Annotated in this window: 54 protein-coding genes and 1 tRNA gene (2 of these 55 cut by a window edge); 29 read left to right on the forward strand and 26 right to left on the reverse strand. The window is 66.1% G+C overall.

The genetic code is table 11. The features are described 5' to 3' along the window. Both rdgB and hemW read left to right on the forward strand, forming a co-directional pair. Positions 1 to 353 carry the 3' portion of an RdgB/HAM1 family non-canonical purine NTP pyrophosphatase gene (gene rdgB / locus AC1DQR_RS25615; protein WP_416047897.1) on the forward strand. It extends 265 nt beyond the left edge of the window, so 353 of the gene's 618 nt are visible here — the last part of the coding sequence; its start codon lies beyond the left edge, outside the window; it ends in the stop codon at positions 351 to 353. Beyond that, positions 350 to 1,600 (forward strand): radical SAM family heme chaperone HemW, encoded by a 1,251-nt coding sequence (gene hemW, locus AC1DQR_RS25620; protein WP_416047896.1) that lies wholly within the window; start codon positions 350 to 352, stop codon positions 1,598 to 1,600. The genes rdgB and hemW overlap by 4 nt, the downstream gene beginning before the upstream one ends. A 74-nt stretch (positions 1,601 to 1,674) precedes the next feature. On the opposite strand, the gene AC1DQR_RS25625 is transcribed toward hemW, so the two are convergent. Next, complete coding sequence (locus AC1DQR_RS25625) at positions 1,675 to 2,199, reverse strand: outer membrane lipoprotein (protein ID WP_174428000.1); 525 nt, start codon at positions 2,197 to 2,199, stop codon at positions 1,675 to 1,677. A 277-nt stretch (positions 2,200 to 2,476) separates the two neighbouring features. Between AC1DQR_RS25625 and AC1DQR_RS25630 the strand changes: the two genes are divergently transcribed. Then, a tRNA-Ser gene (locus AC1DQR_RS25630) sits at positions 2,477 to 2,566 on the forward strand. A gap of 207 nt (positions 2,567 to 2,773) precedes the next feature. After that, positions 2,774 to 3,055: a hypothetical protein gene (locus AC1DQR_RS25635; RefSeq protein ID WP_416047895.1), complete on the forward strand. Its 282-nt coding sequence runs from the start codon at positions 2,774 to 2,776 to the stop codon at positions 3,053 to 3,055. 21 nt (positions 3,056 to 3,076) lie between these two features. Here the strand turns inward: AC1DQR_RS25635 and AC1DQR_RS25640 are convergent, their stop codons facing one another. The 4 genes from AC1DQR_RS25640 to gudD form a co-directional block, all read right to left on the reverse strand. After that, the gene (locus tag AC1DQR_RS25640; protein WP_416047894.1) at positions 3,077 to 3,817 is read right to left on the reverse strand and encodes an HD domain-containing phosphohydrolase; all 741 of its coding nucleotides are present in this window, start codon (positions 3,815 to 3,817) and stop codon (positions 3,077 to 3,079) included. A 129-nt stretch (positions 3,818 to 3,946) separates the two neighbouring features. Beyond that, entirely contained in the window at positions 3,947 to 4,336 is a 390-nt protein-coding gene (locus tag AC1DQR_RS25645) for a hypothetical protein (RefSeq protein WP_416047893.1), read from the reverse strand. Between the two features lie 147 nt (positions 4,337 to 4,483). Continuing rightward, the gene (locus AC1DQR_RS25650; protein ID WP_416050447.1) at positions 4,484 to 5,437 is read right to left on the reverse strand and encodes a Bug family tripartite tricarboxylate transporter substrate binding protein; all 954 of its coding nucleotides are present in this window, start codon (positions 5,435 to 5,437) and stop codon (positions 4,484 to 4,486) included. A gap of 154 nt (positions 5,438 to 5,591) precedes the next feature. Beyond that, complete coding sequence (gene gudD, locus AC1DQR_RS25655; protein WP_416047892.1) at positions 5,592 to 6,950, reverse strand: glucarate dehydratase; 1,359 nt, start codon at positions 6,948 to 6,950, stop codon at positions 5,592 to 5,594. 228 nt (positions 6,951 to 7,178) lie between these two features. On the opposite strand from gudD, the gene AC1DQR_RS25660 reads away from it, so the two are divergent. Further along, positions 7,179 to 7,925, forward strand: coding sequence for a FadR/GntR family transcriptional regulator (locus AC1DQR_RS25660; protein ID WP_416047891.1), 747 nt, complete (start codon positions 7,179 to 7,181; stop codon positions 7,923 to 7,925). A 209-nt stretch (positions 7,926 to 8,134) separates the two neighbouring features. Further along, complete coding sequence (locus tag AC1DQR_RS25665) at positions 8,135 to 9,712, forward strand: aldehyde dehydrogenase (NADP(+)) (protein WP_477134024.1); 1,578 nt, start codon at positions 8,135 to 8,137, stop codon at positions 9,710 to 9,712. A 68-nt stretch (positions 9,713 to 9,780) separates the two neighbouring features. Here the strand turns inward: AC1DQR_RS25665 and AC1DQR_RS25670 are convergent, their stop codons facing one another. The 4 genes from AC1DQR_RS25670 to AC1DQR_RS25685 are packed head-to-tail and all read right to left on the reverse strand — an operon-like array spanning position 9,781 to position 13,315. Beyond that, positions 9,781 to 10,956 (reverse strand): osmoprotectant ABC transporter ATP-binding protein OsmV, encoded by a 1,176-nt coding sequence (locus AC1DQR_RS25670; RefSeq protein WP_183036069.1) that lies wholly within the window; start codon positions 10,954 to 10,956, stop codon positions 9,781 to 9,783. Between the two features lie 2 nt (positions 10,957 to 10,958). Next, positions 10,959 to 11,606: an ABC transporter permease gene (locus AC1DQR_RS25675; RefSeq protein WP_183036068.1), complete on the reverse strand. Its 648-nt coding sequence runs from the start codon at positions 11,604 to 11,606 to the stop codon at positions 10,959 to 10,961. A 10-nt stretch (positions 11,607 to 11,616) separates the two neighbouring features. Further along, positions 11,617 to 12,561, reverse strand: a complete 945-nt coding sequence (locus AC1DQR_RS25680; RefSeq protein WP_416047889.1) for a glycine betaine ABC transporter substrate-binding protein — start codon at positions 12,559 to 12,561, stop codon at positions 11,617 to 11,619. A gap of 37 nt (positions 12,562 to 12,598) precedes the next feature. Then, on the reverse strand, positions 12,599 to 13,315 hold the full coding sequence (locus AC1DQR_RS25685; protein WP_174423121.1) for an ABC transporter permease: 717 nt from the start codon (positions 13,313 to 13,315) through the stop codon (positions 12,599 to 12,601). A gap of 695 nt (positions 13,316 to 14,010) precedes the next feature. Between AC1DQR_RS25685 and AC1DQR_RS25690 the strand changes: the two genes are divergently transcribed. The 6 genes from AC1DQR_RS25690 (at position 14,011) to AC1DQR_RS25715 (ending at position 20,857) form a co-directional block, all read left to right on the forward strand. Further along, entirely contained in the window at positions 14,011 to 14,949 is a 939-nt protein-coding gene (locus AC1DQR_RS25690) for a pirin family protein (RefSeq protein WP_416047888.1), read from the forward strand. A 424-nt stretch (positions 14,950 to 15,373) separates the two neighbouring features. Further along, on the forward strand, positions 15,374 to 16,963 hold the full coding sequence (locus tag AC1DQR_RS25695) for an ABC transporter ATP-binding protein (RefSeq protein WP_477134025.1): 1,590 nt from the start codon (positions 15,374 to 15,376) through the stop codon (positions 16,961 to 16,963). Then, on the forward strand, positions 16,956 to 18,056 hold the full coding sequence (locus AC1DQR_RS25700) for an ABC transporter permease (RefSeq protein ID WP_416047886.1): 1,101 nt from the start codon (positions 16,956 to 16,958) through the stop codon (positions 18,054 to 18,056). Before AC1DQR_RS25695 ends, AC1DQR_RS25700 begins: the two co-directional genes overlap by 8 nt. 16 nt (positions 18,057 to 18,072) lie before the next feature. Continuing rightward, complete coding sequence (locus AC1DQR_RS25705) at positions 18,073 to 18,993, forward strand: ABC transporter permease (RefSeq protein WP_150986294.1); 921 nt, start codon at positions 18,073 to 18,075, stop codon at positions 18,991 to 18,993. 181 nt (positions 18,994 to 19,174) lie between these two features. Beyond that, positions 19,175 to 20,320, forward strand: a complete 1,146-nt coding sequence (locus AC1DQR_RS25710) for a BMP family ABC transporter substrate-binding protein (RefSeq protein WP_253930153.1) — start codon at positions 19,175 to 19,177, stop codon at positions 20,318 to 20,320. A 243-nt stretch (positions 20,321 to 20,563) separates the two neighbouring features. Beyond that, positions 20,564 to 20,857: a YkvA family protein gene (locus tag AC1DQR_RS25715; RefSeq protein WP_043344566.1), complete on the forward strand. Its 294-nt coding sequence runs from the start codon at positions 20,564 to 20,566 to the stop codon at positions 20,855 to 20,857. Positions 20,858 to 20,888: 31 nt separating this feature from the next. Here AC1DQR_RS25715 and AC1DQR_RS25720 read toward each other — a convergent pair whose 3' ends face one another. From AC1DQR_RS25720 to AC1DQR_RS25735, 4 genes are all read right to left on the reverse strand, one after another. Further along, a complete protein-coding gene (locus tag AC1DQR_RS25720; RefSeq protein WP_477134026.1) occupies positions 20,889 to 21,863 on the reverse strand; it encodes a quinone oxidoreductase family protein in 975 nt (324 codons plus the stop codon). Positions 21,864 to 21,937: 74 nt separating this feature from the next. Then, positions 21,938 to 22,339 carry a methylglyoxal synthase gene (locus AC1DQR_RS25725; protein WP_416047885.1) on the reverse strand — a complete coding sequence of 134 codons (402 nt, stop codon included), beginning with the start codon at positions 22,337 to 22,339 and terminating at the stop codon, positions 21,938 to 21,940. A 71-nt stretch (positions 22,340 to 22,410) separates the two neighbouring features. Further along, positions 22,411 to 23,199 (reverse strand): SDR family oxidoreductase, encoded by a 789-nt coding sequence (locus AC1DQR_RS25730; protein WP_043344562.1) that lies wholly within the window; start codon positions 23,197 to 23,199, stop codon positions 22,411 to 22,413. A gap of 1 nt (position 23,200) precedes the next feature. Continuing rightward, positions 23,201 to 24,238 carry a DMT family transporter gene (locus tag AC1DQR_RS25735; RefSeq protein ID WP_477134027.1) on the reverse strand — a complete coding sequence of 346 codons (1,038 nt, stop codon included), beginning with the start codon at positions 24,236 to 24,238 and terminating at the stop codon, positions 23,201 to 23,203. A gap of 325 nt (positions 24,239 to 24,563) precedes the next feature. Between AC1DQR_RS25735 and AC1DQR_RS25740 the strand changes: the two genes are divergently transcribed. The 4 genes from AC1DQR_RS25740 to AC1DQR_RS25755 all read left to right on the forward strand — a co-directional run bounded on the left by AC1DQR_RS25740 (position 24,564) and on the right by AC1DQR_RS25755 (position 27,950). Continuing rightward, complete coding sequence (locus tag AC1DQR_RS25740; protein ID WP_416047883.1) at positions 24,564 to 25,718, forward strand: acyltransferase family protein; 1,155 nt, start codon at positions 24,564 to 24,566, stop codon at positions 25,716 to 25,718. A gap of 221 nt (positions 25,719 to 25,939) precedes the next feature. Further along, positions 25,940 to 26,878 carry a Bug family tripartite tricarboxylate transporter substrate binding protein gene (locus AC1DQR_RS25745; protein WP_416050446.1) on the forward strand — a complete coding sequence of 313 codons (939 nt, stop codon included), beginning with the start codon at positions 25,940 to 25,942 and terminating at the stop codon, positions 26,876 to 26,878. A gap of 114 nt (positions 26,879 to 26,992) precedes the next feature. After that, entirely contained in the window at positions 26,993 to 27,643 is a 651-nt protein-coding gene (upp, locus tag AC1DQR_RS25750) for a uracil phosphoribosyltransferase (RefSeq protein WP_416047882.1), read from the forward strand. Between the two features lie 160 nt (positions 27,644 to 27,803). Continuing rightward, positions 27,804 to 27,950 carry a DUF3149 domain-containing protein gene (locus AC1DQR_RS25755; protein WP_006158366.1) on the forward strand — a complete coding sequence of 49 codons (147 nt, stop codon included), beginning with the start codon at positions 27,804 to 27,806 and terminating at the stop codon, positions 27,948 to 27,950. A gap of 77 nt (positions 27,951 to 28,027) precedes the next feature. Here AC1DQR_RS25755 and AC1DQR_RS25760 read toward each other — a convergent pair whose 3' ends face one another. Further along, positions 28,028 to 29,581, reverse strand: a complete 1,554-nt coding sequence (locus tag AC1DQR_RS25760; protein ID WP_416047881.1) for a helicase HerA-like C-terminal domain-containing protein — start codon at positions 29,579 to 29,581, stop codon at positions 28,028 to 28,030. Positions 29,582 to 29,839: 258 nt separating this feature from the next. On the opposite strand from AC1DQR_RS25760, the gene AC1DQR_RS25765 reads away from it, so the two are divergent. From AC1DQR_RS25765 to rng, 8 genes are all read left to right on the forward strand, one after another. Next, on the forward strand, positions 29,840 to 30,565 hold the full coding sequence (locus AC1DQR_RS25765; protein WP_416047880.1) for a YebC/PmpR family DNA-binding transcriptional regulator: 726 nt from the start codon (positions 29,840 to 29,842) through the stop codon (positions 30,563 to 30,565). Between the two features lie 105 nt (positions 30,566 to 30,670). Further along, entirely contained in the window at positions 30,671 to 31,939 is a 1,269-nt protein-coding gene (gene purD, locus AC1DQR_RS25770; protein WP_477134028.1) for a phosphoribosylamine--glycine ligase, read from the forward strand. Positions 31,940 to 32,180: 241 nt separating this feature from the next. Further along, positions 32,181 to 33,092, forward strand: coding sequence for an oxygen-dependent coproporphyrinogen oxidase (gene hemF / locus AC1DQR_RS25775; RefSeq protein ID WP_174423134.1), 912 nt, complete (start codon positions 32,181 to 32,183; stop codon positions 33,090 to 33,092). A gap of 10 nt (positions 33,093 to 33,102) precedes the next feature. Further along, positions 33,103 to 33,873: a nicotinate-nucleotide adenylyltransferase gene (locus tag AC1DQR_RS25780; protein WP_477134029.1), complete on the forward strand. Its 771-nt coding sequence runs from the start codon at positions 33,103 to 33,105 to the stop codon at positions 33,871 to 33,873. Positions 33,874 to 33,889: 16 nt separating this feature from the next. Next, positions 33,890 to 34,648, forward strand: a complete 759-nt coding sequence (rsfS, locus tag AC1DQR_RS25785) for a ribosome silencing factor (RefSeq protein ID WP_183036055.1) — start codon at positions 33,890 to 33,892, stop codon at positions 34,646 to 34,648. A 23-nt stretch (positions 34,649 to 34,671) separates the two neighbouring features. Next, positions 34,672 to 35,142: a 23S rRNA (pseudouridine(1915)-N(3))-methyltransferase RlmH gene (gene rlmH, locus AC1DQR_RS25790; RefSeq protein WP_477134030.1), complete on the forward strand. Its 471-nt coding sequence runs from the start codon at positions 34,672 to 34,674 to the stop codon at positions 35,140 to 35,142. A gap of 85 nt (positions 35,143 to 35,227) precedes the next feature. Beyond that, positions 35,228 to 35,857, forward strand: coding sequence for a Maf family protein (locus AC1DQR_RS25795; protein ID WP_416047877.1), 630 nt, complete (start codon positions 35,228 to 35,230; stop codon positions 35,855 to 35,857). Positions 35,858 to 35,989: 132 nt separating this feature from the next. Further along, positions 35,990 to 37,456, forward strand: a complete 1,467-nt coding sequence (gene rng / locus AC1DQR_RS25800; RefSeq protein WP_043344550.1) for a ribonuclease G — start codon at positions 35,990 to 35,992, stop codon at positions 37,454 to 37,456. Positions 37,457 to 37,468: 12 nt separating this feature from the next. On the opposite strand, the gene AC1DQR_RS25805 is transcribed toward rng, so the two are convergent. Beyond that, a complete protein-coding gene (locus AC1DQR_RS25805; protein ID WP_477134031.1) occupies positions 37,469 to 38,101 on the reverse strand; it encodes a TetR/AcrR family transcriptional regulator in 633 nt (210 codons plus the stop codon). An 89-nt stretch (positions 38,102 to 38,190) separates the two neighbouring features. On the opposite strand from AC1DQR_RS25805, the gene AC1DQR_RS25810 reads away from it, so the two are divergent. Further along, the gene (locus AC1DQR_RS25810; RefSeq protein ID WP_416047875.1) at positions 38,191 to 39,111 is read left to right on the forward strand and encodes a sterol desaturase family protein; all 921 of its coding nucleotides are present in this window, start codon (positions 38,191 to 38,193) and stop codon (positions 39,109 to 39,111) included. 118 nt (positions 39,112 to 39,229) lie between these two features. Continuing rightward, positions 39,230 to 39,739 (forward strand): hypothetical protein, encoded by a 510-nt coding sequence (locus tag AC1DQR_RS25815; RefSeq protein WP_477134032.1) that lies wholly within the window; start codon positions 39,230 to 39,232, stop codon positions 39,737 to 39,739. Between the two features lie 30 nt (positions 39,740 to 39,769). Here AC1DQR_RS25815 and AC1DQR_RS25820 read toward each other — a convergent pair whose 3' ends face one another. The 4 genes from AC1DQR_RS25820 to AC1DQR_RS25835 all read right to left on the reverse strand — a co-directional run bounded on the left by AC1DQR_RS25820 (position 39,770) and on the right by AC1DQR_RS25835 (position 44,764). Then, on the reverse strand, positions 39,770 to 40,984 hold the full coding sequence (locus tag AC1DQR_RS25820) for a cation:proton antiporter (protein WP_416047873.1): 1,215 nt from the start codon (positions 40,982 to 40,984) through the stop codon (positions 39,770 to 39,772). A gap of 76 nt (positions 40,985 to 41,060) precedes the next feature. After that, positions 41,061 to 41,648 carry a peroxidase-related enzyme gene (locus AC1DQR_RS25825; RefSeq protein WP_309408146.1) on the reverse strand — a complete coding sequence of 196 codons (588 nt, stop codon included), beginning with the start codon at positions 41,646 to 41,648 and terminating at the stop codon, positions 41,061 to 41,063. Between the two features lie 96 nt (positions 41,649 to 41,744). Beyond that, a complete protein-coding gene (gene msbA / locus AC1DQR_RS25830) occupies positions 41,745 to 43,514 on the reverse strand; it encodes a lipid A export permease/ATP-binding protein MsbA (protein WP_416047872.1) in 1,770 nt (589 codons plus the stop codon). Further along, positions 43,511 to 44,764 carry an O-antigen ligase family protein gene (locus AC1DQR_RS25835; protein ID WP_477134033.1) on the reverse strand — a complete coding sequence of 418 codons (1,254 nt, stop codon included), beginning with the start codon at positions 44,762 to 44,764 and terminating at the stop codon, positions 43,511 to 43,513. Before AC1DQR_RS25835 ends, msbA begins: the two co-directional genes overlap by 4 nt. A gap of 11 nt (positions 44,765 to 44,775) precedes the next feature. Between AC1DQR_RS25835 and AC1DQR_RS25840 the strand changes: the two genes are divergently transcribed. After that, positions 44,776 to 45,543 (forward strand): glycosyltransferase family 2 protein, encoded by a 768-nt coding sequence (locus AC1DQR_RS25840; protein ID WP_477134034.1) that lies wholly within the window; start codon positions 44,776 to 44,778, stop codon positions 45,541 to 45,543. Here the strand turns inward: AC1DQR_RS25840 and AC1DQR_RS25845 are convergent. Both AC1DQR_RS25845 and dnaE read right to left on the reverse strand, forming a co-directional pair. Continuing rightward, positions 45,491 to 46,747 carry a glycosyltransferase gene (locus AC1DQR_RS25845; RefSeq protein ID WP_416047869.1) on the reverse strand — a complete coding sequence of 419 codons (1,257 nt, stop codon included), beginning with the start codon at positions 46,745 to 46,747 and terminating at the stop codon, positions 45,491 to 45,493. The two genes, AC1DQR_RS25840 and AC1DQR_RS25845, sit on opposite strands and share 53 nt — an antisense overlap. Positions 46,748 to 46,843: 96 nt before the next feature. Beyond that, positions 46,844 to 50,356, reverse strand: coding sequence for a DNA polymerase III subunit alpha (dnaE, locus tag AC1DQR_RS25850; RefSeq protein ID WP_416047868.1), 3,513 nt, complete (start codon positions 50,354 to 50,356; stop codon positions 46,844 to 46,846). Positions 50,357 to 50,538: 182 nt separating this feature from the next. Here dnaE and AC1DQR_RS25855 point away from each other — a divergent pair, with 182 nt between their 5' ends. Then, positions 50,539 to 51,396 carry a sulfurtransferase gene (locus AC1DQR_RS25855; RefSeq protein ID WP_416047867.1) on the forward strand — a complete coding sequence of 286 codons (858 nt, stop codon included), beginning with the start codon at positions 50,539 to 50,541 and terminating at the stop codon, positions 51,394 to 51,396. A gap of 15 nt (positions 51,397 to 51,411) precedes the next feature. On the opposite strand, the gene AC1DQR_RS25860 is transcribed toward AC1DQR_RS25855, so the two are convergent. From AC1DQR_RS25860 to rpsP, 5 genes are all read right to left on the reverse strand, one after another. Continuing rightward, positions 51,412 to 52,092: an NUDIX hydrolase gene (locus AC1DQR_RS25860; RefSeq protein ID WP_416047866.1), complete on the reverse strand. Its 681-nt coding sequence runs from the start codon at positions 52,090 to 52,092 to the stop codon at positions 51,412 to 51,414. Positions 52,093 to 52,235: 143 nt separating this feature from the next. Beyond that, on the reverse strand, positions 52,236 to 52,643 hold the full coding sequence (gene rplS / locus AC1DQR_RS25865) for a 50S ribosomal protein L19 (RefSeq protein ID WP_150986317.1): 408 nt from the start codon (positions 52,641 to 52,643) through the stop codon (positions 52,236 to 52,238). Between the two features lie 75 nt (positions 52,644 to 52,718). Continuing rightward, entirely contained in the window at positions 52,719 to 53,525 is an 807-nt protein-coding gene (gene trmD / locus AC1DQR_RS25870) for a tRNA (guanosine(37)-N1)-methyltransferase TrmD (protein WP_416047865.1), read from the reverse strand. A gap of 81 nt (positions 53,526 to 53,606) precedes the next feature. Then, a complete protein-coding gene (gene rimM / locus AC1DQR_RS25875; RefSeq protein ID WP_416050445.1) occupies positions 53,607 to 54,194 on the reverse strand; it encodes a ribosome maturation factor RimM in 588 nt (195 codons plus the stop codon). A 160-nt stretch (positions 54,195 to 54,354) separates the two neighbouring features. Next, entirely contained in the window at positions 54,355 to 54,609 is a 255-nt protein-coding gene (gene rpsP, locus AC1DQR_RS25880) for a 30S ribosomal protein S16 (RefSeq protein ID WP_043344523.1), read from the reverse strand. A gap of 145 nt (positions 54,610 to 54,754) precedes the next feature. On the opposite strand from rpsP, the gene AC1DQR_RS25885 reads away from it, so the two are divergent. Then, positions 54,755 to 55,674, forward strand: the 5' portion of a protein-coding gene (locus AC1DQR_RS25885; RefSeq protein WP_416047864.1) for a PQQ-dependent sugar dehydrogenase. It continues 214 nt past the right edge of the window; the window shows 920 of its 1,134 coding nt (coding positions 1-920); the start codon lies at positions 54,755 to 54,757; its stop codon lies off the right edge, out of view.

Raw genomic sequence — 55,674 nt, forward strand, 5'->3', positions numbered from 1 at the left:
CGCAACTCGTGGGCAAGCCCAAGTCCGATGCCGCCAACAACGCGCACCTCATCTCGCAGCTGGCCGGCAAGCTCAACCGCCACGCCTACTACTACTGCGTGCTGGTGCTGGTGCGCCATGCCGAGGATCCGCGGCCGGTAATCGCCGAGGGCGTGTGGGCCGGCGAGGTGGTCGACACGCCGCGCGGCAACGCCGGCTTTGGCTACGATCCGCACTTCCTGCTGCCGCACCTGGGCAAGACCGCGGCTGAACTGAGCGCCGAGGAAAAAAACGCCGTCAGCCACCGCGCCCTCGCGCTCAAGGCGCTGACCGAGCGCCTGCAGGCCAGCGGCCCCAGTACGGGCTGCCCATGATCCCGATCATTCCCCTGGCGTCCACGGGCGCCAGCGCCGGCGCCCCCGCCGATACCAAGTCATTGTGGCTGCAGCCGGGCCAGCTCGCGCTGCCCGGCTCCCCGCCGCTGTCGCTCTACGTGCATATCCCGTGGTGCGTGCGAAAGTGCCCGTACTGCGATTTCAACTCGCATGCCGTGCCCGGCGCGGCAGACAGCCACGACATCCCGGAAGACGCCTACCTGGACGCGCTGCGCGCCGACCTGGAGCAATCGCTGCCGCTGGTGTGGGGCCGCCAGGTGCACACGGTCTTCATCGGCGGCGGCACGCCCAGCCTGCTGTCGGCCGCCGGCATGGACCGGCTGCTGTCGGATATCCGCGCGCTGTTGCCGCTGGACGCCGACGCCGAGATCACGATGGAGGCCAACCCCGGCACGTTCGAGGCGGAGCGCTTCGCCAGCTATCGCGCCAGCGGCATCAACCGCTTGTCCATCGGCATCCAGAGTTTCAACGACCGCCATCTTGCCGCGCTTGGCCGCATCCACGGCGGCGCGGAAGCCCGCGCGGCGATCGGCATCGCGCTGGACAACTTCGACAACGTCAACCTCGACCTGATGTACGCGCTGCCTGGCCAGACGATGGCGGAATGCGCCGAAGACCTGGAGACGGCGCTCTCGTTCAACACCACGCACCTGTCGCTCTATCACCTGACGCTGGAGCCCAACACGCTGTTCGCCAAGTTCCCGCCGGCGCTGCCGGATGACGACAGCGCGTATGAAATGCAGGACCTGATCGAAGCGCGCACCGCGCAGGCGGGCTACGTCCACTATGAAACCTCGGCCTACGCCCGGCCGCACCGGCAAGCGCGCCACAACCTGAACTACTGGCGCTTTGGCGACTACCTGGGCATCGGGGCCGGCGCGCACGGCAAGCTGTCGTTCCCGCACCGGGTGCTGCGCCAGATGCGCCACAAGCATCCCGCCACGTATATGGCGCAGGCCATGGCCGGCAACGCGGTGCAGGAGCAGCACGATGTCGGCGCCGCCGACCTGCCCTTCGAGTTCATGCTGAACGCGCTGCGCCTCACTGACGGCGTGCCGGCCAGCACGTTCTTCGACCACACCGGGCTGCCGCTGCACACCATCAGCCGCGACCTGGCCGCCGCCGAAAAGAAGGGCCTGCTGGAAGCGGATCTGGCCACCATCAAGCCCACCGAGCTTGGGCGGCGCTTCCTGAACGACCTGCAGGAGATGTTCCTGAAAGATTGATCGCGACGCCACGCCCCAATCAGTGAAACGGCCACCCGAGGGTGGCCGTTTCACTGATCGCCCGGCAATGCCGGTCAGTACGGCGTCGCCATGTCGTTGGCCACCTGGGCGCGGGAACCGATGCGCAGATTGCTGACGTTGCGCTGCGTCACGGTAGCCATGCGGCCATCGTCCAGCCGCACGTTGACGCGATACACGGTATCGGTGCTGCTGCCCGCGCGCTTCTCGATCTGGTTGCCCGCCACGCCGCCCGCCACCGCGCCGCCGATGGTGGCGATGGTATTGCCGGTGCCCCCGCCGATCTGGTGGCCCAGCAAACCGCCGGCCACGCCGCCGATCACCGTGCCGAGCAAACCCGAGCTGCTTTGCTGAGTAGTCACCGGCTCGATCGATTCCACCCGGCCGTAGAACACCGAGTTTGCAGGTGCCTGGTAGGTATTGGTGCCCGGGGGCGGGGGCGGTGCCTGGTATGCCGGTTGCTGCGGCGCGCCGTAGCCACCGCCATAGCCGCCGCCATAACCACCACCGGGCGCTGCGCAACCCGCCAAGCCAACCACCGCGGCGGCCGCCGCCACGCTCAACAGAGTCTTGCCGTTCATCAGTTGTTCTCCTCAAGTGATTGCAAATGCGTGGAACGAGGGAGGCGCGGCGCATCGGCATGCGCCCCCTCAAGCATATTAGGATCAGTCAGACGAAACGAAGGTTCCGTCGTGTCCGACGAACACCGACAAAACAACTTTGCACGCCGCATGCTGCCGCGCGTCCCCGCACTTGCTATAATGCGCGGCGCTGGCCGTCGTGCCGGCGTCCAAGGCAGCATGCCGCTCGGGCCGGGGCCTCCCCCGCTTCGCGCTACAATGCCTGCCATTCCTTTCCGGAAGCGTGGCCGAGTGGTTTAAGGCAGCAGTCTTGAAAACTGCCGATGGGGTGACCCATCCGTGAGTTCGAATCTCACCGCTTCCGCCAGATTTCCTCGCCGCATGAAGATCTGCGGGTTACGTGCTTCCGCTGCCCGCCCCCCTCCACCGTACACGAGCGCAAGATGCCCCCCGCGTCCCTCGAAGGAATCATCGGAGATCGCAATTGAAATCCACGAAGGCGTTGGCGGCAATAGCCTGCCTCGCAGCGGCAGCATGCACCACGCCAGCGCCGGCGCCCTATGCTGGCCTGCAAATGTCCACGTATGACACGGACACCGAGTACACCACCACCTACACCGCGGATGGCTTCACGCTCTTGGTCAACTATCGCTACGCGCAGCTCACCGTGCGCTCCAGCACGGCCGCGGCGCAGTGCAAGGCAGCGCTTGCCAGCGTGGCCAACAGCCTGGCCGAGCGCCGGCAGCGGCAGATCGAACCCGTGACCGAGCAAAGCATCCATCTCACTACCAGCAGGACCTGGTACGGCAAGGTGACAGCCTGCTCGATCACCGCGCCGATCACCTGGAAACGCTGATACCGGGATCAGCGCGTCAATTCAGATTGCAGATTGCACATAGCGCCCGATATCCACGTGATCGATCTGCTCCTTGTTCATGAACTGCGCGGCATAGTCACGATAGACGCCAGATACCAGAAACAACTCGAACAGATCCGGATCGATGTGCTGGTCCCGCTTCATGCATGACATGATGTGGATGGACTCGGACAGCGTCTTGGCTTTCTTGCAGGGACGATCCGGCGCGGTCAGCGCCTCGAAGAGGTCCGCAATCGCCATCATCCTTGCCAGGGGACTCATCTCCTCGCCCTTCAAGCGCTTCGGGTAACCCGTCCCATCCATTTTTTCGTGGTGCCCGCCCGCGATCTCAAGCTGGCCAGTTTGGGCCAGGCCATCGCGGATGGCCTCCTGGATCAGTGTGAGTGCAATGCCCTGAGGGATCTTCTCGAGCGCACCGGTCACGTCGGACAGGCTTTGGTTCCTCGCCGAGGCCGGCTGCAAGACATCCTCGTCGACCAGGTATGCAGGCTCGGTGTCCCGGCCAGCGCCGGGATCAGGCCGGACAGGCGGGTGAGTACCGGATTGCCCAGCTCGCGCACCTGCCTGAGCCTGGGTTCCTGGTTTGTGCCCGCCCCTGGCGGCGATCGCCAGCGTCGTGCCGGTTTTCCCGCTGGAGTAGAACGCATAGGGTGTCGTGCTGACCAGCCCGCCATTGGCGAGCGCGCGCTGGTACCAATGCCGCGCGCGCGGATCGAAGCTCGCCGCATACTCGGGATGCATGGCTTGCTTGAGGACCTTCAGGGAAGTGTCGACATACAGGTAGCGGCCTTCCGCGCCGGATGGCTTGTGCTCGATGTACCGGAGCGCATGCCCCTGCCAACCCGTGCTTGCGGCAAAATCCCTGGCGAATCAGGTTTTTCCCGGGATTGCCGGCCTGCCCGGCGCCGTCAGAAGGCGATACGCCTGCTCCTGCGAGATATCCAGCCGATAGTGCCGCGCCAGCATGCGCGCGAAATGATGCGCGGCGCCGGGCTCGCAATGCCTGAGCTGCTCGCGGTAGGCCTCCAGCTCGAAACGCAGGCGCCAGCGCGGGCTCGCCAGGTAGAGCACGCCCATCAGGCCGCCTGAACGCCAGAATTGCCGCACATGCACCTTTTCATGCTCGATCAGCGCCTGGCTCACGCCCGGCCGCACCAGGATCAGCGGCCCCGGCGCGAAGCCGTCGAAGCCGCGCGGAATCAGCCATCGTGACTTTGTTTCTATCAGCAGACAAAAGGGCGATTTGCAGAAGCGGATCATGGAAGGCGTCGGCGGTGCGGCCGCGCAAAGCGCGCGTAGAGCTAGCCTATCAGGTCGCAACGGCCCGCGCCCGAATCCGCTCACGCCAATAAAAACGCCCCGCACGCGGGCGGGGCAAAGAGCAATGCTTGCGCTGATGCCGCGTACTTAATCGATGCTGATCTTGCCCGCCTCGATCACACCCTTCCAGCGCTGGAGCTCCTGCTTCTCGAACTGCTCGAACTGCTCCGGCGTATTGGCGACCACCTCGAAGCCGTTCTCGGCCAGCTTCTGGCGCATCTGCGGCTCGTTGAGCGAGCCGACCAGCGCGGCATGCAGTTTCGCCTTGACGTCCTTCGGCAGCCCGTGCGGCGCGGCCACGGCTTGCCACGAATACACGTCCACGTCCTTCACGCCGCCCTCCGCCATGGTGGGCACGTTCGGCAGTACCGCCGAGCGCTTGTCGCCGGTCACCGCCAGCGCCTTGAGCTTGCCGCTGCGGATATGCTGCAGCACCGCGTTGACGTTCTGGAACGAGACGTCCACCTGGCCGGCGAGCAGGTCGGAGATGGCCGGCGCCCCACCCTTATAAGGAACGTGGAGGCCGTCGGTGCCGGACTTTTGCCAGAACAGCGCGGCCGTCAAATGGTCCGACGAACCGGCGCCGGAGCTGGCGAACGCCACCTTGCCCGGATTCTTCTTCATGTACGCGACCAGCTCCTGCAAGTTCTTCGCAGGGAAATCCGGCTTGGTGACCAGCACGTTGGGTGCGCGCACGGCCACCGTCAGCAGGTCGAAGTCCTTGGCCGGGTCATAGCCCAGGTTCTTTTGCAGGAACGGGTTCACGGCATAGACGCCGATCGATGCCACCAACAAGGTGTAGCCATCGGCAGGCGCGCGCTTGACCATGGTCGCGCCGATGGCCCCGGTAGCGCCGGGGCGATTGTCGATCACGAACGGCTGGCCCAGCTTTTCATTGAGCGGCACCGCCAGCATGCGCGCAATGGTATCGGTGGAGCCGCCCGCAGGGAACGGCACCACCACGGATACGGCCTTCTGGGGCCATGCCGGCGAGGCGGCCGCGGCACTGGTCACGGCGCCTGCTGCGGCCAGTGCCGCCATGGCGGCGAGCGTGGCCGCGGCAAGCCGGCCGAACTTGCGCCGCGCGGGTGCGGCGAGCATGCCCGCGGCAGCCAGCCGGCCATCAAATTTGTTCATGTTTGTCTCCTTGTTCTTGGTGGTTTTCTTGTATTCGTGCGGGGGCCGCAGATGCGGCTCACCGGACCATGCAGGGCGCCTTGTTGTTGAAGGTCCAGCCCGGGATCAGGAATTGCATGGCCACGGCGTCGTCGCGCGCACCCAGCCCCATGTTCTTGTAGCGCTCGTGCGCCAGCGCGAGTTGCGCCATATCGAGCTCCACGCCCAGGCCCGGCTCCGTCGGCACGGCCACCTTGCCGTTCTCGATCTTCAGTGGCGCCTTGGTCAGGCGCTCGCCGTCCTGCCAGATCCAGTGGGTGTCGATGGCGGTGACGCGGCCCGGCGCGGCGGCGGCCACGTGGGTGAACATCGCCAGCGAAATATCGAAGTGATTGTTCGAGTGCGAGCCCCAGGTCAGGCCCCACTCGGCACACATCTGCGCCACCCGCACCGAGCCCTGCATGGTCCAGAAATGCGGATCGGCCAGCGGGATGTCCACGGATTGCAGGCGCACCGCGTGGCCCATCTGGCGCCAGTCGGTCGCGACCATGTTGGTGGCAGTGGGCAGGCCGGTGGCGGTACGGAACTCGGCCATGACCTCGCGGCCCGAGTAGCCCTCTTCCGCGCCGCAAGGATCTTCGGCATAGGCCAGCACGCCATGCTTGTCGCGGCACAGGCGCACGGCTTCGGCCAGCGACCATGCGCCGTTGGGATCCAGCGTGATGCGCGCCTTGGGGAAGCGCTCGGCGAGCGCCAGGATGGCTTCCATCTCTTCCTCGCCGCGCAGCACGCCACCCTTGAGCTTGAAATCGTTGAAGCCATAGCGCTCATAGGCTGCTTGCGCCAGGCGTACCACGCCCTCGGCATTCATCGCGGCTTCATTGCGCAGGCGGAACCAGTCGTCGTCCGCCTCGGGCTCGCTGCGATAGGCGAGCGTGGTGCGGTTACGGTCCCCGATATAGAACAGGTAGCCCAGCATCTCCACGGCATCGCGCTGCTGGCCTTCGCCCAACAGCGCGGCCACCGGCACGCCCAGATGCTTGCCCAGCAGGTCGAGCAGCGCCGCCTCGAGCGCGGTGACCGCATGGATGGCGATGCGCAGGTCGAAGGTCTGCAGGCCACGCCCGCCCGCGTCGCGGCTGGCAAAGGCGGTGCGCACGCGATTGAGCAGCGCCTGGTGGTTGCCGATCGACTGGCCGGCGAGGAGTTCGCGCGCATCCTCCAGCGTCTGGCGGATCGCTTCGCCGCCGGGCACCTCGCCGACGCCCGTATTGCCCGCGCTGTCTTTCAGGATGACGATATTGCGGGTGAAGAACGGACCGTGCGCGCCGGACAGGTTCATCAGCATGCTGTCGTGGCCGGCCACCGGCACGACGGTCAGCTCGGTGATGACGGGCGTGCCTGCCATGGGCGCGGCGCAAAGGGATGATTGGGTCATGTTGAACTCCAGCAGGAAGAGCGGCTCGCCGCGTTGGCTGCCGGCCCTTGCGGGTTGTCTCGGGTTGGATGCGCCGGCTGCTGCCGGATCCTTGTGTGCGGTGCTTGCCAGGTCCCAAAGTGGCGGCTACAGCCAATGCGGCGGGAGACACCTGTTATCGGTCGTCATATAACTTACGACGCAGTATAATGAGGCCATTGCGATCCGGTCAAGTCCCAGCCCATCACCATGTCAAACCCGATGTTTGCCTCCACTCCCCCGCTGCGGCGCCGCGGCCGTACGCTTGCCGAAGAGGCGGTGAGCAACCTGAGCGAGCGCATCCAGCAAGGCCAGCTCAAGCCGGGCGACAAGCTGCCGACCGAGTCCGAGATCATGGCCGCGCTCGGCGTCAGCCGCACCGTGGTGCGCGAAGCGCTGTCGCGGCTGCAGGCCAGCGGGCTGGTGGAAACCCGCCATGGGATCGGCACCTTCGTGCTGGCGCGCAGCGCCGAGAACGGCTCGCCCTTTCGCATCGATCCCGCCACCATGGGCACTGCCATGGACGTGCTGGCCATGCTGGAATTCCGCGTCAGCCTGGAAGCCGAGGCGGCCAGCCTGGCAGCATCGCGGCGCAGTGAGGAGCAACTGACGGCAATGCGTGGCGCGCTCGACGAGCTCAAGCGCACGGCGGCGGGCGGCGAGGATTCCGTCAGTGCCGATTTCGAGTTCCACCTGCTGATCGCGCGGGCCACCGGCAACCGCTACTTCACGGACATCATGGGCCACCTCGGCACCATGGTGATCCCGCGCAGCCGGCTGCATGTCAGCGCGCAGGAGCGGGAGCAGTACCTTGAGCGCGTCAATATCGAGCACGAGAACATCTTTGACGCCATCGAGCGGCGCGACCCCGAAGGCGCCAAGGCCGCCATGCGCATGCACCTGACCAACAGCCGCGAACGCCTGCGCAAGGCGTCGGCGGCGGTGGAAGCCGGCTAGGGCCGCTGCCGGCGCATCCCGGCGGGATCCGGGATTTCCTGCTTGCCCGACGAGCGCCTCATGTTGTAGGATGTCTTACAATAAAGCGCGGCGAGGCCATATCCCCATTTATGCGTCCCGCGTGTCAGCCCGGGACCACATACGCGCCGCCTCAAGCGCAAGCTATGGCGCACTCCCACTTGATTGCAGTTGAAAAGCAGGAAACGCTAATGACCATTACCGGCGAAATGCTGATCGGCGCCAGCGCAGTGCGCGGCACCACCAAGATCCTCCTTGCCACCAATCCGGCCACGGGTGAAGTCCTGGCACCGGAATTCCATGGCGGCGGCGGCGCCGAGGCCGAGCGTGCCTGTGCACTGGCCGAAGCCGCGTTCGACACCTACCGCAACACCTCGCCGGAGACCCGCGCCAGGTTCCTGGAATCGATCGCCAGCGGCCTGGAAGCCCTGGGCGATACGCTGATCGAGCGCGCCCACGCCGAGAGCGCGTTGCCGATTGCGCGTCTGCAGGGCGAGCGTGCCCGCACCGCCGGCCAGCTACGCCTGTTCGCCAGCGTGCTGCGCGATGGCCGCTGGCAATCTGCCACACTCGACTCCGCCCTGCCGGAACGCACGCCGCCACGCCCCGACCTGCGCTTGCAGAAGATCGCGGTCGGCCCGGTGGCGGTGTTCGGCGCCAGCAATTTCCCGCTCGCGTTTTCGGTAGCCGGCGGCGATACCGCATCCGCGCTGGCGGCCGGCTGCCCGGTCGTCGTCAAGGCGCACTCCGCTCACCTCGGCACCTCCGAGCTGGTCGGGCGCGTGATCCAGAAGGCCGTGGCCGATGCCGGTCTGCCCGAAGGCGTGTTCTCGCTGCTGGTGGGCGCGGGCGTTGCCGTGGGCACGGCCCTGGTCGCGCATCCGTCGATCCAGGCAGTGGGCTTCACCGGCTCGCGCAGCGGCGGCCTGGCGCTGGTGCAGACGGCCAACAGCCGTCCCCAGCCGATCCCCGTCTATGCGGAAATGAGCAGCATCAACCCCGTGTTCCTGCTGCCGGCAGCCCTGGCCGCGCGCGGCGCGGAGATCGCGCGCAATCTGGTGGATTCGCTGGTGATGGGCGTAGGCCAGTTCTGCACCAACCCCGGCCTGCTGCTGGCAGTGGAAAGCCCGGCGCTGGACGTGTTCCGCCAGGGCGCGGTTGCGGCGCTGGCGGAAAAGGCGGCGGCGACCATGCTGACGCCCGGAATCAGCCAGGCTTACGACAACGGCGTGGCCCAGCTCAGCGATATCGAAGGGCTGCGCCGCATCGGCAGTGGCCAGGCCGCCAGCGGCCCCAACCAGGCCCGCCCCGCGCTGTTCGAAACCACGGCCGCGCGCTTCCTTGCGGACCGCCGCATGGAAGCCGAAGTGTTTGGCCCATCCTCGGTGCTGGTCGTATGCCGCGACCATGAGGAGATGCTGACGGTGGCGCGCCGCCTGGAAGGCCAGCTGACCGCCACCGTGCAAGCGGATGCGGGAGATCGTGCCGAGGCCGCCAGCCTGCTGACCGTGCTCGAGCGCAAGGCAGGGCGCGTGCTGTTCAACGGCTATCCGACAGGCGTGGAAGTGTCGTACGCCATGGTGCACGGCGGCCCGTTCCCGGCTACGTCCGACACGCGCGCCACCTCGGTCGGCGCCTCCGCCATCGAGCGCTTCCTGCGCCCGGTGTGCTACCAGAACGTGCCGGCGGAACTGCTGCCGCCCGCGCTGCAGGATGGCAACCCGTTGAACGTGTGGCGCCTCACCGACGGGCAACTGGCCCGCGATTAATCCCGCGCGCGCAACCATGGAAAAAGGGCCGGAAATTCCGGCCCTTTTTCTCTCGCGCTAGCTGAGCATTACGCAGCAATGCGCTCGATGGCAGCCGGCGCCTGCGGCGGCTGGATCACCGGCGCATTCCCGCGCGAGCGGCCCGAGCTGAGATAGTCGGCGATCGACTCCTGCGTGACTTCGCCCAGGTAGACGCCATCGGCATCGACCACCGGCAGCCAGCTGGTGTTGTGCTGGTACATGCGCGAGAGCACGATGCGCAGGTGCTCGTCGAACGCGGCGGTCGCCATGAATGGCCGCATCGCATCCGCGCACATGCCCTGCCCCGCGCGCGCATCGCGCCGCGTGACATAGCCCAGCGCGCGCTGCGCATCATCCACCACCGGCAGGTGCCGCACGTCGGCCTCGTCCATGATGGCGAACGCCTGCGCCAGCGGCATGCCGGGGCTGCAGGTTTGCGCCATGGTGGCGGCATCGCCGGCGCGCACCAGCAGCAGGCGCTTGAGCGTGTTGTCGTGACCGATGAACGCTTGCACGAAATCGTCGGCCGGACGCGCCAGCAGTGCGTCGGGATGGTCGAACTGCACCAGCTTGCCGCCGCGGAACACGGCCACGCGGTCGCCCAGCTTGATGGCCTCGTCGATGTCGTGCGAGACCATGATCACGGTCTTGCCGAGCTGGCGCTGCATCAGGAAGAACTCGTTCTGGATGCTCTCGCGGTTGATCGGGTCCACCGCGCCGAACGGCTCGTCCATCAGCAGCACGGGCGCATCCGCCGCCAGCGCGCGGATCACGCCGATGCGCTGCTGCTGCCCGCCCGAGAGTTCGCGCGGATATCGTGTGAGCATCTTGCCGGGGTCGAGCTGCACCATCGACATCAGCTCGCGCGCGCGCTCGCGGCTGCGCTTCTTGTCCCAGCCCAGCAGCCGCGGCACCACCATGATGTTCTCCTCGATGGTCATGTTGGGGAACAGGCCGATCTGCTGGATCACGTAGCCGATCTTGCGGCGCAGCGTGACTTCGTCCACGCGGGAGGTGTCCTCACCGTCGATCAGCACGCGGCCGGAGCTGGGCTGGATCAGGCGGTTGATCATCTTGAGCGTGGTGGTCTTGCCGCAGCCCGAGGGGCCGAGAAAGACACAGATCTCGCCCTTGGGCACAGTGAGCGAAACGGCATCGACGGCGCGCACTTCGGCGCCGTCTTTTTGCCTGAAGGTCTTGGTGAGTTGGTCGAGTTCAATCATGTTCAGCGAATTCCTTTCGGTGTCAGCGCCCGCTGCAACCACTGCAGGCAGGCATCGGCCACGATGGCGAGCACGCTGACCAGCACCGCGCCGATCGCCAGCTTGCTCATGTTGCTCTGGCTGATCGCTTGCAGGATCAGCACCCCGAGGCCACCCGCGCCGATGATGGCGGCAATGGTGGCCACGCCGATGTTCATCACCACGGCGGTACGCACGCCGCCGAGGATGACGGGCACGGCCAGCGGCAGGTCCACCAGCCGCATGCGCTGCCAGGTGGTCATGCCGATGCCGCGCCCGGCTTCCTGGATGCCGTCGTCGACATTGGTGAGCGCCACGCAGGTATTGCGCATGATCGGCAGCAGCGAATACAGGAACACCGCGGTCACCGCCGGCACGTAGCCCAGCGCGTGGCCAAAGCGTGCGAAGATCGGGATCATCAGCCCGAACAGCGCGATCGACGGCAAGGTCAGCACGATGGTGGCCAGCGTCAGCAGCGGCGTGGCGAGAAAGCGAAAGCGCGCGCACAGGATGCCCAGCGGCACGCCGACGACGATCGCCAGGCCCACCGCGGACCCCACCAGCGCCAGGTGCTGGCCAGTGAGCTTGAGCAGCGTCGGCCAGCTGTGTTGGAGGTAAGTCAGCAAGTCCATGCCGCCCTCTTCAGATCAGGCCGTGGCCACGCAGGAATTCCTGCGCCACCTTGTCGACCGGCTGCTGGTCGATATCGACCTTGTAGTTCATCTCGGTCATGGCCGCGTTGTCGAGCCGGGCCGCCAGCGCGTTGAGCAGGCCCGCGAGCTCGGGATGCGCATCCAGCGTTGCCTTGCGCACCACGGGCACCGCGTTATAGGCGGGGAAGAAGTGCTGGTCGTCTTCCAGCAGCACCAGGTCGAAGCCCTTGACGCGGCCATCGGTGGTGTAGACGAGACCCAGTTCGACCTGGTCGTTCTTCAGCGCGGTGTAGACCAGCCCGGGATCAAGCTGGATCACGTCGCGGCGCGAGAACGGCAGCTTGTAGAGCCCCTTGAGCGGTTCCAGCCCGTCGGGACGCGCGGCAAACTCCATGTCGACCGCGAACGGATGGGCGGTGCCCTCGCCGGCGGCGCGCATCTTCTCGGCAAAGGCCGACAACGTGGTCACGCCAGCGGCTTCGGCACGCTTTCTCGGCATCGCCAGCGCATAGGTGTTGTTGATGCCGGAGGCGTCGAGCCATATCAGGCCGCGCGCGGCGTCGAGCGTCTTGACGCGTTCGTAGCTCTCGCCAGCGCCGAGCTTTTCCTCGACCTTGTTGAACACGATCAGCGCCGTGCCGGTGTAGTCCCACACCACGTCGAGCTGGCCGCTTTCCATGGCCTGGCGCATCAGCGTGCTGCCCAGGCCGGCGGTGAGCTCGGTGGTGAAGCCCTTGGCCTGCAGGTACTGCGTGGTCATCGACGACAGGATCAGCTGCTCGGTGAAGTTCTTGCCGCCTACGCGAACGGTGTCGGCGTGCGCCGGCAGCGCCATGGCTGCCACTGCGGCAAGCACGGCGACACTCGCCAGCATGCGTGCCTGGCCACGGGCCGCGCGGCCCGCGCGGGCCAGGGCGCTTGTAATGAAATGCATCGGTTTCTCCTTCATGTTCGGTGCGCCCCTGCGCGCCTTAGCGCGCCAGCCCGCGGCGGCGCAGGTAGCAATAGCCGGCGGCGGCAAACAGGCCATCGAGGGCGAGTGCCAGCAGCGCGGTCGCCGCGGCGCCCAGCAACAGCAGGGGCTGGTTGTTCAGGTAGATGCCGGGGAAAATCAATTCGCCCAGGCTGTTGGCGCCGATCAGGAAGGACAGGGGCACCGTGCCGACATTGATCACCAGGCTGATGCGCACGCCCGCCAGGATCACCGGCAGCGCGTTGGGCAGCTCGACCCGGAACAGGCGCTGCATGGCGGTCATGCCAAGGCCGCGCGCGGCCTCGGTCAGTGCCGGGGAAACGCCGAGCAAGCCCTCACAGGTATTGCGCACGATCGGCAGCAGCGAAGCCAGCCACAGCGCCAGGATGGCGGGCCGCTCGCCAATGCCGAGCACGGCCAGGGCCAGGGCCAGCACCGCTAGCGATGGCACGGTGTTGCCGATATTGAAGACCTGCATCAGGCGGTCGGCCCAGCGGCGCATGCATGGACGGCTCAGGCCGATGCCAGCCGGGATGCCGGTGACCAGCGCCAGCGCCATCGACCACGCCACCAGACGCAAGTGGTCGGCAACGTCGTACCACAGACGGTCCTGATATTGCAGGATGACATCCACGCCGATCCAGGTGACCAGAGCGGCCAGCGCAGCGAGCGTGAGACATCCCCAGGCCAGCGCCTGTACGGATTGCTTGGACATATTCCCCTCTGTCCGCATGCCAGATGTGGGCACGAGAAACCACATCCGGATTGACGGACGAACAAAGTGGGCTCAGGCGGGTGCAAATGGGGGCCCGCCGGCCCTGACTAGATTGCCTTGCCCGCCATGACCGGCAGATGAGCCGGTGGACGGGCGCCGGGTTTCACGCTGGAGAGCGGGAAACCCAATTGAAAGGACACCGTGCCGGTAAGGGCGGGAGTCCCGGGAGCGGCGCAACCCGCTGCAAGGTGCAGGAACGGGAGGCCAGTGGCAGCGCAAATTTGGTGGTTCCGACGCGCCGCCGGATCAATCGGCCGGTGCCACGCTTGGGCAGGCAAGGAGTTGGGGCGGCACTCAAAAACGCCTGCCCGGACCCTGTCAGCCCGACTTGATTACGCAGCATCGGATGACAACGAGAGCGCTATTATACCCAACTACAGCGATCTTGTCATCATTACGCCATCCCCGCGCTTTCGCACCACTTTCTGGCCGTATTTATCAGGCTTCGCCTGGCATCCCGGCACCACTCGCGTTGTTCCAGAATTGAAGTCCCACGAGGGATCATCCGTACCATGGGCAGAACAATCTTTTGCCTGGATGGCCTCTACCGGTTCTGGCCCAAACCCTTAAATTACGAGGGTAGCCTTTGGGGCCGCGCGCCATTGCCGCCATCCCCAGCCAACAGGAGATCGATCATGGAACAACGCACTGCCATCCCTACCGCCCCCACCGTCCCGGCCACCGCCACGGAAACCGTGCAACGCTCGCGCGCGGTCGACCGCGTGGTGCGCGGCATCGCCACCTCGGACGGCGCCGGCGTCAAGCTCACCCGCGTGCTCACGCAGAACCTGCAGCGCCGCCTGGACCCGTTCCTGATGCTGGACGCGTTTGGCACCGATAGCCGCGATGACTATATCGGCGGTTTCCCCGACCACCCGCACCGCGGCTTCGAGACCATCACCTATATGCTGGCCGGCCGCATGCGCCATCGCGACAGCGCCGGCAACGAGGGCCTGCTGGAGAACGGCGGCGCGCAGTGGATGGTGGCTGGCGCCGGCGTGGTGCACTCGGAGATGCCCGAGCAGGAAGACGGCCGCATGGAAGGCTTCCAGCTGTGGCTGAACCTGCCCGCCGCGGACAAGATGACGGCGCCCTGGTACCGCGACCTGCCGGCCGCCGCCGTGCCCACGGTAGCGCTGCCGGGCGGCGCCACGGTGCGCGTGCTGGCGGGCGCCTCGCACGGGGTGGCTGGCGCGGTCACGCGCCCGGTCACGGAGCCGCTCTACCTGGACGTCTCGCTGCCGGCGGGGCAGACCTTCTCGCAAGCGCTGCCGCAAGGGCATAACGCCTTCCTGTACACCTATCGCGGCGAGATTGCGGTCGGCGCGGGCAGCAACGCCGCGGTGCTGGAAGCGCAGCGCATGGGCGTGCTGGACAACGCCGCCGGCGCTGACGGGGTCAATGTCACGGCCACGGCCGATGCACGCTTCCTGCTGATCGCGGGCAAGCCGCTGGGCGAGCCGATCGCGCAATATGGGCCGTTCGTGATGAACACCCAGGAGGAGATCTACCAGACCCTGGCCGATTTCCGCGAAGGCCGCTTCAACCAGATTGCGGTCAGCAACGGCGCCTGACACGCTGTGAGCCATCGGGGGCGGCATCGCGCCGCCCCTCGTTCCGGCATTGGCAGGGGCGCCCGGCCCCGGCCCCCGCCCTCTCCCTTCGCTCCCCCCACTTTTCGCAAACTGCACGCCAGTTTCGCGTCAATCGGCCATGCTAGCCGCCCTCGGCAGCCCGGCCTCCCGCGCACCCGCCCAACATGCCCGGCATGCGACTTGCAACCTGCTTGTATCCGTTGCGGGGCCGAGAAAACTGGCCTGACCAGGTCGTCCGAACCCCACACACTTATATAATCCACGGTTAATAAACGGCATCACCGCCCAGTGATGGTTGCTGCAATGCGTAACGGCGATCCTGCCCCACGCACTGCCGCAGGTGCTGCCCGATACATAACGAACATTGATCCACGTTGCTGCCATAACAACTCGAGCCGCCTCAGTGACCTTAAGCACAACCCCAAGGCTGGCGCTTGCCCATATCAGCAAGCGCTACCCCGGCGTGACCGCCAACGACGACGTGTCCCTCGTCGTCGCCCCCGGCGAAATCCACGCCGTGCTCGGCGAGAACGGCGCCGGCAAGTCCACCCTGATGAAAATCATCTTTGGCGCGGTCAAGCCGGACGCCGGCGACATGCACTTCAACGGTGCGCGCGTCGCGATCCACAATCCGCACGATGCACGAAACCTGGGCATCGCGATGGTGTTCCAGCACTTTTCGCTGTTCGATACGCTGACAGTGACCGAAAACATCGCCCTTGGCCTGCCCCGGAGCAGCAAGACGGCCGCCGGCAGCCCGCATGCGGGCACCAATATGAAGCAGCTGGCCGACCAGATCCGCGAGACCGCCCAGCGCTATGGCCTGCCGCTGGAGCCGAACCGCCATGTGCACACCTTGTCGGTCGGCGAGCGCCAGCGCGTGGAAATCGTGCGGGCGCTGCTGGCCAAGCCGCAACTGCTGATTCTTGACGAGCCAACTTCCGTGCTGACGCCGCAAGCGGTGCAGACCCTCTTCATCACGCTGCGCCAGCTCGCGGCGGAAGGCACCAGCATCCTCTATATCAGCCACAAGCTCGACGAGATCCGCGAGCTTTGCCATAGCGCCACCGTGATGCGCATGGGTCGTGTCACCGGCGTGTGCGATCCGCGCCAGGAAAGCGCGGCCTCGCTGTCGCGCCTGATGATCGGCGGCGAGCCGCCGCGCGAGGCGCGCGTGCAGACCGAGCCCGGCGCCTGCCGGCTGGCGGTGCGCGGACTCTCGCTGCCGCGCTCGCATGCGTTCGCGACGGAACTTGCCGGCATCTCGCTGGACCTGCGCGCCGGCGAGATCGTTGGCATCGCCGGCGTGTCCGGCAATGGCCAGCAGGAATTGCTGGCGGCGCTGTCGGGCGAGGATGTGCGCGCCGCACGCGATGCCATCACGCTGGACAACAAACCGGTGGGCAAGCTGGACGCGCGCCAGCGGCGCCGTGCCGGGCTGGCCTTCGTGCCCGAGGAACGCCTCGGCCGTGGCGCCGTGCCGGGCATGAGCCTGGCCGCGAATATCCTGCTTTCGCACCAGTCCGCGCCCTATGTGCAGCGCGGCATGATTTCGCCCAAGGCCGCCGCCGGCCTCGCGCAGGCCGTGATCGGGCGCTTCCGCGTGAAGGCCAGCGGGCCGGACGCGCTGGCCAAGAGCCTGTCGGGCGGCAATCTGCAGAAATTCATCGTCGGCCGCGAGATCGAAAGCGGCCCGAAGGTACTGATCGTGGCCCAGCCGACCTGGGGCGTGGATGTGGGCGCCGCGGCGCAGATCCACAACGAGCTGCTGGCGCTCAAGGCCACCGGCTGCGCCTTGCTGGTGGTGTCGGAAGAACTGGACGAACTGTTCGCCATCTGCGATCGCCTGCACGTGATCGCCAAGGGCCGGTTGTCGCCGTCGATTCCGACCCAGGACGCCACGCGAGAGCAGGTGGGCCTGTGGATGAGCGGTCTTTGGGAAGGTGGGCCAGGCGGCCGGCGCGAACAAGAGGAGGCCGTGCACCATGGCTGATTTCCCCCTTCGCTCACCGCTGTCGCTGGCACCGCGCGGGCTGCCCTCGCGCCGCATGGCCTATGCCTCGCCCTTCATCGCGCTGGCGTTGACGCTGGCCTTCGGGGCGCTGCTGTTCCTGCTGCTCGGCAAGGATCCGGTGGCCGCGCTCAAGGTATTCCTGATCGACCCGCTCAAGGACCGCCGCGCCATCGGCGAGGTGCTGCTCAAGACCGTGCCGCTGGTACTGTGCGCGCTCGGGCTTTCAGTGTGCTATCGCGCCAATATCTGGAACATCGGCGCGGATGGCCAACTCATCGTCGGCGGCATCTTCGCCGGCGCCACCGTGTTGTACTTCGATGTGCCGGGCAATGGCGTGAATGGCACCGTGGTACTGGTGCTGGCCTCGCTGGCCGGCGTGGTCGGCGGCATGTTCTGGGCGTCGCTCACCGCCGCGCTCAAGGACAAGTTCAACGCCAATGAGATCCTGGTGTCGCTGATGCTGACCTATATCGCGCAGCAGTTGATGCTGTACGTGGTCAACGGGCCGCTGAAGGATCCCAACGGCATGAACTTCCCGCAGTCCAAGGTGTTCTCCTCCGAGTTCCTGCTGCCTAACCTGATGTCGGGCTCGCGCCTGCACGCGGGCTTTGTGGTGATGCTGGTGCTGGTGGTGCTGATGACCGTCTTCATCTTCCGCAGCTTCGCGGGCTACCGCCTGCAGGTGGGCGGCACCGCCCCGGCGGCGGCGCGCTATGCCGGCTTCTCGGCGCGCCGTTCGCTGTGGAGCGCACTGATGATCTCCGGCGGCACCGCCGGCCTGGCAGGCGCGTTCGAAGTCACGGGCCCGATCGGCCAGTTGCTGCCCTCGATCTCGCCCGGCTACGGCTTCACCGCGATCATCGTGGCCTTCGTCGGCCGCTTGCATCCGGTGGGCACCGTGTTCGGCGGCATCGTCATGTCGCTGTTCTATATCGGCGGTGAAATGGCTCAGTCGCGCCTGGGCCTGCCTTCTGCGCTGGGCTCGGTGTTCCAGGGCATGCTGCTGTTCTTCCTGCTGGCCAGCGATACGCTGATCGACAACCGCCTGCGCTGGCGCGCCAAGGCCGCCTGAGCGGAACCCCCAAGACATGGAACAACTCGCCCCTCTTATCGCCACCGCGATCAACGCCGGCACGCCGTTGCTGCTGGCGGCGCTTGGCTTGCTCATCAACGAACGCGCCGGCGTGCTCAACCTGGGCGCCGAAGGCATGATGCTGGTCGCCGCCGCGTTCGGCTTCATGGTCGGCTACCAGACCCAGTCGCCGCTGATCGGCTTTGCCGCCGGCGCGCTGGCCGGCATGCTGATGGCCACGCTGTTCTCATGGCTGGCGCTGGTGCTGGCCACCAACCAGGTCGCCACCGGCCTGGCGCTGTCGATCTTCGGCACCGGGCTGTCGGCATTCATGGGCCAGCGCTTTGTGGGCTTTGCCATGCCGTCGCAGGCCAAGTCGATCCCCTGGCTGGCCGATATTCCGTTCTTCGGGCCGGCCTTCTTCCAGCAGCACTGGATGGTGTATTTCAGCCTGTTCCTGTGCTGCGCCATCATGTGGTTCCTGTTTCGCACGCGCGCCGGGCTGACGCTGCGCGCGATCGGCGAATCGCCGGAATCCGCGCATGCGCTCGGCTATCCGGTGCGCCTGATCCGCTTTGGCGCGCTGCTGTTCGGCGGCGCCTGCTGCGGGCTGGCCGGCGCCTACCTGTCGCTGGTGTACACGCCGATGTGGGTGGAAAACCTGGTGGCCGGCCGTGGCTGGATCGCGCTGGCGCTGACCACCTTCGCCACCTGGCGCCCGGGCCGCGTCTGGGCCGGAGCCTGGCTGTTCGGCGGCGTCACCATCCTGCAGTTCTACCTGCAGGGCATTGGTGTATCGGTGCCATCGCAGATCCTGTCGATGCTGCCCTATGCCGCGACCATCGTCGTGCTGGCGCTGATCTCGCGCAACCCGGCGTGGATCCGCCTGAACATGCCGGCCTCGCTGGGCAAGCCGTTCCGCCCCGGTGCCGCCTGACCGATCCTGTTGCCGTGCCTGCCCGGCGCCGCGCCGGGCAGCGCCGTGTTTTCTGTTTTTGTTTTGCTTTTATAAAGTCCGTCAGAGACTTCAGGCTTCATTCCCTCGTTGTTCAGAGCCACAGTTGCAACCTTAATCAAAACATCGGTACTCAGTACCCCGGTCATTACAAGGAGAAATCATGATCGTCACGCGCAGGAAAACCCTTGCCGCACTGGCTGCCACCGCCGTGCTGGCTCTCGCGGGCTGCGGCAAGAAAGAAGCCGAAAAGCCGGCGGAAAGCGCGGCTCCGGCCTCCGCTCCCGCCGCCGAGCAAAAGGCCGAGCCGCTCAAGGTCGCCTTCGTCTACATCGGCCCGGTCGGCGATGCAGGCTGGACCTACGCCCATGATGCCGGGCGCAAGGCCGTGGAAGAGAAATACGGCGACAAGGTGAAGACGTCCTTCGTCGAGAACGTGCCCGAATCCGCCGCCGATGCCGAACGCGTGTTCCGCGATCTCGCTGCGCAAGGCAACAAGGTCATCTTCGGCACCAGCTTCGGTTACATGGAATCGATGCTCAAGGTCGCCAAGGAATTCCCGGACGTGAAGTTCGAGCACGCCACCGGCTTCAAGACCGCCGACAACCTGGCCCAGTACGACGTGCGCACCTATGAAGGCGCTTACCTGGCTGGTGTGGTCGCCGGCAAGATGAGCAAGACCGGCAAGATGGGCGTGGTGGCATCGGTGCCCATCCCCGAGGTGATCCGCAACATCGACTCGTTCACCATCGGCGCGCGCAGCGTCAACCCCAAGGCCACCGTCAAGGTGGTGTGGGTGAACAAGTGGTTCGATCCGGGCAAGGAGCGCGAAGCCGCAACCACGCTGATCGGCCAGGGCGTTGACATGCTGATGCAGAACACCGACTCCGCCGCCGTGGTGCAGACCGCGCAGGAAAAGGGCGTGTACGCATTCGGCTGGGACAGCGACATGAGCAAGTTCGGCGAGAAGGCCCACCTGGCCGCCTCGGTGATCTCGTGGGGCGTGTACTACAACAAGGTGGTCGGCGACGTGCTGGCTAACCAGTGGAAGAACGGCACCACGTGGTGGGGCGTCAAGGAAGGCATGATCGACCTGAAGGGCTTCAACGCCGTGGTGCCGGATGACGTGAAGGCGCTGGTGGAAGAGCGCAAGAAGGGCATCGCCGACGGCTCGGCTCCGATCTGGAAGGGTCCGCTCAAGGACAACACCGGCAAGGAACAGCTGGCCAAGGACCAAGCGGCCGACGACGGCTTCCTGCACGGCGTCAAGTTCTACGTCGAAGGCGTGGAAGGCAAGATCCCGGGCTGATCGCCAGCGCCGGTTTAGCGGTTGCCGGCAGCCTGCGCTCGCAGCGCTGCCGGCACGGTGGCGTGGTGCTTCTCGCGCCCCGCCACCTGCCCTGCACGTCCTTCACTGGATGTCCTTCGGGTCACCCCTCCCCCACCTGAACGCCCCGCGGAACTTGAAGCGCCGAAGATTGGCCCAAGCTATCTGCGAGTGGCGCAATCGCCCACGCCGCTTGGCATTTGTGGAAAATGAAGGAGGCCTCTCATGTGGAAACGATTTTCGGCGCTGTGGACCCTGGTGCGGCGCGACGGCCGCCTGCTGTGGTACGCGCTGCGCCATCCCGACGCCCCGCGCTGGTTGAAGCCGGCCGCGCTAGGCCTGGTGCTGTACGCCATTTCGCCCATTGACCTGATTCCCGACTTCATCCCCGGCCTTGGCCTGATGGACGACGTGGTGCTGATCCCGCTGGCGGTGCACTTCATCCTCAGGCGCCTGCCCGCGCACGTGTTGCGGCAGGCCGAGGCGCGCGCCGGCGCCCAGACGGTGCGAGCCCGCTAGCAGGCCAGGCGGCTCGCACCAGGCTTGCGCTTCAGGGCAGCAGGACGGTCGTGCCAGTGGTCTTGCGGCCTTCCAGGTCGCGATGCGCCTGCGCCACATCCGCCAGCGCGTAGCGTTGGCGGACTTCAATCTTCACCCGGCCGCTGGTCACCATCTCGAATAGCTCGGCCGCCATCGGCTCCAGCAATTCGCGATGGACCACATAGGTCATCAGCGTTGGCCGCGTGATGCGCAGCGAGCCCTTGTTGCCCAGCACGGACAGATCGAACGGCGGCACCGGGCCGGATGCATTGCCGAACACCACCATGGTGCCGCGCGGCTTCAGGCAATCCAGCGAGCCGTTGAAGGTGTCCTTGCCGACCGAGTCGTAGACCGCGGCGACGCCCTTGCCGCCGGTGATTTCCTTGACCTTGTCGACGAAGGATTCACGCGTGTAGACGATGGTGTGGTCGCACCCATGGGCGCGCGCCAGCGCGGCTTTTTCATCGCTGCCGGCGGTGCCGATCACGTTGGCGCCCAGCGCCTTGAGCCACTGGCTGGCGATCAGGCCAACGCCACCCGCTGCGGCGTGCAGCAGCACGGTGTCTCCTGCCTGCACGCGGTAGCTGTCGCGCAGCAGGTACTGCGTGGTCAGGCCCTGCAGCATCATCGCCGCGCCCTGCTCGAACGAGATGGCGTCCGGCAGGCGTACCACGATATCGGCCGGCATGACCCGCACCTGCGCATAGGCGCCAGTGGGACGGCCTGCATAAGCAACACGGTCGCCCACGCTCAGGTGCCCCACGCCGGCGCCAACCGCCTCCACCACGCCGGCGCCTTCCATGCCGAGGCCACCCGGCAGCGGCTGCTTGTACAGCCCGGTGCGGAAATACACGTCGATGTAGTTGAGGCCGACCGCCTCGTGCCGCACGCGCACCTCACCGGGGCCGGGATCCCCCACCTCGACGTCAACCCACTGCATCACCTCGGGGCCGCCGGTCTCGAAAATGCGGATGGCCTTGCTCATGTCTCGCTCCTTTTCCAGTTGCTGCGTGTTGGCATGTGCTGGTACGTGTTGGTAAGCGTTGGTGCCGAAATACATCAGGCCGACGCGGCTGACTCCGGGTACATCCGCCGCAGCTCCGCGATCAGCAGATCCGCGGTGGCCACATTGGTGGCACAGGGCACGTTGTGCACGTCGCAGGCGCGCACCAGGGCATTGATATCGGGCTCGTGCGGCTGCGGCGTCATGGGGTCGCGCAGGAAAATCACCACGCCCACGCGGCCTTCGGCCAGTTGCGCGCCGATCTGCAGGTCGCCGCCCCAGGGGCCGGAGAGCATGCGCGTCACCGTCAGGCCGATTTCGTCGCTCAGGCGGCCACCCGTGGTACCGGTGGCGAGCAGTTCGCAACGTGACAGGAAATCGCGATGGCGGCCAGCAAAAGCCACGATGTCATCTTTCTTGTGGTCGTGCGCAATCAGCGCAATACGAGGGGGAGTCATCGGCATCATCCTGGCCAATCAGGGAGAAACCGGGCCGCATGGCCCGGCCGGAAAACGCCCGCGGCAGTCGCTTAGAACGTACCGGGGTAGGCACCGCCGTCGAGGAGCACATTCTGCCCGGTCATGTAAGCAGCGTGGCGGCTGCACAGGAAGGCGCAGGTGGCGCCAAACTCGGCCGGCTCGCCAAAGCGGCGGCTCGGGTTCTGCGCGGCGCGGCGCTTCGAGACTTCTTCGATCGACAGGCCGGCCTGCCTGGCGCCGCCTTCCATGGTCTTGTAGAGGCGATCCGTATTGAACGGGCCGGGCAGCAGGTTGTTCACCGTCACGCCATGCTGCGCCACTTCGCGCGCCAGGCCGGCGACAAAGCCGGTCAGGCCCGAGCGCGCGCCGTTGGACAGGCCGAGCACATCGATCGGCGCCTTCACGGCGCCGCTGGTGATGTTGACGATGCGGCCCCATTTGCGCGCGATCATGCCGTCCACCGTGGCCTTGATCAGCTCGATCGGGGTCAGCATGTTGGCGTCGATCGCTGCCAGCCAGGCATCGCGGTCCCAGTCGCGGAAATTGCCCGGAGGCGGGCCGCCGGCATTGTTGACCAGGATGTCCAGGTCGCCCAGCTTGGCGACGGCTTCCAGCGCCAGCTTTCGCCCAGCCGGGGTCGTGATGTCGGTGGCGACCGCCATCACGCGCCGGCCGTGGCGCGCGCGCAGGTCCGCCGCGGCTTTTTCCAGCGCCTCGGCGCCGCGCGCCACGATCACCACATCCACGCCTTCGGCAGCCAGCGCGTCGGCGCAGGCRAAACCGAGGCCCTTGCTGGCGCCRCACACCAGCGCATGCTTGCCGCGCAATCCTAGATCCATCTCATCGACTCCTTGTGTCATCGAGGCGGCCACCCGCCTGCTTGTTATCCAGCGTATCCATCGCCTTGCCGCCGCGACGAGCAGCCTGGGCCTTGCCCGCGGCCCCGCTCTTGCCCACCTTGCGCGCCGACAGCAAATATATCCCGCCCATCACCAGCGCGCTGCCGGCGAGCTGCACGCCGGTGATCGGCTCGCCCAGCAGCCAGAAGCCCAGGAACAGGGTGGATACCGGTCCGAGCATACCCGCCTGCGAAGCCATCGGCGCGCCGATGCGCGCCACCGCCACCATCGTCAGCGACACCGGCAGCACCGTGCAAAACACAGAATTGACTAGCGAAAGCCACATCACGGGGGCCGGCTGCAGCAGCTCCGCCAGCGGGCGGCGCAGCACCAGATATTGCACCACGCAGCACGCGGTGGAAACGCACATCGCATAGGCCACCAGCCGCAACGAACCGATGCGCTGCACCAATTCGCCTGACGCGATCAGGTAGATGCCGTAGGTCAGTGCGCTGCCGAGCACCAGCGCGGCGCCAAGCCACACCTGGCCGCCGCTCACGTCGAGATCATGCGCGAAAACCAGCACGATGCCTATATAGGCCAGCGCCAGGGACAGCCACTGCCGCAAGCTGATGCGCCGCTTGAACAGCACGGCGCTGGCCAGCAGCACGAAGGACGGCGTGAGGAACAGGATCAGCCGCTCGAGCCCGGCCGTGATGTATTGCAGGCCGAGAAAGTCGAGGAAGCTGGACAGGTAGTAGCCGATGATGCCGAGGAACACGATGCGGCCGCGATCGGCCCAGGACAGCGCCGGCAGGCGCCGGGACTGCCACCAGCCGATCGCCATGAATAGCGGCACGGCAAACAGCATGCGCAGGCTGATGACCATGACCGCATCGACCTGGTAGCGGTACATCAGCTTGGCGACGATCGCCTTGCCGGAAAAAAGGATGGCGCCGACGGCAGCCACGGCCAGGCCGGCGCGCTGCGCTGCCGGCTCGGCGGCAGGCACGGTGCGGGAAAGTTGGGATGCAGACAAGGGAGAAGCCGGATAGTGGGGCCGCGCGCCGCTGGACGCGGGCGGCCCGCCAGGGACGCGAGCCATTGTATTCGAAAAGAGGCAACTGCATCCGAGGCACATTGTGCTGCGCACAGGTGTTGGGCGGCGTGCCCCAACCCGCGTGCCCCAACCCATGCAGTGCCAATGGCGGCGGTGCCTGCTTCCCGTGCCTCGGCTTTCGCTATGTGGGACGGCGCACCTTCACGCCGTAACCGCCCGGCTAAGCTCTGCCAAGGAGAGTCCCGCGCTGCGTGCCGCCTTGTGCCAACCGCAGCCCTGGCGAGCCGGAACCGGGAGACTGGTCGTGGATGGCACGGACCGAAGCAAGCAATACGATGTACTGGACCTGATCCGGGCGCTGGCCGCGGGCCTGGTCTGCCTTGGCCATGTCCGGGCGCTGGTCATCGTCGACTATGCGGCGAGCGGGCCGCATGGCGGCGCGGCCGGCGTGGCGCTGCAGTTGTTCTATGCGCTGTGCAGCGTCGGCCACGAATGCGTGATCGTGTTCTTCCTGCTCTCGGGCTACCTGGTGGGCGGCACCGTGCGCCGCAAGATGACGCGTGGCGACTGGACCTGGCGCGGTTATCTGGCCGACCGCATGACGCGGCTATGGATCGTACTGCTGCCCGCACTGCTGCTCGGGCTGTTCTGGGACAGTGCCGGGATCCACCTGGCGTGGGGGCCGTTCTACCAGGGCACCGAGGGCAACGCGGCCCAGCAGATCGATATCTCGCATAACCTCGGCGTCGCGGGATTGGTTTGCAACGCGGCGTTCCTGCAAACCCTTGCCTGCGATACCTATGGCTCCAACGGGCCGTTGTGGAGCCTGGCCAACGAATTCTGGTACTACCTCTGGTTCCCTGCGCTATACGGCGCCTGGCACCTGCGCCGCACGCCGCAGGTGTTGCTGTGCGTATTGGCGGCGCTGGTCACGATGGGCCTGTTCCACGGCCTGGTCGAAGGCTTCTTGTTCTGGCTGCTGGGCGTGCTGGCGCAAGCCCTGGAAGCGCGGCTGGCGCAGATCGCGACGATCGCGCGGCGCAAGTGGCTGGTGCTGCCGGCGCTGCTGGTGTTCCTGGCCGCCATTGCACTGACCAAGCACAAGCCGTACGCCGATGCCGCTGTCGCGCTGGGCTTCTTCGTGCTGTTGCTGGCCGTGCTGTCGACCCGCATCCGCATCGGCCACGCCGGCTTGTCGCGCCTGGCTACGTTGGCGTCCGGGTTTTCGTACTCGCTCTACCTGACGCATTTCCCGCTGGCCCTGTTCATCGCCGCGGCCCTGGTCAAGGTCCGTCTGCCTGTCAGCGCCGGCAGCCTGGGCCTGGCCGCGCTGGTCCTGCTGGGCTGCTATGCCTATGCCTTTGCCGTCTACTGGGTGTTCGAGCGCAATACCCAGCGCGTGCGCGGCCTGCTCGGGCGCCCGGCGCTGCCGGCGGCGCAGCGCGGGCAGAATATCTAGCCGCCATGCCGTTGCCTGGCTAGCCTGCCTGGCTGGCAACCCTGGCCGCCAGCCTGAAACTGCCGTAAGCTCGCCGGTCGGCGCGTCAAACGCGCGCCGCATAAGAAAAACCAGGAGCATTCATGACGGCAGCACCCCTCGCTAATCTTTCCTCGCGCATTCCCGTTCCAGCCAAAAAGCAAACCGCCACCCGCCCGCTGCTGATCGCCGCCGCGGTTGCCATGCTCGCAAGCGGCTGGCTGCCCTCGGCCGCCAGCGCGGCCGATTACCCCGTCAAGCCAATCCGCTTCATCGTGCCTTACGCCGCTGGCGGCACCACCGACCTCGTGGCGCGCACGGTCGGCCAGAAGGTAGCGGAGAAACTCGGCCAGCCCGTGGTCGTGGAGAACCGCCCCGGCGCTGGCGGCAATATCGGCATGGAGGCGGTCGCCAAGGCCGCGCCGGACGGCTACACCATCGGCTTCGGCGCCATCTCGACCAATGCGTTGAACCCGCATATCTACAAGCACGTGCCGTTCGACCCACGCAAGGATTTCACCGCGGTCAGCCTGCTTGGCACTTCGACCATCGTGCTGGAAGTCAGCAACAGCCTGCCGGTGAAGAATGTGGCCGAGCTGGTCAGCTACGCCAAGGCCCATCCCGGCCTGACCTACGCCACCGCGGGCACCGGCACGTCCATGCACCTGGCGGGCGCGATGTTCTCGCAGATGACGCAAACGGGCCTGACCCATGTGCCATACAAGGGCAGCAGCCCGGCCATCAACGACATGCTGGGCGGCCACGTGCAGGTGATGTTCGACAACCTCCCCGCCTCGCTGCCGCACATCCAGGGCGGCAAGCTGCGCGCGCTGGCGGTGGCCGGCAAGAGCCGCTCGCCAGCGCTGCCGAACGTGCCGACGCTGGCCGAGGCCGGCCTGGCGGGCTACGCCGTCGAGCCGTGGTTCGGCGTGTACGGCCCGGCAGGGCTACCCGCGCCGGTGGTGCAGGCACTCAATGCCGCCTTCATCGCGGCGCTGGGCAATGCGGACGTGAAGGACAAACTCGGGCAGGCGGGCTTCAACCCCAAGGGCTCGAGCGCGGCTGACCTGCAGTCGCTGACGCTGTCCGAGTACGAGAAGTTCGGCAAGGTCGCCAAGAGCGCCAGCATCTCGGTGGATTGAGCGCAGGCGGGGCTGCGCGCTTGCGGCGGAAGGATCGCCGGGGGCGCGCGGCTCCGCATCCATTACAATCCGGCTGCAACGGGCCCTCGCGCCCACTCCTGCCGACTACCCGCCATGAAGCAAGATCCGCGTTTCCCCAAGCTGTACATCCTCGATCACCCGCTGATCCAGCACAAGCTCTCCCATATGCGCGACAAGGACACCTCCACGCGCACGTTCCGCGAGCTGCTGCGGGAGATCACGCTGCTGATGGGCTATGAAATCACGCGCGACCTGCCGCTGACCACGCGCCGCATCGAGACGCCCTTGGTGGGGCTGGACGCGCCGGTGATCGCCGGCAAGAAACTCACCATCGTGCCGGTGCTGCGCGCCGGCGTGGGCATGAGCGACGGCCTGGTCGAGCTGATTCCCTCGGCCCGCATCGGCCATATCGGTGTCTACCGCGACGACCAGCACCGCCCGGTGGAATACCTGGTGCGCCTGCCCGACGTGGAAGACCGCAGCTTCATCCTGTGCGACCCGATGGTCGCCACCGGCTACTCCGCCGCGCATGCGGTGGATGTGCTCAAGCGCCGCGGCGTCAAGGATGATGCGATTACGTTCGTGGCGCTGGTGGCAGCGCCGGAAGGCGTGGAGGTGTTTCAGAAGGCACATCCGGGCGTCAAGCTCTTCGTGGCTTCGCTGGACAGCCACCTGGACGAGCACGCGTACATCATCCCCGGCCTCGGCGACGCGGGCGACCGCCTGTTCGGCACCAAGAACTGAGTTTTACTGCCCGCCCCGGGGCCAATCCCAGAATCCGGACCCAGTACGGACGCTGTCTGCGCCCGGCTTGACCGGCCTCAATCTCCCTGGCCCCAGCTCTCCCTAGACTATCGGCAGAGGCACACCGGACGGTGTGCCTCACCTGACCTGGGAGACCCACATGGCAGCCTTGAAGATCCTGTTTTCGACCCCCACCGGGCTGATGAGCCTGGCCGTCATCGCTTTCATCATCGGCATGGGCTGGTTCTTCACCCGGCTGTTCCTGCGCAAGATGCGGGAAGACGAGGCAGCGGCGCAACGCCGCTAAGAGGCAAGTCCCGCCCGCCGGCGTTATCGCCGACGGACCGGCTGGCCGATACCATGCTGTGGCTAGGGGCGGCGCTCCTACTTCTTCTTGCCCGAGCCCAGCAAGCTGCCCAACACGCCGCGAATCAGCTCGCGCCCGACCTGCGAGCCTACCGTGCGCGCGGCTGACTTGGCCATCGACTCCAGGATGGAATCGCCGCGCCCGGTCTTGCCCGTGCCCTTGGTCAGCCCGCCGAAGATCTCGCCCGCCTGGTCCAGCCAGCCGCCGCCCTGCGCGGGCGGGGCTTCGGGCTGGCCGGCCGTGGGCACGGGCGCGGGTGCGCCACTGCCGCCAGCGGCGGGAGCAGACCCAGGCGCGGCGGCACGGCCCTTGAGCTTCTCATAAGCCGACTCACGATCGATGGTCTGCTCATAGGTGCCGGCCACCAGCGAGTTCGCCAGCAACTGTTTGCGCTCGTCGTCGGTGATCGGACCGATCCGGCTGCCGGGCGCCAGCACCCAGGCGCGCTCCGTGATGCCGGGGATGCCCTTGGCGTCCAGCAACGACACCAGCGCCTCGCCCACGCCGAGCTCCCCGATGGCCTTTTCCAGGTCGAGCCCCGGCTTGGCCCGCATGGTGGTGGCCGCCACCTTGACGGCCTTCTGGTCACGTGGCGTGAAGGCGCGCAGCGCGTGCTGCACGCGGTTGCCGAGCTGGCCCAGCACGGTATCGGGGATGTCGACAGGATTCTGCGTAACGAAATACACGCCAACGCCCTTGGAGCGGATCAGCCGCACCACCTGCTCGATCTTGTCGAGCAGGGCCTTGGGCGCGTCGTTGAACAGCAGGTGCGCCTCGTCGAAAAAGAACACCAGCTTGGGCTTGTCAAGATCGCCCGCCTCGGGCAGTTTCTCGAACAGTTCCGACAGCAGCCAAAGCAGGAAAGTGGCGTAGAGCTTGGGCGAATTCAGCAGCTTGTCGGCGGCCAGGATATTCACCACGCCCTGCCCGTTCTCGGTCTGGATGAAGTCGTCCAGGTTGAGCATGGGTTCGCCGAAGAACACGTCGGCGCCTTGCGACTCCAGCGCCATCAGCCCGCGCTGGATGGCCCCGATCGAGGCCGCGGAGATATTGCCGTATTCGGTGGTGAACTGCCCGGCGTTGTCGCCCACGTACTGCAGCATGGCGCGCAGGTCCTTGGCGTCGAGCAGCAGCAGCCCGTTAGCGTCGGCGATGCGGAAAACCAGGTTGAGCACGCCCTGCTGGGTGTCGTTGAGTTCCAGCATGCGCGACAGCAGCAGCGGCCCCATATGGGAGACCGTGGCGCGCACGGGATGGCCCTTTTGCCCGAACACATCCCACAGGGTGGTGGGGCAAGCGCCCCACACCGGCTCGGGCAGGCCGAGCTCGGCCAGCCGGGCCTTGAGCTTGTCGGAAAGCTTGCCCGGCTGGGAAATGCCGGTCAGGTCACCTTTGACGTCGGCCATGAAGACCGGCACGCCCAGCCGGGAGAAACCCTGGGCCAGGCTTTGCAAGGTCACGGTCTTGCCGGTGCCGGTGGCGCCGGTGATCAGGCCGTGCCGGTTGCCCATCTCGGGCAGCAGGGCAAGTTCCAGCTCGGCGTTCTTGGCGATGATGATGGGTTCGGCCATGGTCTCTCTGGTTGGCAAGCCGCGCGGCGCTTTCGCCGCGACCGTCCCCGCCCTTCCCCGCGGCTCCCGTGATCGGGAGGCCAGCGGCGGCGGGGCCGCGTGATAAAATGCTGGGCTGATTATGCCAGCCCCCGAGGCCGGCTCACAGACACATAAACCACCCGGCGCGCCGCCAGCGAGCACCCGTTGCCCGCCCGGCACAGCCGGCGCGCAAAGCCAAGGCGCGCGCGTCAAACATTTTCCGCTTCGGAGAGAACCATGGCCGGTCACTCAAAATGGGCCAATATCAAACACAAGAAGGCCGCGGCTGACTCCAAGCGCGGCAAGGTCTGGACCCGCCTGATCAAGGAAATCACCGTCGCCGCGAAGCTCGGCGGCGCTGATCCCGACTCCAACCCGCGCCTGCGCCTGTCCATGGACAAGGCAATGGATGCGAACATGCCCAAGGACAACATCCAGCGCGCCATCCAGCGCGGCGTGGGTGGCCTGGAAGGCGTCAACTACGAAGAAATCCGCTACGAGGGCTACGGCCTTGCCGGCGCGGCGATCATCGTCGACTGCCTGACCGACAACCGTACCCGTACCGTCGCCGAAGTGCGCCATGCCTTCTCCAAGAACGGCGGCAACATGGGTGCGGAAGGCTCCGTGGCGTTCATGTTCACCCATTGCGGCCAGTTCCTGTTTGCCCCCGGCACGCCCGAGGACAAGCTGATGGAAGCCGCGCTGGAAGCCGGCGCCGACGACGTGGTCACCAACGACGACGGCTCGATCGAAGTGCTGTGCCCGCCCAATGATTTCGGCACGGTCAAGGCCGCGCTGGAAGCCGCGGGCTTCAAGGCCGAGATGGCCGACGTCACGATGAAGCCGCAGAACGAAGTCAGCTTCGTCGGCGACGACGCCATCAAGATGCAAAAGCTGCTCGACGCCCTGGAAAACCTGGACGACGTGCAGGAAGTCTTCACCAACGCGGTGATCGAGGAGTAAGGCGCGGATCGGGTAAGACCTCGCCTCACGGCGGCAGCGCGGTTCGATGAGCCATGGCTGCCGCTTTTCGCATTTCGCATGCGTCATTTTTTCTGGCAGTAGATCATGAAAGTATTGGTTGTCGGCTCGGGTGGTCGTGAACACGCGATGGCCTGGAAATTGGCCCAGTCGCCCAAGGTGCAGGTGGTGTACGTGGCGCCGGGCAACGGCGGCACCGCGCTCGACAAGCGGCTGCAGAACGTTCCCCTGACCGATCCGGAAGTGCTCGCCGCCTTCGCCGAGCGCGAAGGCGTGAGCTTCACGGTGGTCGGCCCCGAGGCGCCGCTGGCGGCCGGCATCGTCGATATCTTCCGTGCCAAGGGCCTGCGCATCTTCGGCCCGACGCAGGCGGCAGCCCAGCTGGAATCCTCCAAGGATTTCGCCAAGGCCTTCATGCAGCGCCACGGCATCCCGACCGCCGCCTACCAGACCTTCAACGACGCCGCCGCCGCGCACGCGTATATCGATGCGCAAGGCGCGCCGATCGTGATCAAGGCCGACGGCCTGGCCGCCGGCAAGGGCGTGGTGGTTGCCGCCACGCTGGAAGAAGCGCACGCCGCGGTCGACATGATGCTGGCCGACAACCGCCTCGGCGACGCCGGCGCACGCGTGGTGATCGAGGAATTCCTCGAGGGCGAAGAAGCCAGCTTCATCGTGCTGGTAGACGGCAAGAACGTCCTGGCACTCGCCACCAGCCAGGACCACAAGCGCCTGCTCGATCACGACGCCGGCCCCAATACCGGCGGCATGGGCGCGTACTCGCCGGCCCCGGTGGTCACGCCCGCGCTGCATGCCCGCGCGCTGCGCGAGATCATCATGCCGACCGTGCGTGGCATGGAAAAAGACGGCATCACCTACACCGGCTTCCTCTATGCCGGCCTGATGATCGACAGCGAAAGCAACCTGAAGACGCTGGAGTTCAACTGCCGCATGGGCGACCCGGAAACCCAGCCGATCCTGGCGCGCCTGAAGACCGACCTGGTCGATGTGATGGAGCACGCCGTCAACGGCAAGCTCGACGAGATCGAACTGGACTGGGACCGCCGCACCGCGCTGGGCGTGGTGATGGCCGCCTTTGGCTATCCCGATGCGCCGCGCAAGGGCGATGCCATTACCGGCATCCCGGCCGAGACCGACGACAGCGTGACCTTCCACGCCGGCACCACGCTCACGGACGGCACGCTGCTGACCACGGGCGGCCGCGTATTGTGCGTGGTCGGGCTGGCCGATACCGTCAAGGCGGCACAGCGCGCGGCTTATGGCGCGGCCGAGAAGATCCACTTCGACGGCATGCAGTACCGTACCGACATCGGCTACCGAGCCATCAAACGGTAAGGGACCGAGCTGCCCATGGCGCGCCCTGTGGTGCTCGCCGTACCCATGTACGGCTGCGCTCCTCGGACCCGCCATGGGCAGCTCGCTCCGGTTTCTTCGCCTTTTACGGCGGTTCATGCTGAATTTGCCGAATCCGGCCAGGCGTTGCCTCAGCCAGTACAATCATGACATCGCTATGACGGCCGGGCAGGTTGACTGACCTGCCCGGCCGTCACCGCTCCGGCTCACCCGCCCGCATACCATGATCGATTCCCAGGCAGTCCGTGCCTATCTGCTCGGTCTGCAAGACCGTATCACCGACGCTGTCGCCGCCATCGACGGCAAGGCGTTTTCGACCGATGCCTGGGAGAAACCGCCCACCGAGCGCCTGCGCGGCAGCGGCCGCACCCGTATCCTGGAAGGCGGCGCCGTGATGGAGCGGGCCGGCGTGGGCTTCTCGCATGTGCGGGGCGATGCGCTGCCGCCATCGGCGACCGCCAACCGGCCGGAGCTCGCCGGGCGGGGCTTCGAGGCAATGGGCGTGTCGCTGGTGTTCCACCCGCGCAACCCCTTTGTCCCCACCGTGCATATGAACGTGCGCTGCCTGATGGCGGTGAAGGAAGGCGCCGAGCCGGTGTGGTGGTTCGGCGGCGGCATGGACCTGACGCCGTACTACGGCAACGCTGGTGACTGCGCACACTTCCACGCCACCTGCCGCGACGCCCTCGCCCCCTATGGCGATGACCTCTACCCGCGTTTCAAGCAATGGTGCGACGAGTATTTCTTCCTCAAGCACCGCGGCGAAGCGCGCGGCATTGGCGGCATCTTCTTCGATGACTTCTCCGCGCTCGGCTTCGAGCGCAGCTTTGCCATGATGCAATCGGTTGGCGACGCCTTCCTGGACGCCTACCTGCCGATCCTGCAGGCGCGCAAGGACACGGCTTACGGCGAGCGCGAGCGCGAGTTCCAGGCCTACCGGCGCGGCCGCTATGTCGAGTTCAACCTGGTGTTCGACCGCGGCACGCACTTCGGGCTGCAATCGGGCGGCCGCAGCGAGTCGATCCTGATGTCGATGCCGCCGCTGGCCAGCTGGCGCTACGACTGGCAGCCGGAACCGGGCAGCGCGGAGGCCGCGCTGTACACGGACTTCCTGCCCGTGCGCGAGTGGGCCTGACGGCAACCCCATGGCACACGACATCGCACGATCGCTCACCGCCAACGCGGCAGACGCAGCAGGCTCGACCAAGAGCAAGCGCCCCTACCGCCTCGGCATTCTCGGCGGCACCTTCGATCCGCCCCACATCGGCCACGTGGCGCTCGCCCGCCTCTGCATCGAACATCTCGAACTCGACGAGCTGGTCTGGATCCCGACCGGCCAATCGTGGCAAAAGGGCGACGACGTCACCCCTGCAGCCGACCGCCTCGCCATGACCGAACTGGCCGCGCAGGCATTGTCCGACACCCGCGCGCTGGTCCATGCCAGCCGCATGGAAGTCGACCGCGCCRGCCCCAGCTACACCGTGGATACCGTGCATGAACTGCGCGAGCACTATGGCCCCGATGCCTCGCTGGCGTGGCTCATGGGCGCCGACCAGTTGCTGCGCCTGCACACCTGGCATGGCTGGCAAGAACTGTTCGCGCACGTCCATCTTTGCGTGGCGACGCGGCCCGGTTTCGACCTCGCGGAACTGGACGGTCCGGTGCGCCAGGAGCTCGCGCAACGGCGTGCGTCCACCGACCTGATACAATCCATGCCCTCCGGCCGCATGTGGATCGACCAGACGCTCGCCGTCGACCTCTCCTCCACCGCCCTACGCCAACGCCTGGCTGCCGGACAACCGGCAGATGACCAGCTGCCGTCCGGCGTGGCACACTACATCGCGAGCCGCGGCCTGTATCGGCCGACGCAGTCGGATCTGCCCATCCCGGCCCGCCCCCAAACCGATCTCAGCTGAACTGAAAAAAAGCACCATGGATATTCGCAAACTGCAACGCGCCATCGTCGACGGCCTCGAAGATGTCAAAGCGCAGGACATCAAGGTGTACGACACCACCCACCTGACTGAGCTGTTCGACCGGGTGGTGATCGCCAGCGGGAGCTCGAACCGCCAGACCAAGGCGCTGGCCGCCTCGGTCCGCGATACCGTCAAGGAAGCCGGCGGCCATATCGTTGCGGTGGAAGGGCTGGAAACGGGCGAATGGGTGCTGGTCGACTGCGGCGACGCCGTCGTCCACATCATGCAGCCGCAGCTGCGCATGTACTACAACCTGGAAGAACTCTGGGGTGACAAGCCGGTACGCCTGAAGCTGTCCACGGCCAAGAAGGGCCTGGCCAAGGCCAGCGAGCCGATCGACGGCGAAGATGAAGACGACGCCCCGGTCGTGCGCACCGCGCGCCGCGCCACCGGCCTGCGCCCGGCATTGGCCCGTCTGCCCGAAGGCATGAAAGAGCCTTCGCCGCCGCTTGGCCACGAAGATACGGACCCGGACGCCATCGCCACCAACCGCGCCCCGACCGTGCAAAAACGCCTGACTAGCGCGCTGGGCTCGGCACCGGCACGCAAGGCACCGGCCAAGACGGCCGCGCCGCGCAAGACCGCAGCCGGCACCGGCGTGGCACGCAAGACCGCCACCAAGACGGCTGCGACCAAGACTGCCGCCAAGGCGCCGGCCAAGACGGCGGCCGCCAAGGCACCGGTCGCGCGCAAGCGCACCACCCGCTCGGCCTGAGCCGGACCGGTCCGCTTCCCGCCATGCAGTTGCTGATCGTGGCCGTTGGCCACAAGATGCCCGGCTGGATCGAAACCGGATTCGCGGAGTACGCGAAGCGCATGCCGCCCGAGCTGCGCATCGAGCTGCGCGAGATCAAGCCCGAGACGCGCTCGTCGAGCAATAACGCCACCACCGTGATGCAACGCGAGGCGGCCCGCATCGAGGCAGCGCTGCCCAAGCAATGCCGCATCGTGGCGCTGGACGAGCGCGGGCGCGACCTCACCACGGTGCAGCTCGCCACCCAGCTGGGCGACTGGCAGCGCGAAGGCGGCGATGTCGCCTTCCTGATCGGCGGCGCCGACGGCCTCGATCCCGCCCTGAAGGCTCGCGCGCAAACCCTGCTGCGCCTGTCCAGCCTGACCATGCCGCATGGCATGGTGCGCGTGCTGCTGGCTGAGCAGCTCTATCGCGCCTGGTCGGTCACGCAGAACCACCCCTACCACCGCGCCTGAAACCAGGCGCGCCCGTGTCGCGCACCGGGCGAGGCCAAGGGTACAATGCGACCGAAGCGGCGCATGCGCTGCAGCCGCATTTGGCATGCCCTACCCCCACTGCCCTGCCGTGACCCATACCTTCCTCTATCTCGCCTCCCAGAGCCCGCGCCGGCGCGAGTTGCTGACCCAGCTTGGCGTTGCCTACGAACTGCTGCTGGCCGACGACGACGAAAACGCCGAGGCGCTGGAAGTCGTGCTGCCGGGTGAAAGCCCGGACGACTACGTGCAGCGCGTATGCGCGCTCAAGGCCGAAGCCGCGCTGCGCCGGCGCGAGCGGCGCGCCCTGCCCGACGCCCCCATCCTGACCTCGGACACCACCGTCTGCCTGGACGGCGAAATCCTCGGCAAGCCCGCCGACGATGCCGATGCCGCCCGCATGCTGGGCGCCCTGTCCGGGCGCACCCACCGCGTGCTGACCGCGGTAACCGTGGTTTGCGCGCTCGGTCAGCGCCACGCGCTGTCGGTTTCCGAGGTGAGCTTTCGCACCATGACCGCCGACGAGATTGCCGCCTACGTTGCCAGTGGTGAACCGGCCGGCAAGGCCGGTGCCTATGGCATCCAGGGCCGCGCCGCCGAGTTCGTCGAGCGAATCGACGGCAGCTATTCGGGTATCATGGGTTTGCCCCTGTTCGAGACGGCTTCGCTGCTCAGACAGGCCCATCTGCGGTTCTGAAAACCCCGCCGCCGCCCATCCGCTCGCGCTTCAAGCTGCTGCCACCCTGGCCACGGCAGCGCCCGCGGGAAGCATGGCAGCACACTGCGGACAACCACCTGGCCGGTCAGCCGGCGACGAGTTTCATCCACTATGACTGAAGACATCCTCGTCAACATCACACCGCAGGAAACACGCGTGGCCATCGTGCAGCAGGCCGCCGTGCAGGAACTCCACGTCGAGCGCACGCTGTCGCGCGGGCTCGTCGGCAATATCTACCTCGGCAAGGTCGTGCGCGTGCTGCCCGGCATGCAGTCCGCCTTCATCGATATCGGGCTGGAGCGTGCCGCCTTCCTCCACGTCGCCGACATCTGGCACCCGCGCGACCCGGACAAGAACGCCAACGCCGCGCCGCTTGCCATCGAGAAGACACTCTACGAAGGCCAGGCCCTGATGGTCCAGGTCATCAAGGACCCGATCGGCACCAAGGGCGCGCGGCTGTCCACGCAGGTCAGCATTGCCGGGCGCACCCTGGTCTACCTGCCGCAGGACCCGCACATCGGCATCTCCCAGCGCATCGAGGGCGAGGTCGACCGCGAAGCCCTGCGCGCCCGCGTGCAAGGGCTGGTACCGGCAGATGAGCGCGGCGGCTTCATCGTGCGCACCATCGCCGAGGAATCCAGCAACGAAGAACTCGGCAACGACATTGCCTACCTGCGCAAGATCTGGGCTTCGATCCGCCAGAACGCCACCACGCTGCCCGCACCCAACCTGCTTTACCAGGACCTCAACCTGGCCCAGCGCGTGCTGCGCGACTTCGTCAACGATGCCACCAACGTGATCCAGGTGGACTCGCGCGAGAACTTCCAGAAGCTGGTCGAGTTCGCCCAGGAGTACACCCCCGCGGTGCTGCCACGCTTGTCTCACTACACCGGCGAGCGCCCCGTCTTCGACCTCTTCAATATCGACGCCGAGATCGAGAAGGCGCTGTCGCGCCGGGTCGACCTGAAGTCCGGCGGCTACCTGATGATCGACCAGACGGAGGCCATGACCACCATCGACGTCAACACCGGTGGCTACGTCGGCGCGCGCAACTTCGACGACACGATCTTCAAGACCAACCTGGAAGCGGCGCATACGATTGCGCGCCAGCTGCGGCTGCGCAACCTGGGCGGCATCATCATCATCGATTTCATCGATATGGAAAACACCGAGCACCGCGACCAGGTGCTCTCGGAACTCAAGCGCGCGCTGTCGCGCGACCGCACCCGCATCACCGTCAACAGCTTCTCGCAGCTCGGGCTGGTGGAGATGACCCGCAAGCGCACGCGCGAGTCTCTCGCGCACGTGCTGTGCGAGCAGTGCCCCGTGTGCACGGGCAAGGGCCAGGTCAAGACGCCGCGCACGGTCTGCTACGACATCCTGCGCGAGATCATGCGCGAATCGCGCCAGTTCAACCCGCGTGAGTTCCGCATCCTTGGCTCGCAGCACGTGATCGATTTGTTCCTGGAGGAAGAAAGCCAGCATCTGGCCATGCTCGGCGACTTCATCGGCAAGCCAATCTCGCTGCAGGTGGAATCGACGTTCCACCAGGAACAGTACGACATCATTTTGATGTGATCAGGAACGGCATCAGGCACCCTCATTCAGGAATCCCCGGATCAAGCGCACCAGGTTGTCCTCCAGTTCAGGATCGGCCAGCAAGGTTTCGTCCGCCGCCAGCGCGCTGCGCATCACACCCATGACGGCCTGCGTCAGGACGAAGGCGGCCATCGGCCGCATGACAAGCGCGCGGTTCTCGGCGTCCACGGCGTGGCCCGAACTGAGCCACTGCGCGACCTGCGCCGCGGAGCCTTCCAGCGCCTGCCTGCTGCCCGAGGCCAGCGCTACCTCCAGCAAGAGCTTGCGCACGCGGTGACGGCCGCCAAATGCACTTAGCAATGCACGCACCAATAGCCTGGCGCGCGCCGTGGGGGCGGGCGTGCCGGGCGTGCTGAGCAAGAGGCCCAGGCGCCCCATCACGCTCTCGATCTCCCGGCGCCCCAGTGCTTCCATCACTTCCTGCTTGTTCGAGAAATACTGGTAGAGCGTGCCGATGCTGATGCCGGCCACCTCGGCGATCCGGTTGGTGCTCAAACTCTCCAGCCCCTCCTTGTCCAGGAGGCGGATGGTCGACTCAAATATGAGTTCCAGCTTCTCCAGGGACCGCGCTTGCATCGGCCGGCGCCGCTTCGGACCGTTGTCTTCAGGGGTTTGCAAGGTCATGGCGTGGACTCCGGAACGCGAGTAAGCAAACCTGATACTAGCTCATATAATCATCCGCATACTATCCCCTTCATGCTCCGGGAGCGGTCATGACCCGTCTGGAAATCCTTCAGCTCTATGCCTTGCCGGTGGTGGTCGGCGCGTCCCTGATGGAAGCGCTGGTGCTGCACTGGCGCAAGCCCGGCACGTTCGACTGGCACGAGGCGTGGCTGTCGCTGGTAGACCTGGCCGGGCGCAAGATCCTGGTCTTCCTGCCCTTGTCGCTGGCGGCGCCCATATTCGCGCTAGCCTGGGAACACCGCTTGCAAACCATCGTGCTCAACAGCTGGCTACTGGGCGTGGCCTTGTTCATCGGCCAGGAGTTCTGCTACTACTGGTACCATCGCGCGGCGCACCGCGTGCGCTTCTTCTGGGCCACGCACGCCGTCCATCACTCGCCTAACCAGCTCACCTTGTCGACGGCTTACCGCCTTGGCTGGACCGGCAAGCTGACAGGCACCACGCTGTTTTTCACGCCCCTGGTGTGGCTGGGCTTTCCGCCCGAGGTGGTGATCGCGACCTTGTCGCTGAACCTGCTCTATCAATTCTGGATTCACGCGACCTGGATCCCGCGGCTCGGCTGGCTGGAATATGTCCTGAATACGCCGTCCGCGCATCGGGTTCATCACGCCGCCAATATCGAATACCTGGATGCCAACTTCGGCGGTGTGCTGATCGTCTTCGACAGGCTCTTCGGCACCTACGTGGCAGAGCGCGACGACGTGCCGTGCCGCTATGGGCTGGTCACCCCGATGCGCTCGCGCAATCCGCTGCGTGTCGAGTTCCAGCAGTGGCTCGACCTTGGACAGGACCTGGCGCAAGCACGCAGCCTGGGTGCGATGCTCGGCTTTCTCTTCCTGCCGCCCGGCTGGCGCCCCGACGGACAGGGCCACACCACTGAAGCGCTTCGCCGTCAGCTCGCGCTTGCCGGTCCCCTTGCCTCGGAGGGCAGCGGCGCCGCGCCGAAGTAGCGAGAGCGGTGCGCGTCCGCACGCTTTCCTCTCGCCTTCCTTGCCCCATCCTCTATAAATATGGAGACAGGTGGCCGCATTCAGATTGCCTCGCGGGCACCGGGCGCAAGGAGTCACCATGAAGAAGAAGCGCTTGCTGTTGTGGCCGGTAGCTGCCGCATTGGCGGCATGCACGGTGACATTGCCTCCCCCCTCCCCGCCGGCTGCGCGCGTACCCGAGACAAAAAAGGCCCCCGCCCCCGTGGCGCGGGAACGCCCCACGCCTATTCCCCCTCACGACATCGATATCGCCGCCGATTGCCAGCGCACGGAGGAAGACGGCTTTCGCGAGGATGCCCATATGCGGGTGGCCAGCAACGATGTGCGCAGCCTGAGCTGGAAGCTGTGGGTGGGCCGGCATGGCTCCTGCCACTTCGATCTCACCGAGTTCCGCCAGGTGCGCAAGACCCCGCATATCGAACTGCAGGCGATCGATGGCAGCGGCTGCACGCTGATGGTCTGGCAGGACCCGCGGCGCGTCACGCTGGCTCATGCGCATTGCGAGCAGCATTGCACCCCGGGTATCTACGAGCAGGCGTGGCCGGTGCTGTTCGATCCGCGCAGCGGCACATGCGCGCAGATCCGCTAGCGCTGCCGGGCTGTTGACGGCAAGCGCGGCTCAGCGCTCGCGCAGGCGCGCGGCCGCGCGCGTCAGCGGCTTGGCCAGCACGGTGGTGGCCAGCGCCATCAGCAGCAGGCCGGAGAAGGCCGTCATGCCGATCAGCCCGGCCTCGAACAAGATTCCCAGCACGACCACTTCCATCAGCCCCTTGGTCTGGACCAGCGCGCCCAGCATCCAGGCCTCGCGCCGTGGCAGGCCGGCCAGGCGCGCCGGCAATGCGGTTCCGACCACCTTGCCGGCCACCGCGACCATGGTGCTCAGGCCGAACACCAAAAGCGTCGCCTGACCGCCGATGGCGATGTCGGTACGCAGCCCGGTCATCAGGAAAAAGAACGGCATCAGGACCACCACGGTGGCGGGCTCGAGCTGGCGCCGGAGCTCGCCGGCCGCATCGCGCGGCAGCACGACGCCAGCGAGAAAACCACCGAGGATGTAGTGCAGGCCAATCGATTCGGAAATCAGCGCCGAGCCGAAGATCAGCACCGCGACCAGCGCCAGGCGCGCGTCGTTGGCGGCCATCCGCGGCAGCATGCGCGCCAGCAGCGGGCGCACCAGCCACAGCATCGCACCGACGTAGGCAAGGCCCAGGCAAGCCAGCCGCAGGAAGTCATAGGTGGAGGAGCGGCCCGCGCTGGCGAGAATGGCCGACAGCACCAGCCAGATGGCCGCATCGCTGAAGGCGGCGCAGCCGACCGCCAGCTGGCCGGGCACGGAGTCGGACAGCTTCATTTCCCGCAGGATGGCCCCCAGTACCGGCAGCGCCGTCACCGCCATGGAAACCCCCACGGCGAAAGCGAATTGCCAGGCGGATGCCGCATGCCCTACGGCACCCGGCGTGGCATAGGCCAGCCAGGCGCCGGCTGCCGTGCCGAGCGCGAACGGCACCAGCACGCTGCCCAGCGCGGCCGCCATCGCTATGCGCCGTATCCCTGGCTGCTGCGCGCCGCTGATGTGCAAGCCGGAGAGAAAGGCAAACAGCACCACCGCCAGCCATTGCAGCCCGGAGAGCGCGGATAGCTGCGCCGGCCCGAACAGGGCCTGCCAGCCTTGCGGCCACAGCGCGCCAAGCAGGGACGGCCCAAGCAGGATGCCGCCCACGATCTGCATGGCCACTAGCGGCACGATGCTGCCGATGCGCAGCCCGCGCCACAGGATGAACGGTGTACCGACCACCAGGCAGGCCTGGGCAAAGAAGAGCGAGACGGGATTCAAGGCGACGGGCAGATCGAGAGAAATGGAACAAGGAGGTGGGCGCGCCGGGCGCCCACCGGGTGTGCATCCAGAGGCGCTACTTAGCCTTCGGCACGCGCCCCATCAGGTAGAACTCTTCGTTCGGCCGCATGCTGATGGTGTTCGCCATGCGGTTGGACAGGCCGAAGAAGGCGGTGATGGCCGCGATATCCCAGGCGTCCTCGTGGCTGAACCCATGCTTGGCCAACGCCGCGAAATCGGCATCGCCAACCTCGGCCGAGGCCTCGCAGACCTTGAGGGCGAAGTCGAGCATGGCGCGCTGGCGCGGCGTGATGTCGGCCTTGCGGTAGTTGACGGCCACCTGGTCGGCCAGCGTCGGCTTTTTCTCGTAGATGCGCAGGATGGCGCCGTGCGCCACCACGCAGTACAGGCACTGGTTGGCGCCCGAAGTGGCTACCACGATCATCTCGCGCTCGCCCTTGGAGAGGCCGCCCTCCTTGAGCATCAGCGCGTCGTGGTAGGCAAAGAAGGCGCGGAACTCATCCGGCCGGTGGGCCAGCGTCAGGAACACGTTCGGCACGAAGCCGGCCTTGTCCTGGACTTCCAGGATGCGAGCCCGGATGTCCTCGGGCAGGTCAGCGATGGCGGGAACCGGGTAACGGCTCAGTGGCGGCGATGCGGTCATCGTGGTCTCCTTCGGGGGTGCGCCCCTCTTTGCACTGCGCATGAACCGCCCGCGCTAGCTGCCGCGGGCAGCGGGAATCTGGCCGGCTGCGCCGGCTTACTGGGTGGCGAACTGGATCCTGTGCAGCCCGGCGTAGAGTCCCTCGGCCGAGAGCAGTTCGTCGTGGGTGCCATGCTCCGCCACCCGCCCGTGGTCGAGCACCACGATGCGATCGGCGTTCTCGATGGTGGACAGGCGGTGTGCGATGACCAGCGTGGTTCGGCCAACCATCAGGGCTTCCAGTGCGGCCTGCACCTGGCGCTCCGATTCGGAGTCGAGCGCCGAGGTCGCTTCGTCGAGAATCAGGATCGGCGCGTCCTTGTACAGCGCGCGCGCGATCGCCATGCGCTGGCGCTGCCCGCCGGACAGCTTCATGCCGTTGTCGCCGATATTGGTCTCGAGCCCTTGCGGCAGTCCCTTGATCACATCGGTCAGGTAAGCGGCGGCAAGCGCGCGCTCGACGCGCGCCATGTCGATTTCGGCCGCCGGATGCACGCCATAGGCCACGTTGGCGGCAACCGTGTCGTTGAACAGCACCACGTCCTGGCTGACAAAGGCAATCTGGCGGCGCAGGTCATGCAGCGAGAACGCGTCGATGGTCTTTCCGTCCAGCAGGATGCGGCCCTCGGTCGGGTCGAAGAAGCGCGGCACCAGGTTGACCAGCGTGGTCTTGCCGCTGCCCGACGGCCCCACCAGCGCCACGACTTCACCGGCGCTGACGTTGAAGTTGATGTTGTCCAATGCCGGGCGGGCGGCCTCGCCGTAGCGGAAGCCCACCTTCTCGAACACCAGTTCGCCACGCGCGCGCTCGAGCGGCAGGCCGCCGTCCTGCGGCTCGATCGGCTCGTCGATCAGTCCGAAGATCATCTCGGCCGCGGTCAGGCCGCGCTGCAGCGGCTGGTTCAGGTCGGTCAGGTGCTTGAGCGGCGAGACCAGCAGCAGCATCGCCATCACAAAGCCGGTGAAGCTGCCCACCGTGGTGTGGTTGGTCTGCGACTGGATCATCGCTATGGTGAGGATGACAGACAGCGCCAGCGCCGCCAGGAATGCCGTGACGGGCTGGTTCAGCCCGCCTGCCACCGCCATGCGCATGGAATAGCCACGCAGGCGCTCGGCCATGGCCGCGAAACGCGACGTCTCATAAGCCTCGCCGCCATGCAGCTTGACCACCTTGTAGCCACCAGCGGCCTCCTCGACCACGTAGGCCGCGGTGTTGGTCAGCGCCTGGTGATCGCGATTAAGGCGCCGCAGACGGCGATTGACCTTGGCCATGACGAAACCGATCACCGGCAGGATCACCGCCACCACCAGCGTCAGGCTCCAGTTGGTATAGAACAGGTAGACCAGCAGCGCCAACACGGTGAGCGAATCGCGCACCAGGGTGATCAGCACGCCGGTCAGGATCTGCATGACCTGGTTGACCTCGAAGATCACCGCATTGATCAGCGAGGCCGCAGTATTGCGGTGGTAGAACAGCGCGGGCGCATGCAGCATGCGCTCGAACATCTGCATACGCATTTTCAGCAGCACCCGGTTGGAGATCAGGGCTAGCAGGTAGCCGGAGGCGAACTGCGCCACCCCGCGTATCAGTGCCACGCCAACCAGCAGGGCCGGCACGTGCCAGAGCTTGCCGGCATATGCGCCGCCGAAACCGTTGTCGAGCAGGTCATTGACGACCTTGGGCATGATCCCTTCGGCGCCAGCCACAGCCGCCATCGCGATAATGGCAACGATGAAGACGCGCATTTCCGGACGCAGGTAGGACCAGACTCGCTTCAGGGTGTCGGCTTCCTGTGCCGGGGGCGCATTTTGTTCTTGGACTTTCACGTTTTCTCCACCCCGTCGGCGCGGGGATACTTTGCTTGTACCGCGGCCAGCCCGAGCAACAGCCCGATGATGCCGGCATAAAAAACAATATTTGCCTGGTGCGCCATCGTCACCTGGGTCAGGCCGCTGATCAGGCTGGCCATGACGACGCCGATGCCGGAAGCGCACACGCTGACCCCAAGTGAATTGGCATTGCGGCAGCATACGCGCAGCAGCCGCCAGAACAGGACGCCAGGAACCAGGAACAAGCCCAGCAATGCCAGCATGCCTGGCATGCCCATTGTCGCTGCCGCCTCGAGCACATCGTTGTGCGCATGCTCAAGAGTGCAAACGTCAGACGACCCATGCTCCTTGCAGAAGATGGAAGCTTGGGGAATCCGCGCGAACTGTCCGACCCCGACGCCAAGCCAGGGATGCAAGTGGATCGATTCCACCGCCATTTGCCAGAGCTTCAGCCGTGCCCCTACCGAAGTCTCGGTATTCCCCTGCTGGAACTGCTCCCACTGTCCCCGCACAAGGTCAACCCGCTGCGCGACGGGGCTGCCAGGCGCCAGATAGAGTCCCGCAGCCAAGGCAGCGATGAGCGCCACGGCGCCAAAGAACTTCGCCGGCCTCATGCTCGGGTAACGAACAAAGAGCAGCGGGATCATCGTGATACACAATGCCAGCCACGCTCCGCGCGTGCCATTCACAATCAGCACCAAACCGGCGAGCGCCAGATCCAGCCAGGCAAGCAGATGCGCGTTGCGGCTGATCCCAGGCCGCACGAAACCAATCAACCCCAATGCGGCAACCATGTTCCCAAACGCGATGGCCTGGGTCCAGGCCGACGGCCGTGGATCGTCGAGAACCCAGCGCTGGAACAGGACAATCACCAGGCTCATCGCCAAAGCGATTGTGATGCCACTCCAGAGCCGCCGCGGGTCTGGCGCGAGCTTGAGGATAACCAGGCATGTCACCAACAACAGGAGAATGCGAGAAGGGTTATCCATCACGTTCCAGGGGACGAGGAAATAGAGCTTGGAACCCAGGAAGACAAGCACCAAAGCTAGAATAGCGAGCCCGATGGGGTACAGCGTGGCGCGATACTGCGCAAACATGGGCCCCAAGCCGCGATGGACAATCAGCGCCAGCAGCAAGATAGCGCCCAGGAAAATACCGGCGCCTTTCGGCACGCAGAGCAGCAGGATTGGAAATGCCAGAACTAGCGCATTGGTAAAAGCAGTCACTTTTCCGGCACGAAACATCATAAACAAGCTCTATGAAAATCTCAGTCGTACTGATTACAAAAAACGAGGCACACAACATCCGGGAGTGCCTGGAAAGCGTGTCCTGGTGCGACCGCGCGATTATAGTGGATTCAGGTAGCCGGGACGGCACGGTCGAGCTGGCCCGGAGCCTGGGCGCGGAGGTCTTCGAAACCGAGCACTGGCCTGGCTTCGGCGCCCAGAAAAACCTGGCGCTATCCAAGGCCAACGGCGACTGGATCTTCTCCATCGACGCGGACGAACGGGTCACCCCCGAGCTGCGCGACGAGATTCTCGCCGCAGTGGCGTCTGGCCAGTCCGATGCGTACGAGGTACCTAGGCTGTCGCGCTTTTGCGGCCGCTTCATCCGCCACGGCGGCTGGTACCCCGACTACGTCACACGGCTGTTCCGCCGTGGTCACGCCCGCTTCACCGACGATCTCGTACATGAGCGCGTGATAGCCGATGCACCAGTTGGCAGGCTCAATTCGCCGTTGCTGCATTACACCTACGACGATTTCTCGCAGGTGCTGCAAAAGATCGACAAATACTCCAGCCTCGGCGCCCAGCAGGGCTTCGCGCGCGGCAAGACGGCGTCGCCCGCCAGCGCCGTGCTGCATGGCGCCTGGGCGTTCCTGCGCACCTACCTGCTGCGCCGCGGTTTCCTGGACGGCGCGCAGGGGCTCGGTGTGGCGCTGATGAATGGCCAGGCCAGCTACTACAAGTACATCAAGCTATGGTACCTGCAGCAGGAGAGCGAGCAGCAGGCGCCCCCACGGTAGGGGCTGCCGCCCCTGCCTGAGGCAAGCCCAGCAAGTCCTCGACGCAAGCGCTGAAGGCCGCCGAGGTGGGGCCAAAGCCCATCTGCTCGATGTGGACGGCCGCATAGGCCAGCAGCCGGGCGCGCAGCGGCGCGTCCTCGAGCCCGCGACGAATCGCCTCCGCCAGCGCGGGCACATCGCCAACCGGCGTCAGCAGGCCGGCCTTGCCTTCGGCCAGGATCTCGCGCGGGCCCACCGGGCAATTGGTGCTCACCACCAACTGGCCCAGCGCCATGCCTTCAAGAAGCACATTGGGCAGCCCTTCCATCTTGGAGCTGAACGCCATCAGCCGCGCATGATGGATCCATGCATAAGGATTGGCCTGAAAACCGGCAAAGCTGACACGCTCGCTGATGCCGAGCTCGCGCGCGAGCGCTTCGAGCCGGCCGCGCGAAGCGCCGTCGCCCACCAGCACCAGCCGCTCGCACAAGCCCGTGCCCCTGACCAGCGCCGCGTAGGCCCGCAGCAGCGTGGTGAAATCCTTCTGGCTTTCTTCCAGCCGCCCCACCGAAACAATGTAGGGATGCGCCGGCGGCGTGAACGGCGCCTTGCCGAGCGCGCGGATGCGATCGAGGTCGGTAGCGTTGTACAGGCGGATGAATTTGTCGGCGGCCTCGGGAATCAGCGCCCGCGCGTCAGCCAGCATGCTGTCGTTGAGCACCACGATGCGGTCATAGTGCTCGCGGCACTGGCGTCGCAGCTTGCGCAGCTTGCGGCGGTTCTCGCGCTCCAGGTGTGCCACGCTGAAATGCTGGTAGCCGATCATCGGGACCGGCAGGCGACCGGTCAGCCGCGACAGCGACATGTCGTAGTCGATCACCAGGTCATAGTTCCGCGCGATGCCGCGAAAGCGCCGGTTGACCAGCGGCTTGCGCAGCGGCGGCAACAGCACTTCCTCGTATATCTTGCCCAACGGGCCCAGCTTGCCGGCTTTCTTCAATTGCCGGCAGCGCGAGAGCCAGGCCTCCGGCGCGAGGATATGGATCTTGACGTCCGGCGGCAGCATGGCGCGGAAATGCGTTTCCAGCGCYTCGGTCGGATAGGTCAGCGTCAGGCCGATCTCGAAGCGCTCTCGATCCAGCGAGGCCAGCAGCGACACCAGCGAGGTCTCGATGCCGCCGCGCAGGAAGTGGGTCAGGTGGAAGAGGATGCGTTGCTTGGCCATGCGGGGCTTGTGTAATCCATGAAAAGACGGGATGGACGGCAGCAATGCCGGTCGGGGCGGCGCCATGCCGGTACCGCCCCGCCGGCAAGCCCCGGGTCAGCCGTAGAGCATGCGGACGTTCTCGCCGGACAGGGCCGCGCGGAAGCTTGCCAGGGCATCGTCGGATGGCGTGACCAGCCACTGCCGCCCCAGTTCCGCCTCGCAGCGAGCGCCGGTGGTGGCGTAACTCACGCGCACCGGCACGCCTGGCGCATTGGCCACACTCGCCAGGTAGGGCGTGAGCAACTCGCGCAGCAGTTCCGTGGAAGCATTGCCGTTGAACGCCAGGCCGACCGCCTCGGCGTACTTGGCGCGCGCCGCCACCAGGTCCATCACCGATTCAGCGGTGAAGCGCACGCCACCGGTAAAGGTGTCGTGACGGGCGTTGCCTTGCACGATCACCATCTCGTCCTCGCGGAACATATGGCGGTTGGCATCGAACAATTCGTTGAACACCGTCATCTCGACCTGCCCGGTACCGTCGTCAAGCAAGACAATCAGCATCTTGCCGCGCTGCGTCATCTGGGTGCGCATGCCGGTGATGACACCAGCGATGACCTTGCCACGCACGTCGCGGCCGTAGCCGCCGCCATTGCCTTGCACTTCCTTTTCCAGGCCGGCCAGCGTGCCCTTGAGGAAGCGGCCGACTTCGTCCCGGTAGGCGTCGAACAGGTGGCCGGAGAAGTAGTAGCCCAGCGCCTGCTTTTCTTCCTGCAGCATGCGCTTGGGCGCCCAGGCCGGCTCGTCAACCAGCGCGGGGCGGTGCGATTCGCCGGCGTCGGCCATCAGGTCAAACAGCGACACCTGGTTGGCCGACTCGGCCTTCTGCTCGGCGGCTTCCATGGCACGCGACACCGAGGCCAGCAACTGGCCGCGATTGGCGTTGAGGCTGTCGAAGGCGCCGGCGCGAATCAGCGCCTCGATGGTGCGGCGGTTGACCTGGCGGCGGTCAACGCGCTCGCAGAAATCGAACAGGTCGGCGAAGGGCTTTTCCTCGCGGGCGCGCAGGATGTCCTCGATGGCGCCCTGCCCCGAGCCCTTGATGCCGCCAAGGCCGTAGCGGATGGTCTTGGCATCGGTCGGCGCGAAGCGGTATTCGCTGGCGTTGACGTCAGGCGGCAGCACCTGGAGCTTGTTGAGCTTGCAATCGTCAAAGAGGATCTTGACCTTGTCGGTGTCGTCCATGGCGAGCGACATATTCGCTGCCATGAACGCGGCTGGGTGGTGCGCCTTGAGCCAGGCCGTGTAGTAGGCCAGCAATGCGTAAGCGGCCGCGTGCGATTTGTTGAAGCCGTAGCCCGCGAACTTTTCCATCAGGTCGAAGGTGTCGTCCGCCTTCTCGGCGGTCAGGCCGTTCTTGGCCGCACCCTCGCGGAACAGCTCGCGGTGCTGGGCCATTTCCTCGGCCTTCTTCTTGCCCATGGCGCGGCGCAGCAAGTCGGCGCCGCCCAGCGAGTAGCCGCCGATGATCTGCGCCATCTGCATCACCTGCTCCTGGTAGACCATGATGCCATAGGTCTCCTTGAGCACCGGCTCGACGCGCGGGTCCGGGTACTCCACCTTCTCGCGGCCGTGCTTACGGGCGCAGAAGCTGGGGATCAGGTCCATCGGGCCCGGGCGGTAGAGTGCCACCAGCGCGATGATGTCCTCAAAGCGGTCAGGCTTGGCGTCCTTCAGCATGCCCTGCATGCCGCGGCTTTCCAGCTGGAACACGGCGACCGTGTTGGCCGTCTTGAGGATGTCGAATGCCTTGCTGTCGTCGAGCGGGATGTGGCTGCAGTTCCAGTCCGCCATGGACGGATCGAGCCTGCGGATATAGCGCTCGGCCCAGTCCAGGATGGTCAGCGTGGTCAGGCCCAAGAAGTCGAACTTGACCAGGCCGGCGGCTTCCACGTCGTCCTTGTCGTACTGGCTGACCACACCGCTCATGCCGTCGTTTTGCGCACCCTGGGTGTAGAGCGGGCAGAAATCCGTCAGCTTGCCCGGGGCGATCAGCACGCCGCCGGCGTGCATGCCGACGTTACGGGTCATGCCTTCCACGCGCTGTGCCAGCTCGAGCAGCTGGCGCACTTCTTCTTCGTTCTTCTCGCGCTCGGTCAGGAGCGGCTCTTCCTTCTTGGCTTCCTCGATGGTGACGAGCTTGCCCGGCTTGAAAGGAATCAGCTTGGCGATGCCGTCGACAAAGCCATAGCCCAGGTCGAGCACGCGGCCCACGTCGCGCACCGCGGCCTTAGCGGCCATGGTGCCGAAGGTGGCGATCTGCGATACCGCGGCGTGGCCGTACTTCTCCTTCACGTACGTGATAACGCGATCGCGTCCCTGCTGGCAGAAGTCGATGTCGAAGTCAGGCATCGAAACCCGTTCCGGGTTCAGGAACCGCTCGAACAGCAGCGCGTACTTGAGCGGGTCCAGATCGGTAATACCGAGCGCATAGGCCACCAGCGAACCAGCGCCGGAGCCCCGTCCCGGCCCGACCGGCACGCCGTTGTTCTTAGCCCAGTTGATAAAGTCCGCCACGATCAGGAAGTAGCCGGGGAAGCCCATCTTGATGATGGTGCCGGTCTCGAACTCCAGCCTCGCGTAGTACTCGGGGCGCTTGGCCTCGCGCAAGGCTTCGTCGGGGAACAGCACCGTCATGCGCTTTTCCAGGCCTTCCTTGGCCAGGTGCACGAGGTAGTCGTCGAGCGACATGCCGTCGGGCGTTGGAAACAGCGGCAGGCGCGGCTTGCCCAGTTCCAGCGTCAGGTTGCAGCGGCGCGCAATCTGCACCGCGTTTTCCAGCGCGGACGGGATGTCGGCGAACAGCGCGCACATCTCGTCCTGGGTCTTGAAATACTGGTCGGTGGTGAAGCGCCGCACGCGGCGGGGGTTCGCCAGCAACTCCCCTTCGGCGATGCAGGTGCGAGCCTCGTGCGCGGTGAAATCGTCGGGCGTCATGAACTGCACCGGGTGCGTCGCCACCACCGGCAAGCCCATCCTGGCCGCCAGCTGCACCGCCTGCTGCACATAGGCATCGGTACCGGGCAGGCCTGCGCGCTGCAGCTCGATATAGAAGCGCTGCGGGAACACCTTTGCCCAATGCGCGGCGGCCTGCGCCGCGGCCGCATCGTTGCCATTGGCCAGCGCCATGCCGATGTCGCCGCCCATCGCGCCAGACAGCGCAATCAGGCCGGTGGCCAGTGGCTGGCCCTCTTCGCCGGCTTCGTCGAACCAGGCAGGGTCGATCTCGGCGCGGCCGCGGTACTGGTTGGAAAGCCACGCGCGCGACAGCAGCACGCAGAGATTGAGGTAGCCAATCCGGTCCCGGACCAGCAGCAGCAAGCGCGTCGGCTTGTCGCGATCGTCGGCGTTAGTCAGCCAGACGTCGGCGCCGACCACGGGCTTGACGCCGCCGCCGCGCGCTTCCTTGTAGAAGCGGATCAGGCCGAAGGCATTGGCCAGGTCGGTCAGGGCGAGTGCGCCCATGCCATCGGCGGCCGCAGCCTTGACGGCATCGTCCAGGCGCACGATGCCGTCGACGACGGAGTATTCGGAATGAAGACGGAGATGAACGAAGCGAGGTGCAGACATGGCCGTAATTGTACCGGCTCGGCATGTCCGCGCCTGCCTTCTTTGCGCTACGTGCCCGACGGCAAGACTGAGCCAGGCGCTCGGAAAAGCCCGGCAGGAAGCCTGCGAGGCGCTATAATTTCGCCTTTCCAATCAGGCAGTTACCGCGTGCTCGCAAGGCGCGGTCCCGTCGCGCGCCACCTATGCAGATCGTAAACATCTCCGCTTACAAGTTCGTCTCACTGGACGATATCCCGGTCTTGCGCCCGGAAATGCGCGCGCGCTGCGAAGCACACGGGCTCAAGGGCACGATCCTGCTCGCGCCGGAAGGCATCAACCTGTTCCTCGCCGGCGTGCGCGGGGCCATCGACGGCTTCCTCGGCTGGCTGCACGCCGACCCGCGCTTTGCCGATATCGAGCCCAAGGAGAGCCTGTCGGAAAACCAGCCCTTCAAGCGCATGCTGGTGCGTGAGAAGAAGGAAATCATCACCATGAAGATGCCGCTGATCCGCCCCGAAGCCGGTCGGGCGCCGGCGGTGACACCAGTCGAACTCAAGCGCTGGCTGGATCAGGGCCACGACGATGCCGGCCGCCCTGTGGTGATGCTGGATACACGCAACGCCTTTGAGGTCGCCGTCGGCACGTTCGAGCAGGCGGTCGACTACGACATCGCCAAGTTCAGCGATTTTCCGCCGGCCATTGCCGCGCACAAGGCGGAGTTCGCGGGCAAGACCATCGTGTCGTTCTGCACCGGCGGCATTCGCTGCGAGAAGGCCGCCATCCACATGCAGGAAGCCGGCATCGAGCACGTTTACCAGCTAGAGGGGGGCATCCTGAAGTATTTCGAGGAAGTGGGTGGCAGCCACTATCAGGGCGACTGCTTCGTCTTCGACTACCGCACCGCGCTGAACCCCAACCTGGAGCCGGCTGGCCCCAAGCAGTGTTTTGCCTGCCGCGCCGTGGTCACCGCCGAAGAGCAGCAAAGCCCGCACTACGTGGTAGGCCAGAGCTGCCCGCACTGCATCGGGGAAGGCACCCGGACGGCAGCGGCGGCAGCCTGAGCGCGCTGGCGGCCCTCAGGCTGCCAGCAAGTGGTAGAGATTGCGCAGCATGCCGGCGGTGGCGCCCCAGATAAACCGGTGGCCGCCATCCTCGCGCGGGAACGGCATGGCGTAGAACAGCCGCTCGCCGTCCACCCAGCGGAACAGGCGCTGCTCGTGATGCGACGGGTCCATCAGGAAACCTAGCGGCACTTCAAACACATCGGCAACCTCACGCGCATCGGGCCGCAGCGTGAAACCGTCGCGGACCAGGCCCACCACCGGGCTCACATGGAAGCCGGTGCCGGTGATGTAGTCGGGCAAGCTACCCAGCACTTCCACATAATCGCGCGCCAGCCCCACCTCCTCCTCGGTTTCGCGCAATGCCGTCGCCGTCCGGTCGATATCGAACGCTTCGTGACGGCCGCCAGGGAAACTGATTTGCCCGGCGTGCGCGCTCAGGTTGGCGTTGCGCTCAGTCAGCAGCACGGTCAGCCCATCCTCACGCTCCACCAACGGTACCAGCACGGCGGCATCGCGCAGCTTCAGGCTGCGGTCATAGGCGCGCGACTCATCAGTCAGCTCAGGGTCCCAGGCTGGCGGCGACTGGAGCCGATGGCGGATGAATTCCGGGCGCAGGCGCACGTCGGCCAGCGGCGGGTGCCGGGTATCGGTGGCGACGATGGGGAGGGATTCGGGATCAAAGGCAGGACGCATAATCGTTGCGAGTATGACAGAAGCCGGCCAAACCGTTTGTGCTGCGACGCGGCAAACTTGGCACGCGGAGATGCAAAAAGGACACCCGAAGGTGCCCTTTTTGCGCAGCCTCGACCGGCAAGCCGATCGAGGCGACTGGCGGCTTACTGAGCAGCAGCAGCCTTGGCAGCAGCCTTGGCCGGTGCCGACTTGTATGCCAGCTTTTCCTTGATCCGCGCGGACTTGCCCGAACGCTGACGCAGGTAGTACAGCTTGGCGCGGCGGACGTCACCACGGCGCTTCACTTCGATCGCTGCGATCAGCGGCGAGTACAGCTGGAACGTACGTTCCACGCCTTCACCCGACGAAATCTTGCGCACGATGAAGGACGAATTCAGGCCACGATTGCGCTTGGCAATCACGACGCCTTCATAAGCCTGGACGCGCTTGCGGTTACCTTCCACCACGTTCACGCTGACGATCACGGTGTCGCCGGGTGCGAATGCGGGGATGGTCTTGTTCGCGGTCAGACGCGCGATTTCGTCTTTCTCGATCAGCTCGATGATGTTCATCGTTTCTTCTCCTTGTCCATCATGCCGACGTTGTATGCCCCAGGCATGGCCTGGGCCCCGGCAGAGGATGGGGTTTCACTTGGCGGGAGCGAGCTCCCGCCCTTCTTTCGCCAGCCATGTCGACAGGAATTTCTCGTCGACCCGGCTCAGCAACCCTTGACTGCGCGCTGCCTTGATCAGATCGGGGCGCTTCTTCGCAGTATTTGCCAGCGCCTGCTGGCGCCGCCACTTCTCAATCTCGGCATGATGGCCCCCGAGCAAGATATCGGGCACCCGCACACCTTCGTATTCTTCCGGCCGCGTGTAGTGCGGACAATCCAGCAGCCCGTTGACGAAGCTGTCCTGAACTGCCGACTGGGCATCGCCCAACACACCCGGCAAATGCCTGACCACCGCGTCGATCACGGCCATGGCCGGCAGCTCGCCACCGGATAGCACGAAATCGCCGAGGCTGATTTCCTCATCGACCCGACGCTCGATCAACCGCTGGTCAATCGCTTCGTAGCGTCCGCACAGCATCACCAGGCCGGGACGCTGTGCCAGTGACATCACCTTTTGGTGCGTCAGCGGCGCGCCTTGCGGCGACATCAGCACCACATGCGACCGCACCGGCGCCGCCTGGCCCTCCGGCTTGGCCTGCGCCGCCTGCTGGGCGGAACACGCCGCGTCGATGGCATCTTCCAGCGGCTTGGCCAGCATCACCATGCCAGGGCCGCCGCCGTAAGGGCGGTCGTCGATGGTACGGTAGTTGTCGCTGGTGAAGTCGCGTGGATTCCAGGTGCGCAGCGTGTAGCGCTGCTGCTTTGCCGCCCGGCTGGTAATGCCCCAGTCGGTCAGCGCGCGAAACATCTCGGGAAACAGCGTGATCACGTCGAACTGCATCCGCCTCTCCCTTTACTTGCCCACCACTCGCCCACCGGCTACCGCCGGCCAAGTGCCCTTGCCTTCAGCAGCTCGGGCCGCTCAGTAATCCAGGCCCCAGTCCACCACCACGCGCCGGGCCGAGATATCGACCGAGCGCAGGAACGCGTCGACAAAGGGAATCAGGCGCTCACCCGCCTTGCCATCGGGCAAGGCATGCACCACCTGCAGGATCTGGTGCGCACCGTTGTCGATCAGCCCGGACACTTCGCCCAGCGACTCGCCCTGCTCATTGAACACGGCACAGCCAATCAGATCGACCCAGTAGAATTCGTTCTCATCCGGCGCGGGGAAATCCTCGCGGCGAATCCAGACACGGCGCCCCTTGAGCGCCTCCGAGTGGTTGCGCTCGGACACGCCGCTCGCCTGGGCCACTACGGTACCGCTGTGCTCGCGGGACTGCACGATCTTCACGCACAAGGCCTCGGAGGCCACGGCATCTGCCGCGCCAACCAGGCCGGTTGGCGGTGGTTTGAGCAGCCACCAGCGGCGCGCGTGCAACAGCGCGCTTGCATCGTCGGCATGCGGCTGGACCTTGATCCAGCCTCGTATCCCATAAGCCGCACCGATATAACCGACCTCGATCAGGTCGTCCGGCAGCTTATCGGTATACGCCAGCGCAGCCGGCAACCCGGTTGCACCGCGCTTGAGACTGGGCTTTTCCTGCTCACCGGCCTCGCGCCGGGCCGAGGGCTCGAGCGGCACATTGAGTGGCCGCCGCGCCGGGGCGCCTTGCTTGCGTTCTGTCACGTGTCGTTTGCCACGCGTCGCGAAACGCGCGTCACAACAATCAGGCTGCAGCCTTGGCGGCGTTTTGCTTGACCAGACGGGCAACCGTCGGCGACAGCTGGGCGCCAACGCCGGTCCAGTACGTCAGGCGGTCTTGCACCAGACGCAGGCCTTCTTCGCTTGCCGAAGCCAGGGGGTTGTAGAAACCAATACGCTCGATGAAACGGCCATCGCGACGATTACGCGAGTCAGCAGCGACGATATTGAAGAAGGGGCGCTTCTTGCTGCCACCGCGAGCCAGACGGATTACGACCATGGGTTTGATTCCTCAGAAAACTTGATGTTCGAACACGAAACGCAAGAGTATAGACCAAATTCCGAGGCCAAACAAACACTTAGAGCGATTGACTCGACACCCGGCCACAGGCATCGTGGTGAAAACCCCGACAGGAGAGCTCGCCATGCGGTTTCACCTTCACATTCGCAGCTTCCGGGCCCTGCTCGCGAGCACTTTCTCGGCGTTCGCGGCCGCGATCTGGTTCAGCCCCAATGCCAACGCCGCCCTGCCGCTGGATCAGATCCAGCTGCCCCCAGGCTTTCACATCGAATTGCTGAGCGCGGAGGTACCGGAAGCACGTGGCATGACCCTGTCGCCGGAAGGCACGCTCTTCATCGGCACCCGCGGCGAGGGCAAGGTATATGCGATCCGCAACCCGCTGGCGCCCGCCCCGAAGGTCAGGGTCGTCGCCACCGGCCTGACCATGCCGGTGGGCGTGGCCTTCCGCGACGGAGCACTGTACGCCTCCTCGACCTCTCAGATCGTCCGGCTGGATGATATCGATACCCGCCTGGACAATCCACCCAAACCCGTCGTGGTAAGTGATCGCTTTCCCTCCGAGACGCATCACGGGTGGAAGTTTATCGCCTTTGGCCCAGATGGCTATCTGTATGTGCCGGTCGGCGCGCCCTGCAATATCTGCGCGCCCGATGAAAACCGTTACGCCAACATCATGAAAATGAAGCCGGACGGCAGCGACTTGCAGGTCGTGGCCAAGGGGGTGCGCAATTCGGTGGGCTTTGACTGGCACCCGGCCACCCGCCAGCTCTGGTTCACCGACAACGGGCGCGACATGATGGGCGACGATGTGCCTGACGACGAGCTCAACCACCTGACCCGGGCGGGCCAGCATTTCGGCTACCCGTACTGCCATGCCGGCAGCGTCGCCGACCCTGAGTTCGGCAAGCAGCGCGCCTGCTCGGAGTTCGAGCCACCGGCCGCAAAGCTGGGCGCGCATGTCGCCGCGCTCGGCATGCGTTTTTATACCGGCACGCAATTCCCCGCCGAATACCGCAACAGCATTTTCATTGCCGAGCACGGCAG

The sequence above is a fragment of the Cupriavidus sp. 05L411 genome (assembly GCF_056398045.1).

Excerpts from the sequence above, each read along its gene's own strand:
- hemW (WP_416047896.1), top strand. The coding sequence starts at position 350 with ATGATCCCGATCATTCCCCTGGCGTCCACGGGCGCCAGCGCCGGCGCC.
- AC1DQR_RS25625 (WP_174428000.1), bottom strand. The coding sequence starts at position 2,199 with ATGAACGGCAAGACTCTGTTGAGCGTGGCGGCGGCCGCCGCGGTGGTT.
- AC1DQR_RS25635 (WP_416047895.1), top strand. The coding sequence starts at position 2,774 with ATGTCCACGTATGACACGGACACCGAGTACACCACCACCTACACCGCG.
- AC1DQR_RS25640 (WP_416047894.1), bottom strand. The coding sequence starts at position 3,817 with ATGCATCCCGAGTATGCGGCGAGCTTCGATCCGCGCGCGCGGCATTGG.
- AC1DQR_RS25645 (WP_416047893.1), bottom strand. The coding sequence starts at position 4,336 with ATGATCCGCTTCTGCAAATCGCCCTTTTGTCTGCTGATAGAAACAAAG.
- AC1DQR_RS25650 (WP_416050447.1), bottom strand. The coding sequence starts at position 5,437 with ATGGCGGCACTGGCCGCAGCAGGCGCCGTGACCAGTGCCGCGGCCGCC.
- gudD (WP_416047892.1), bottom strand. The coding sequence starts at position 6,950 with ATGACCCAATCATCCCTTTGCGCCGCGCCCATGGCAGGCACGCCCGTC.
- AC1DQR_RS25660 (WP_416047891.1), top strand. The coding sequence starts at position 7,179 with ATGTCAAACCCGATGTTTGCCTCCACTCCCCCGCTGCGGCGCCGCGGC.
- AC1DQR_RS25665 (WP_477134024.1), top strand. The coding sequence starts at position 8,135 with ATGACCATTACCGGCGAAATGCTGATCGGCGCCAGCGCAGTGCGCGGC.
- AC1DQR_RS25670 (WP_183036069.1), bottom strand. The coding sequence starts at position 10,956 with ATGATTGAACTCGACCAACTCACCAAGACCTTCAGGCAAAAAGACGGC.
- AC1DQR_RS25675 (WP_183036068.1), bottom strand. The coding sequence starts at position 11,606 with ATGGACTTGCTGACTTACCTCCAACACAGCTGGCCGACGCTGCTCAAG.
- AC1DQR_RS25680 (WP_416047889.1), bottom strand. The coding sequence starts at position 12,561 with ATGCATTTCATTACAAGCGCCCTGGCCCGCGCGGGCCGCGCGGCCCGT.
- AC1DQR_RS25685 (WP_174423121.1), bottom strand. The coding sequence starts at position 13,315 with ATGTCCAAGCAATCCGTACAGGCGCTGGCCTGGGGATGTCTCACGCTC.
- AC1DQR_RS25690 (WP_416047888.1), top strand. The coding sequence starts at position 14,011 with ATGGAACAACGCACTGCCATCCCTACCGCCCCCACCGTCCCGGCCACC.
- AC1DQR_RS25700 (WP_416047886.1), top strand. The coding sequence starts at position 16,956 with ATGGCTGATTTCCCCCTTCGCTCACCGCTGTCGCTGGCACCGCGCGGG.
- AC1DQR_RS25705 (WP_150986294.1), top strand. The coding sequence starts at position 18,073 with ATGGAACAACTCGCCCCTCTTATCGCCACCGCGATCAACGCCGGCACG.
- AC1DQR_RS25710 (WP_253930153.1), top strand. The coding sequence starts at position 19,175 with ATGATCGTCACGCGCAGGAAAACCCTTGCCGCACTGGCTGCCACCGCC.
- AC1DQR_RS25715 (WP_043344566.1), top strand. The coding sequence starts at position 20,564 with ATGTGGAAACGATTTTCGGCGCTGTGGACCCTGGTGCGGCGCGACGGC.
- AC1DQR_RS25720 (WP_477134026.1), bottom strand. The coding sequence starts at position 21,863 with ATGAGCAAGGCCATCCGCATTTTCGAGACCGGCGGCCCCGAGGTGATG.
- AC1DQR_RS25725 (WP_416047885.1), bottom strand. The coding sequence starts at position 22,339 with ATGACTCCCCCTCGTATTGCGCTGATTGCGCACGACCACAAGAAAGAT.
- AC1DQR_RS25745 (WP_416050446.1), top strand. The coding sequence starts at position 25,940 with ATGCTCGCAAGCGGCTGGCTGCCCTCGGCCGCCAGCGCGGCCGATTAC.
- upp (WP_416047882.1), top strand. The coding sequence starts at position 26,993 with ATGAAGCAAGATCCGCGTTTCCCCAAGCTGTACATCCTCGATCACCCG.
- AC1DQR_RS25755 (WP_006158366.1), top strand. The coding sequence starts at position 27,804 with ATGGCAGCCTTGAAGATCCTGTTTTCGACCCCCACCGGGCTGATGAGC.
- AC1DQR_RS25760 (WP_416047881.1), bottom strand. The coding sequence starts at position 29,581 with ATGGCCGAACCCATCATCATCGCCAAGAACGCCGAGCTGGAACTTGCC.
- AC1DQR_RS25765 (WP_416047880.1), top strand. The coding sequence starts at position 29,840 with ATGGCCGGTCACTCAAAATGGGCCAATATCAAACACAAGAAGGCCGCG.
- purD (WP_477134028.1), top strand. The coding sequence starts at position 30,671 with ATGAAAGTATTGGTTGTCGGCTCGGGTGGTCGTGAACACGCGATGGCC.
- hemF (WP_174423134.1), top strand. The coding sequence starts at position 32,181 with ATGATCGATTCCCAGGCAGTCCGTGCCTATCTGCTCGGTCTGCAAGAC.
- rsfS (WP_183036055.1), top strand. The coding sequence starts at position 33,890 with ATGGATATTCGCAAACTGCAACGCGCCATCGTCGACGGCCTCGAAGAT.
- rlmH (WP_477134030.1), top strand. The coding sequence starts at position 34,672 with ATGCAGTTGCTGATCGTGGCCGTTGGCCACAAGATGCCCGGCTGGATC.
- AC1DQR_RS25795 (WP_416047877.1), top strand. The coding sequence starts at position 35,228 with ATGCCCTACCCCCACTGCCCTGCCGTGACCCATACCTTCCTCTATCTC.
- rng (WP_043344550.1), top strand. The coding sequence starts at position 35,990 with ATGACTGAAGACATCCTCGTCAACATCACACCGCAGGAAACACGCGTG.
- AC1DQR_RS25805 (WP_477134031.1), bottom strand. The coding sequence starts at position 38,101 with ATGACCTTGCAAACCCCTGAAGACAACGGTCCGAAGCGGCGCCGGCCG.
- AC1DQR_RS25810 (WP_416047875.1), top strand. The coding sequence starts at position 38,191 with ATGACCCGTCTGGAAATCCTTCAGCTCTATGCCTTGCCGGTGGTGGTC.
- AC1DQR_RS25815 (WP_477134032.1), top strand. The coding sequence starts at position 39,230 with ATGAAGAAGAAGCGCTTGCTGTTGTGGCCGGTAGCTGCCGCATTGGCG.
- AC1DQR_RS25825 (WP_309408146.1), bottom strand. The coding sequence starts at position 41,648 with ATGACCGCATCGCCGCCACTGAGCCGTTACCCGGTTCCCGCCATCGCT.
- AC1DQR_RS25835 (WP_477134033.1), bottom strand. The coding sequence starts at position 44,764 with ATGATGTTTCGTGCCGGAAAAGTGACTGCTTTTACCAATGCGCTAGTT.
- AC1DQR_RS25840 (WP_477134034.1), top strand. The coding sequence starts at position 44,776 with ATGAAAATCTCAGTCGTACTGATTACAAAAAACGAGGCACACAACATC.
- dnaE (WP_416047868.1), bottom strand. The coding sequence starts at position 50,356 with ATGTCTGCACCTCGCTTCGTTCATCTCCGTCTTCATTCCGAATACTCC.
- AC1DQR_RS25855 (WP_416047867.1), top strand. The coding sequence starts at position 50,539 with ATGCAGATCGTAAACATCTCCGCTTACAAGTTCGTCTCACTGGACGAT.
- AC1DQR_RS25860 (WP_416047866.1), bottom strand. The coding sequence starts at position 52,092 with ATGCGTCCTGCCTTTGATCCCGAATCCCTCCCCATCGTCGCCACCGAT.
- rplS (WP_150986317.1), bottom strand. The coding sequence starts at position 52,643 with ATGAACATCATCGAGCTGATCGAGAAAGACGAAATCGCGCGTCTGACC.
- trmD (WP_416047865.1), bottom strand. The coding sequence starts at position 53,525 with ATGCAGTTCGACGTGATCACGCTGTTTCCCGAGATGTTTCGCGCGCTG.
- rpsP (WP_043344523.1), bottom strand. The coding sequence starts at position 54,609 with ATGGTCGTAATCCGTCTGGCTCGCGGTGGCAGCAAGAAGCGCCCCTTC.